Below are 56,980 nucleotides of genomic sequence, written 5' to 3' on the forward strand. Positions count from 1 at the left end.
CGACGGCGCCGGGGGAGGTCTCCCCGCAGGGCCGGGTGCGGCGGGTGAGCGGCCGGTGTAGCCCGGGTCATAATTTTGCAGCGCGGCAAAGCGATCAGCTGGCGAAACGGAACGGCCCGTCGCCGCCGCCGTCAACGGCGCGCAACGATCGATACACAGTGACCTCCTACCTTGCGCGCCATGAGACGCGCATCCGCGGCGGTCACGACCGGCCTCGTGCTGGCCGGGCTGGCCGTCACCCCGGCCTCCGCCGCCAGCCGGCCGACCGGCCCGCAACAGCCGAAACGTATCGTCGAGTCGCTCGACCGGGGCCTGGTCGCGGTGCCGGCCGAGGGCGGCGGCACCTTCCTGAGCTGGCGGCTGCTGGGCACCGAGTACGGCGCCGGCGTCGCCTTCAACGTCTACCGGGGCTCGCGCCGGCTCAACAGCCGCCCGATCACCGCCTCCACCACCTTCACCGACCGCTCCCGCGGCTCGGGCGCGTACACCGTCCGCGCCGTGGTGCGTGGCCGGGAGCGGGGCGCGAGCGCCGCCGCGTTCACCCCCGGCGACATCCCGCTGGCCGCCGCGCCCGGCTACTACGTGCAGCACGCCTGGCCCGGTGACCTGGACGGCGACGGCCGCTACGAGATCGTGGTGTCCCGGCTCGCCACCGATTTGGACAAGCCGAACTACCTGGAGGCGTACACCCTGGCCGGGCGGCAGCTGTGGCGGGTCGATCTCGGCCCGGCGTCGTACACCCGGGGCGGTGGCAACGCGGCCAACGATCCGCCGCCGGCCGCGATCAGCGGCTACGGCGACGTCGCCGGGTACCGCAACGACGACAACGTCACCGTCTACGACCTGGACAGCGACGGCCGCGCCGAGGTGGTCGTGAAGACCGCGAACGGCACGACCTTCGCCGACGGCGCGGTGATCCGCTCCGACGATCCACTGGACCAGTTCGTCTCGGTCGTCGACGGCCGTACCGGGGTGGAGCGCGAGCGGGTCCCGGTCGCCGCCGACCTCGCCGCCGACGGCCCCTCCGGCGGCCAGTACGGCGTCGGCTACCTCGACGGCGTGCATCCCAGCCTGATCACCAAGCAGGTGGTCCGGGCCGGCGCGAAACGTGGCGACTTCCGGGTCCTCTTCGCGGCCTGGGACTTCGACGGACGGGACCTGACCCGCCGGTGGACGTTCGTCCGCGGCGCCGTCGGCACCAGCTTCCACCAGCTGCGCGTCGTCGACGTCGACCAGGACGGCCGGGACGAGATCGCGGACGGCAACTACGTGGTCAACAGCGACGGCACGTTCCGCTACGTGGTGCCCGGCGCCGTGCACGGGGACCGGTTCCACATCGGTGACCTCGACCCGAAGCGCCCCGGCCTGGAGGGCTACGCCATCCAGCAGACCGAGGGCGGGATCTTCACCGCCTTCCCCTGGTACTACTACGACGCCTCGACCGGTGAGCGCCTGCTGACCGGCTCGCACCCGGACGTGCCGCAGGACGCCACGCTGTGGGACGTCCCGCGGGGTACCACCGCGGACATCGACCCCACCCACCCCGGCTACGAGTTCTGGGCCGCCACCGCCGCCCCGGACCTGCCCGGCGCCGGGGTCTGGAGCACCGCCGGTAAGCGGATCTCGACGGCCACACCCAGCGTGAACTTCCGCATCTGGTGGGACGGCGACACCGGCTCCGAGCTGCTGGACAACACGTACGTGGAGAAGTGGGACTGGCGCAAGCGGACCAGCTCCAAGATCTTCGAACCGTCCGGCGTCGTGTCCTCGTGGCGCAACGCGGTGCCGTTCTACGGCGACATCCTCGGCGACTGGCGTGAGGAGTACCTCGCCGAGACCAGCGACCACACCGCGCTGCGGGTGTTCACCACGAACATCGCGACCAGCACCCGGTTGTACACGCTGGCACACGACCCGGCCTACCGCCTGGGCTGGACGGTCCGGGGCTACCTGCAGTCCACGCTGACCGGCTTCTATCTCGGCTTCGGCGGCAAGGCCCCGCGCCGGCCGAACATCCGGACCACCGCCGCCGCGGACCGGGCCTGGCAGGTGATCGCCGAGGACAACTTCGTCACCGACAGCGGCAGGTGGTCGGCCGAGCTGCAGAGCGGCGGCACGGTCACGGCCCGCGACGGTGTGCTCGACGTCGACGTCCCGGGCGGCGCGACGGTCTGGCTCAAACAGGAGCTGGCGGGCCCGTACGAGATCGAGTACACCGCCACCCCGATCGCCGCGGGCGGCCCGAACGACCTGGTCACCGACCTGAACTCGTTCTGGAACGCCCGGGACGCGCGCTCCCCGGACGACATCTTCGCGACCACCCGCCACGGCGCCTTCGCCGAGTACGACCACCTGCGCACCTACTACGCCGGGCAGGGCGCCAACCTCAACACCACCACCCGCTTCCGCAGGTACGTGGGGGAGCCCGGCAACCGCCCGCTGATCTACGACTACACGTCGCCGCTGATCGAGGCGAACGTCGGGGTCCACGTGCGGATCGCGGTGGACGGCTCGCGCATCCGCTACTACAGCGACGACCGGCTGGTCTTCGACTACACCGACCCGGACCCGTACCGCAGCGGCTGGTTCGCCTTCCGTACCGTCGCCAGCCACTTCCACATCCAGGACTTCACCGTGTGGAGGCCGCCCACGGCAGCCTGACCGGTGGAGGTCAGCCTGGCGTTCATCGAGTAATGTAAATCACATGCCGGACCTGTATTCGCGGCGCTCGTTCATCGCCGGGGTCATCACCTCCGGAATGCTCTCCACCACCGCTGGATATCTGCTGACCCGCCGCACCCCGGTGACCCTCACCCTGGTCACCGGGGGCGACGCGACCGGCGGCCGGAACCTGCTGATCAACCTGTGGAACCGGTTCCACCCCGACGTGACGCTCGAGGTGCTGACCGTCAACAGCTCCACCCGCGACCAGTACGACACGTTCGCCGGCACCCGGGCCGACATCTACAACCTGGACGTCATCCACATCCCGCGCCTGGCGGCCCGGGGCCGGATCGCGCCGATCGAGGCGCCGGACGGCATCACGCTGCTCGACCCGGTGCAGCGGATCAGCCAGGTCGAGGAGGACTCGACCCGGCTCTGGGCGGTGCCGTTCAACACCGACGTCGGGATGCTCTTCCGCCGCATCACCGACAAGCGGGCCCCCGACCCCGAACCCCGGATCGGCGACCTGATCGCCGACGCGCGGCATCCCGGCCAGTTCGCCGGCCAGCTCGCCGTCGAGGGCTCCACCACCGGCGAGGCGTTCGTGATCAACGTGCTGGAGCAGGCCCTGGCCCAGGACCCGACGATCCTCGACGAGCGCGGCGTGGTCTCCACCAGCCTCGGCCAGTGGCAGCGGGCGCTGGCCCCGCTCGCCGACGCGCTGCGCGCCGGGCGGATCGTGACGGCGGCCGGCGAGGAGGCCACGAACGCGGCGTTCCAGGAGCGGAATCTGCGGTACATGCGCAACTGGCCGGTCTGGTACCCGGCGATCGACCGGGTGGAGCGGGACAAGAAACCCGGCACCGCGGCGATCCGCCTCGGCCGGCTCCCGATCGGCATCCTGGGCGGCCAGTGCCTCGCGGTGGCCGCGGACACCGAGCACCGCGACCGGGCCGAGGCGGTGATCCGCTTCCTGACCGGGATGCCGGCGCAGAAGCTGCTCGCCACCTACGGTTTCGCCCCCACCGCCGCCGAGGCCTACAACGACCCCGAGGTCCGGGCGACGATGCCGCACCTGGACATCGTCCGGTCCGCGGTGGAGGACGCCCATCCCCGCCCGATGCGGCCCGGGTACGCCGACTTCGCGCAGGTGTTCCGCCAGCACACCGTGGATTACCTGTACCGCCGGGTCGAACTCACCGACGGATTCGTCGAGGCCATGCAGAAGGCGTTGCGGTGAGCGCGGGGACCGGCCTGCAGGCCTGGCTCGTACCGGTCTTCGTGACCGCGGCGATCATCCTGGTCGAGACGGCCGTCTGGCTGGTGACCAGCCGGCGCAGACCGACCCCGCAGACCGCCACGGTGGGTGACCGGCGGGTCCAGACGCTGGCGCTCGGCCTGCTGGTGCTGCTCGCCCTGGCGGTCGCCGGGATGGCCGGCCTCGGCCCGAACCTCGCCGACCAGCTCGCCAGCGTGATCGCCGCGCTGCTCGGCGGCGTGTCGGCCTTCCTCACCTACCTGTCCTACAAGTCCACCCAGACGCGCCCGGAACCGGATCGGCGGGAGGAGATCCCGACGACCCGTGACCGGTGAGCACGCCGATCCGGCGGTAAGATCGCCGCCCTTACGATGACGGGCGGCTCACTGCCGCGACACGGGGAGGCGACGGGTGCGACGCGAGGCTCCGGCGGACTGGTTGGCGCGGACGGTCCGCGACACCATGTCCCGGATCGACCGGATCAACGAGGCACGGGACCGGATCGCCGAGATCAGCGGCGCGGCCGAGTCGCCCGGCGGTGAGGTACGGGTCGTGGTCACCCCGGCCGGGCTGGTCCGCTCGCTGGAGTTGAGCCGCACCGCGTACCGCCTGTCCCCGGAGGTCCTCGCCGACCTGATCGTGGAGACCATCCGGCGGGCGGCGGCCGACGGGGCGTCGGCGCTGACCGAGACGTTGCAGCCGGTCGCCGGCGCCGACGTGGATCTCCAGTCGCGGTTGCAGGGCTACGCCGGCGCCGACGAGCAGACCCTGAACGGCGCCCGGGAATCGCTGCGGGCGATCTCCCGCGAGGTGCTCGACCGGCCGGCCGGAGGTGCGGCGCGATGAGCTTCGAGGTGGAACCGGAGGTCCTGGACACGGTGGCGGCCGGGCTGAGCGCCGACGCCCAGGCCCTGCAGGCGCAGGTCGCGAAGCTGCAGGACGCCGCGGTCACCAGCGACGCGTACGGCCGGATCGGCGCCCTGGTCGGGGTGAACACCGAGTACCAGGAGCTGCTCGGGGAGGCGACCCGGGAGATCGCCGAGGCGGCCGCGGTCCTCGACCGGGCCTCCGCCCTGCTCCGATTCAACGCGGAGTCCTACCGCAGCACCGACGCCGCGCACGCCGAGCAGTTCGGCAAGGTGCGATGAGCGACGGCGTCGCCGGCACCCTCTACCACGGCGTTCAGCAGGCCGGCAACGTCCTGCAGCGGGCCAACGGCCTGGTCAACACGGTCAACACCGTCATGGACGCGATCCTGTGGCCGTTCGTGCAACCGCTGATCGAGATCTTCGAGATGTGCCTCGGTGATCCCGAGCAGCTCCAGGCCAAGGCCCAGGTCTGGGACTCGGTGGCCGCGGAGCTGGACCGGGTCGCCGACGACGTCGCCCGGCAGGGGCAGGCGCTCGCCGCCGGGTGGAAGGGTGAGGCGAGCACGGCCGCGCAGCGGCAGCTGGCCGAGCAGGAGAAGGACCTGCGCGAGATCGGCAAGCGCATGCGGGAGGAGGCCCGCACGCTGGAGCAGACCGCCGAGATGCTCGCGGCGTACGAGGACCTGCTCCGCGACGTGATCCGCGAACTCGTCGAGTGGCTGATCGTCGAGTGGATCGTCGCGCAGATCCTCGCCCCGGAGACCGCCGGCCTGTCCGAGGTGGGCTTCCTGGGCGCCGCGGCGCCGGCCACCTCCTCGCTCTTCGCGATCCGCTGCCTGGAGATCCTCAACGAGCTGCGCAAGGGCCTCTGGTACACCCGCAAGTACTACCACCTGTGGAAGGAGGGCAGCTTCGCCGAGAAGCTGGCCGCCAAGCTGATCAAGAAGGCGGTCGCCACGCCGATCGGCGCGCTCACCGGTCTCAACCACTCCGTGATGGGCCCCTTCACGACCATGGCCGGCGACCTGATGCAGTACGGCGTGCAGGTGGCGGCCGGCGAGTTCGACGACCGGCGCAGCGGGGTGGACGGCAACGACGACCCGCTGCGGAGCAGGATCAGCGAGTACGTCGATCCGATCGCGGACCGGGCCGACCCGTACCTGGACCGGGCCGAGGAGACGGCCGAGCCGTACGTGCGCAAGGTCCAGGAGACCGCCGAGGAGTACGTGACGAAGGTCGGGGAGACCGCCGAGCGCTACCTGCCGCGGTGACGTCGACCGGCCTCGCGCGTCCGCCGCGGCCGCAAGCAGCGAAGGGAATCGTCGTGAACCACATGGCGAACGTGTCGGAGGACGACCACGGCCCGGCCGGGGAGGCGATCCGGGCCGCCCTGCGTCCGGGCGAGCGGCTGCGCGAGCACAGCCATCTGCTGCGCTCGCCCGGCCTGGAGCAGGCGCCGCCCGGCTCGGCCGCGATGCTCAACGCGTTCAACCCGTTCGCCGGGTTCGGTAGGGCCGCCCGTGACGAGGGGGTCGGCAAGGCGGTACTGGGCACCGCGTTCGGCCTGACCCAACAGGAGTACTCGCCGTCCGAGCTGATGGCCAAGGACCGGCTGCTGCGCACGTACGGGCAGACCTTCTGCGGGGTCCCGGACAGCGAGGCCGGCCGGCTGCTGGCCGCGCTGCGCCGGCACGCGAACGTCGAGATCGGCGCCCGCCCCGCCTGGGTGGCGCTGACCGACCAGCGCCTGGTGGTCCTCGCCGACCCGGCCCCGGGCCCCGAGGAACTGCCCCATGCCCACCGGCCGCTGCGGGTGCTGCTGCACTTCGCCGGGCGGCTCGCCGTGTCGCTGTGGCGCCTGGTGTCGAGGACGCCGAGGCGGGAGCGGCCGCAACAGCGCTACGGCTACTCCGGGGCGGCGCTGTCGCCGATCTTCGAGTGTCCGGCCACGACGGTCGTGACCAGCCCGGCCCCGCCGGCCGGTCCGATGCCCCGGGTGGCGCTGACCTTCGCCGACCGGTCGTGGCTGGTGGTCTCGCTGGGCACCGGCGCGGCGGCCGCGCGTCTCGCCGCCGCCCTGGGGCCGGACGTACCGCGCTGATCCGTCTCGGCCGACATCGGCTGCTCAGTCCGCCCGGATCTCCGGGAAGCGCGCGACGAAGCGTCGCTGCCAGGGCGTTTCCACCGCCCGGCGGTGATAGCGCGCGCGGACGAAGGCGACCGCCTCGGCCGCGGGCACGCCGTCCAGCACGGCCAGGCAGGCCAGCGCGGTCCCGGTCCGCCCCCGGCCGCCGCCACAGGCGATCTCCACCCGCTCATCGCCGGCGCGGCGCAGGGCCTCGGCGAGAACCGCTTTCGCGTACGACGGGTCGGCCGGCAACCAGAAGTCCGTCCACCGCACCCACCGTGTCTCCCAGCCGAACTCGGGTGGCGCCGAGCCCAGCAGATAGACGCCGAACCGTGGTGGATGCCCGGACGGCATCGGCTCGCGCAGCCCACGGCCCCGCACCAGTCGCCCGGACGGCAACCGGAGCACCCCGGCGCCGTCGCTCTCCCAGCCGGGTTCCTCGTTCATCGCCGGCACACTACCCGGCCGTACCGGTGCGGGCGGCCGGCCCGTGCTCGCGCCCGCGCTGGAGGCGGTGGCCGGACATCCGGTGGACCCGGCCGTCCGGTCCTCGCCGCACGCCGACCTGGCCACGGATCGGCGGCTGGGTGTCGCGCCGGTCGCCGCCCCGGAGCGGGTGGTGATCGACTAATCCGGGCCGAACGGGGCCAAGGAGATGCACGTCGGGCACCTGCCGGGAGGCCGGCGGGCTACCTGCACGACCTGGCCGCGGCGTTCTCGGTGTTCTGGGAGCGGTGCCCGGTGCTGCGGGCCGAGCCGGACGTGCGGGCCGCTCGGCTCGGGCTGGCCGACCTGACCGCGCGGACCCTCCACACCGGAATGTCGCTGCTGGGTATCGAGGCCCCGGACGAGATCTGAGCGGATGTGACGACGATGCGACCCTGAGTTGATCGACCATTGGGTTGATCCACCGTTAGGGTGCATGCTTTGCGGCGTGCCCACGAACGCACGCACCGAACACCCTGCGAAAGGTTCGCAATGACGCTTCCCAACGGCGTATCGCGGCGCGGCGTGCTGGCAGCCTCGGCGGCCGCCGCCGCAGCGCCGCTCGCCTTCCCGGCCTCCGCACAGGCCGGCGGCAAGGGGCCGAAGCCGCCGAAGACCCCGGAGACGTACCACCTGACCGTCCTGGGCACCTCGGACACCCACGGCAACGTGTACAACTGGGACTATTACAAAGACGCCGAGTACGACGACTCGGCGCACAACGACGTCGGCGTCGCCAAGCTGGCCGCGCTGGTCAACAAGCTGCGCGCCGAGGCGACCGGCGGCACGCTGGTGCTCGACGCCGGCGACACGATCCAGGGCACCCCGCTGGCGACCTACTACGCCAAGCAGGAGCCGATCACCGAGACCGGCGCCAAGCACCCGATGGCCCGGGCCATGAACGTGCTGCACTACGACGCGATCACGCTGGGCAACCACGAGTTCAACTACGGTCTGCCGCTGCTGAACCTGTGGATCCGCCAGCTCGGCTTCCCGGCGCTCGCCGCGAACGCGGTCAGCGCGAAGACCGGCAAGCCGGCGTTCACCCCGTACATCATCAAGAAGGTGTCGCTGGGCCGGCACGCGCCGACCCTGCGCGTCGGCATCCTCGGCCTGACCAACCCGGGTGTGGCGATCTGGGACAAGGGCAACGTCGAGGGCAAGCTGAAGTTCCTCGGCATGGTGGAGACCGCCGCCAGGTGGGTGCCGATCATGCGGGCCCGTGGCGCCGACGTCGTCATCCTCTCCGCGCACGGCGGCGACAGCGGCACCTCCAGCTACGGCGACGAGCTGCCGAACGAGAACCCGTCCGCGCTGATCGCGCAGAACGTCCCGGGGATCGACGCGATCCTGTTCGGCCACGCCCACAACGAGGTCGCGCAGCGGTTCGTCACCAACACCCGCACCGGCGCGCAGGTGCTGCTCTCCGAGCCGTCGAAGTTCGGCCAGCGGCTCACCAGGATGGACTTCACGCTGGTCCGCGAGCACGGCCGCTGGAAGGTCACCACCAAGGCGTCGGCCACGCTGAACACCAACACGGTCGAGGCCGACCCCAAGGTGCTGGCCGCGGTCCGGAGCCAGCACGCCAAGACCGTGGCGTACGTCAACCAGGTGGTCGCCGCGTCGACCACGGAGCTCTCCGCCGCCACGTCGCGGTACGAGGACACCCCGATCCTGGACTACATCAACAGGGTGCAGACCGACACGGTGACCGCCGCGCTGGCCGGTACGCCGTACGCGAGCCTCCCGGTCCTGTCGATCTCCGCGCCGTTCAGCCGGACCGCGGTGTTCCCGAAGGGCGACGTCAAGATCAAGGACGTCGCGGGCCTGTACATCTACGACAACACCCTGGAAGCGGTCGTGCTGACCGGCGCCGAGGTGCGGGCCTACCTGGAGTACTCGGCGAAGTACTTCCGGACGCTGCCGGTCGGCGCCCCCGTGGACCTGGCGACCCTCAGCGACAGCTCGGTGCCGGACTACAACTACGACACCCTCTCCGGTGTCGAGTACGACATCGACATCAGCAAGCCGGTCGGCAGCCGGATCACCCGGCTGCAGATCAACGGCGTGGACGTCGCTGCCGACGCGCAGTTCGTGGTCGCGGTGAACAACTACCGGCGCTCCGGCGGCGGCGCGTTCCCGGGCATCGTGAAGACCCAGGTCTACAACGAGCAGAAGGAGATCCGCCAGCTCCTGATCGACTGGGCGCAGGCCAAGGGGCGGATCGACCCGGCCGACTTCTTCGTGAAGAACTGGCAGCTGGTGCGGGAGGGTGTGCCGGTCACCTTCTGACCGGCCTCACCCGGTCGTCTCCCAGTTGCCGCGGGTGTCCGCCTCGATCACCATCGAGGCGGACCGCCCGTCGCTGAGCCGGAACGTGCAGTCGTACCGGCGCATCCCCTCGGCATCACGGTCGCTGACCGGCACGCACCCGCCGCTCTTGACCGTGGTGCCGACGGCCGCCTCCACCCGGCCGTCGCCGCGCACCTTCTCCTGCACCGCCGCGGTCGCCCGGTCCTCGGCCTGGATCCGGTACACCGGCAGCGCCACGTCCACCACGAGCGCCGACCAGAACGCCGCCCCGGCCACGCACGTCACCACGAACGCCACCCAGTACGGGGCACGCCGCCGGCCGTACTCCCGGGCCCGCCCGGCCCGGCGCATCGCCGAGACCACGCCCAGCACGCTGAGGAAGAACGTCCAGGCCACCACCGGACGCCAGGACGGCGCCTCCGGCCGGGCCGCGCCCAGCACCTCCTGCGGGAAGCGGACCAGCAGCTGGCCGTGCTTGTTGCCCGGCGACCCGTACGGCGGGACCACGCCACCGAACGGCGGCGTCTCCAGCTCCAGCGTCGCCGTCTCGGGGCGCTCGGCCCACGGCGGGGACATCGGGTGCCCGTGTGCGGACTGCGGCGAGTGAACGGTCGTCATGGTGCGGCCTTTCCCGGTAGCGGCTCGGTTGCGGTTCCGTGCCAACCGGGTTCATCGGCCGTGCCGGGGGCGAGTTGAGGTTTCAGTCCGCTCCGGTTGCATTTCCGGTGCGATCCAGCATTCCCGGTGCGTCCGGCGGCACCCGCGGTCCGGGAAGCGCCGGTCACACCGGCGCGTCACCCAACCGGACAGCGCGCTGCGACCGCGACTGAACAGGAGGCGCCGCCCGCCGGTCCCCGGCGGGCGACCGGCCTCACTCCTGGGTGTCGGTGCCCGGGTCCTCCGTGCCGGTGGGCGTGGTGGTCGGCTCCTCGTCCGGTTCCTCGGTCTTGCTCGGGCTGGGTGTGGCGGACGAGGGCGTCTCGGTCGGCGTCGGCGACGGCGACGCCGACGTGATGCCGGGCGTGGGCGACGAGACCGAGAGGGAGGGGCTCGGCGACGGCGTCCGGGTCTTCTTCGTCGGCACGGTGCGGCGCGAGCCGGTCTCCTCCACCACCGGCTGCTCGCTGAGGGTCTCCGACACCTCCGGCGTCTCCATGGTCTGCACCACGGTGGGCTGGTTGCCGGTGCCCCCGGGACTGGCGTCGGCCGGATCCTGCTTGTTGGTCAGCGCGAAGGCCACACCCAGGCCGCCGGCCAGCACGAACAGCGCGATCACGGCGATCATCAGGCCACGCTGGGCGCGCGGAGCGGGCGAGGAGATCGCCGGCGCGGGCATCGGCGGCGGCGCCGGCGACATCCGCGGGCGGGGCATCGTCGGCTGGGTCAGCGGCCCCGCACCGGCCGGCGCCGGGCTGACCGGGGTCGGGCGGGTGGGCGCGCCGCTGGTCGGGGCGATCAGGGCGGTGCCGGTCAGCCGCTTCCAGTCCTGCGGGTTGCCGAGCGTGGCGTACGCCGCCTCGGCGAACTCGGCGGCGCTGGGGAACCGGTCGGCCGGCTGCTTGGCCATCGCCCGGCCGATCAGCTCGCGGACCTCGACCGGGACGTGCTCGGGCAGCGGGTCCGGCTCGTCCTCCAGGTGCCGCAGCGCCACCTGCAGCGCGTTGTCCCCGTCGAACGGCGGCCGCCCGGCGATGCAGTGGTAGGCCACCGCGCCGAGCGCGTACACGTCCGTGCCGGGCGTCAGGTTGCCCTTGGCGACCTGCTCGGGCGCCATGTAGAGAGCGGTGCCGACGATCGAGTTGAGCCCGGTCATGCTGGTCAGCGCATTGGACCGGGCGACACCGAAGTCCACCAGGATGACCGCGCCGGTCGGTTTCACCATCAGGTTGCCGGGCTTCACGTCCCGGTGGACGATGCCCGCCTCGTGCGCGGCGTGCAGCGCGTCGGCCGCCTGCGCCACGATCGACATCGTCTCCTCGACCGGGATCGGACCGTCCTTCACCCGGTTCGACAGCGGCTCGCCCTCGACGAACGCCATCACCAGGTAGGCGACCTTCTCCGGGCCGCCGGCGTCGCCCGCCTCGGCGTAGTCGTAGACCTCGACCACACCCGGGTGCCGGAAGGCGGCCATCATCCGCGCCTCGCCGTAGAACCGGGCGGCGAACTCCGGGTCGTCCAGCATCGCGGTGCGCAGCACCTTCACCGCCACGACACGGCCCAGCACCACATCGGTGCCGCGCCAGACGTCGCCCATGCCGCCGGTCGCGATCCGTTCGTCCAACCGGTAGCGGTTGTCCAGGAGATGTCCCGCACTGAGCACCAGGTGGACCTTTTCTGATCGGGCGGCGCCGGGGCCGCGTGCCGGAGTCTGATCGAGCGCAACGGGGCTCAACTGTACAGAGCCCCGCCGATCAACGGGAGATCAGCGGAGGCACCCGTCAACGGGCCGCCGGATCGACGATGAGCTGGGTCGGACGGCGTTCCCGGCCGCCGCGCGCCCGGCGCTCGGCGCCGGCGTGGGTGATCGCTCGCCGGTACGACGGCGACTGTGCCGAGAACCACTCCCCGGCAGCCGGTCCGGCCAGGCGCAGGGCGGTCCGTCCGCGCGGCGCGGGCCACCCGGACACCGTCGCCGCCGGTGCACCCGCCGACCGCGTCCCGGGCAGGCCCGACCCGTGCGTGCCCCGCTGCCCGCCGGCAGCGCGGAGCGGACCCGTGGTGCTTCCGGACCGGCGGGCAGGGCGGCGGCGAGGGGATCCCGGTCGGCCGTGCGGGCCGGGTGCGGCGGCCGCCACACCCGGCGGTCAGGCGCTTGCGTACGTCACTTGCCCTCGAACGTCGGGGTCACCACGACCGCCGTCTCGGCCAGCTCCAGCTGCTCGTTCTCGGCCTGCCGTTCCAGCGCGGCGCGCGCGGTGGACGCGGCGACCCAGCCGGCCGCCAGCCCGAGCAGGCCGACCCCGGTGATCAGGCCCCACGGGCGGCCCGGCTTGCGCCCGGCCAGCGCGCCGGCCGCGGCGTTGGCCCGGGTCCACGCCTCGTCGGCGGCGCCACCGGCCCGGATCGCCAGGTAGGTGCCCTTCCGGCCGGCCTTGCGGGCCAGCTTGTGGCTCTTGCGGTTCGCCTTGGCCGCCAGCTTGCGGCTGCGCCGGCTGGTCCTGCCGGCCAGCCCGCTCGCCCTGTCGGCCGCGTCGGCGGCCTGGCGGCCGGCGTCCCTGGCGGTCTCCCCGGCGGCGGCCATGGCAGCCGACAGGTGGTCCCACGCCTGAGCGGCGGTCCGTTCAGTACGGTCCTTACGTGTCGCGAACATTGTCGGTTACCTCCTGCGCTCGCCCTACCTGGCAACCGTGCCCAAGCGGAGGACACGGCAAACGTCCGGTATGGACGACATCACATTTCGAAAACGATTTGACGTCCCGCAGTACTGTTGACCTCGCTCATACGGGCCACTCAGGTGTCTAACAGGTTCGGGGCCTACCCTTTCGGTCAGTTTCACCGAACCTTCCGGGGGTAGTCCATGCCGCCCTGCTCCTCAGGGTGGTCGTGACGACCTGCGTACAGAGAAGCAACGCCCGGAGGACCTGGGCGGGTGGAGGGAAGAGGCGTGACGCTGTCGATAACGACGTCGACGCTGGCTGACGGCGCCGTCGAGGTCTCGCCGCGTGGCGAGATCGACGTCGAGAACGCGTACGAGATCCGCGAAGCCGTGGCGGCCCAACTGGCCGACGGCTCCCCGGTTCGCATCGAGCTCAACATGCAGCACGTGACCTTCATCGACTCCGTCGGCATCAGCGCCCTGGTAGCAGCCTTCCAGCTCGCCGGGGTCAGTGGTGTCAAGGTGGTCGTCACCCGGCCGAGCCGGTTCGCTCACAAGCAGCTGTGGGTCACCGGGCTGCTCGGCCTGTTCGGCAACCCGCAGCCGTACCAGGAGAGCGCCGAGCCAGCTGGGGCGGTGCTGAGCTGATCGGCCTCGCTCCGCTCGGCGGGCTGAGCTGATCGGCCTCGCTCCGCTCGGCGGGCTGAGCTGATGGGCCTCGCTCCGCTCGGCGGGCATTGCGCCCTTTGACGTCGACGTCGAGAGCCCCGAAAACGACCACGCTTCGCTTGTCGTTTTCGGGGCTCTCGACGTCGACGGGCGCAATGCGTGGGGGTTGCGGAGTTCCGCGGGGTGGTCCCGGGGTGGGCTGCGCGGCCCGGGCTCGGCGGGACTCGGCCCGGGCTCGGCGGGGCGCTGGGGTGTTCGGGGTGGAGGGTCGGCCTGGTCCGGGGTGTGGCCGGTGGCTTCGGTGGGGCGGGCGGGGCGTCGGGATGGGCGACCTCGTTGGCCGGGATGGCGCGGTTGGCCGGGGTTCAGAGGGCCGGGGTCTGGAAGCGGATTCCTTCCACGTTGATGCGGATCGCGGTGTCCTCGTGGGGGGCACGGATCGGGGTGACCACGGCGAAGTTGTCGGCCAGGGCGGCCAGGTCGGTGCCCGGGTCCAGCTCCTCCTCGGCGGCCTGCACCGCGGTGCGCACGTAGCCGTCACCGGCCTCGGCGATGCTCATCTGGACCTGACCGAACCGGGCCAGCGCCGCCTGTCGTAGCCCCCGGATGCCGTCCACGTGCAGGTCCGGCACATTGAGGTTGAAGACCGTCCCCGGTGGGGTGTGCAGCAGCGACGGCAGCAGCCGGACCGCCAGCTCGGCGGCGCTCGCCCAGTGGTGCTGCTCGTCGTCGGCCTTGTGCAGGGCGGCTATCGCGGCGCCCCCGCTGGCCGCGCTGGCCGCCGCGGGCGTGAGCACGTCCAGGGAGACGGCCAGGCCGCGCAGTCCGGCGTGCGAGGCGGTCAGGGTGGCGCCCACGGTCCCCGAGTGCACGACCGCGGCACCGGCGTTCGCGCCGCGGTTGATGCCGGAGACCACCAGGTCCGGCGGTGGGCCGAACGCCTCCCGCATGGCCAGCAGGACGATGTACGCCGGGGACGCGGCCACGCCGTACGCCGGAATGTTCTTCGCCCCGGCCAGCCCGCGCGGCTCCGAGACGATCTTGCCCTCCTGCACCACGGCGGTCATCGAGGCGCTGCTACCACTGGACTCGCTGAGCGGCGCGGCGACCACCACGTCGTAGTCCGCGTGCGCCAGGGCCCGGGCCAGCCAGCGGATGCCCGGCGCCTCGATACCGTCGTCGTTGGTGATGAGAATTCTCATATGGCGATGGTTGCCCGGAATCGAGGTCATGATGCCTTCTTGATGGGGGTCAGCCGGACTCGTTCGGTCAACACCCGGACGGCGTCCACGTGCCCGGTGCCGAGTCCGTGCCGGGTGACGTTGAGGGCGCCGGCAGCCGCGCCGGTGCGTACCGCGTCGGTCATCGAGCCGCCGTTCGCCAGGGTGGCGGCGACCCCGGCGGTCATCGAGTCGCCGGCGCCGCGGTGCTCGGCCGCGGTCAGCCGGGGCAGCGTGACCGAGTAGATCTCGTTGTTGATCAGTGCCAGCGCGCCGTCGCCGGCCCGGGACACCACCGCCGCCTCGGCGCCGTCAGAATTCAGCTTGACCAGGGCGTTCAACAGCTCCCGGGTGGAGCCGTCGGCGGCCATCCCATCCTTGATCAACTCCTCATGACTGATCTTGACCACGCTCAGGCCGGCCTCCAGCACCGCCTCCAGGTACCGCCCGCACAGGTCGGCGATCACCTGGCAGCCGTTCGAGCGCAGGTCCGCGGCGAGCCGGCCGTACACCTCCGGCTTGATCACCGAGGGGTGCGCCGGACCGCTGAGGATCGCGATGCCGGCCCGCAGGCCCTCGGCCAGCGTCAGGTTGTACAGCTCGTCCAGTTCGTGCCGGGACAGCGGGGTGCCCGGCCGCTCGGCGATCTCCTCACGGCTGCCGCTGCGCCGGTCGTGCACGTACCAGCCGCTGCCGTGCTCGCGGAGCACCAGCCGCATGGTCACCCCGGGCAGCCCGGCCATCAGCGGGGCCAGCACCCGCCCCACCTCGCCGCCGGCAGCCGCGCAGAGCGTCACCTGGACGCCCAATGAGGTGATCATGCGGGTCTGCCAGATCCCCTGGCCACCCGGATGTACGTGCAGCTCGGGCTGCTCGTGGTGTTGTTCGATGGTCACCGTCAGCTGTGGGGCCGGCGCGAAGACCATGACCCGGCCGTCACTCATGATTCGCATTCTCATCTTTTCGTGCATCCGGCGTGGCGGATCGCAAAAAGAGCAGAAGCGGCGTTCTGCGACTCGGGCCACCCGGCGGCGGAATCCGCCACCGGGCCGGGACGCGGCAGCGTCTCGCGGGCCGCGGTGAGCACCGTGCCGAGCTCGGCCGGAGGGGCCAGTCCGAGGTGCGCGGAGGCCACCTCCATGCCCTCGGTGAGGGTCCAGACGTGCAGGTCGTGCACATCGCACACGCCCGGCGCGGCGGCCGGCCGCTCGTGGACCGCCGCCACGTCGACGTGCCGGGGCGCGGCCTGGACCAGGATCCGTACCGCCGAGAGCGTCCCAGGGCGAAGGTGCGCGGCAGGACCATCAGCGCGACCACGACCGCGGCGATCGGGTCGGCGTACGCCCGGCCGGTCCTCCGGATGACCACCGCGGCCACGATCACCCCGGCCATCACGAAACCCGCCGCCACCGTCAGCAGCGTCGCGTTGGCCAGTGCGGCGAGTACCTCCGGGCGGTACAGCCCGAAGGTGCGCCGGGAGTCGGACCCGGCCCGTCCGGCGGCGGTGATCGCGGCCTCCGTCGCCGGCCGGGGCGGCGCCGAGGCGTACCTCGCTGTGCGTGCGATCCGGAGCCGCGCCGGAAGCGGACCGCCATGATCGGCGTCGCTCTCGCGGTGACCGTGACCGGCCGGCCGGCCACGGCACCGCAGACGCCGGAGTTGCCGCGCACCATCACCCTGCCGGGCGTTTCCCGGTGGTGCGGGCGCGGCTCAGGTGGGTGGCGGCGGGCCGGGCTCGGATGACCGCGCTGAGCACCAGCCGGCTCGCCCCGGCTGGTGCTGAAGGTCGTCATGGGCCCTGCGTGAGCACGTTGATCGCCGGCTGGTCGGCCCCGGCCGGGGAAGGGTCCGCCGGCCGGGGCGGGGTGTCAGGGATGCCAGTCCGGGTTCGTGCCGACCGTGGTCAGGCGCTGGGTGGCGCGGGACAGGGCGACGTAGAGGGTACGCACGCCGGCACGGTCGACAGCGATCTCGCCCGGCTCGACCAGGACCACCGCGTCGTACTCCATGCCCTTGGCCTCCAGCGCGGTGACCACCTGGACGCGTTCCGGCAGGCCGGTCACCCAGCCGGCCACCTCGTCGCGACGGGGCACCGGGGCGATCACACCGATCGTGCCGTCCACGTCGGCGAGCTGCTTCTCGGTCAGTTCGCGGACCGCGGCCGGCAGGGCGTCCGCGCCGGTCACCACGTCCACCGGGTCCACGCCGGTGGAGCGGACCGCCGAGGGCAGCGGCAGGTCCGGCAGGATCGCCTTGATCACCGAGGCGGCCACCGCGAAGATCTCCGAGGAGTTGCGGTAGTTGGTGGTCAGCGCGTAGCTGTTGCGCTTGCGCGAGCCCAGCGCCCGGTCCCGGGCCCGGTCGAGTTCGGCCGGGTCGCCGGACCAGGCGGTCTGCGCCGGGTCGCCGACGATCGTCCAGGACGCGTACCCGCCGCGGCGCCCGATCATCCGCCACTGCATCGGCGAGACGTCCTGCGACTCGTCGACCACCACGTGCGCGTAGTCGCGGTAGTCCTCCTCGCGCTGCACCTGCTGGGCGCGGGCGGCGGCCTGGCGGTCCGCGTACGTGCTGACCTCCTGGACCCCGTCGCGTACGTGGAACGGGTTCCGGTTCTTCCGCGCCGGCTGCCGTGGGCGACCCATCAGCTCGTCGAGCTCGTCCAGCAGCGCCACGTCGGCGATCGTCGGACCGTGCTCGGCCAGCGCGTCGAAGGAGCCCTGCAGGGTCGCGATCTCGTCGCGGGAGAGCAGGCCGTTGGCGTACGCGCGGAGCCGTTTCGGGTCGGCGAGCCAGCGCAGCACCCGCATCGGGGTGAACCGCGGCCACCACGCCTTGAGGAACTCCCGGAAGTCGGCGCGGTCGGCCAGCTCGGACTCGAACTCGCGCTTCTCCGGCAGGCCGGTCACCTTCTGCTCGCGCGCCTGTGCCCAGAGCGCGTCGAAGATCCGGTCGAAGCCGTGGCCGCGGACCTCGTTGCGGCGCGCGCCCCGGGGCAGCGCCGAGCGGCGGATCCGGTCCAGGTCGGCGGCGTCCAGCCGGAGCAGCGTGCCGCGGTAGAGCAGGCGCAACTCGGTCGGCGCGCCGGGCACCGCGTCGTGCGAGGCGCGCTCCAGGACCCGGCGCATCCGCAGCGAGCCCTTGATCGCGGCCACCTCGCCCGGGTCGACCCGGACCGCGTCGTAGCCCGGCACCAGCGAGCCCAGCGAGCGCAGCGTCGCGGTCTCCTCGCCGAGCGAGGGCAGCACGGTCGCGATGTACTCGACGAACACCCCGGACGGCCCGACCACCAGGATGCCGCCGCCGGCGAACCGGCTGCGGTCGGAGTACAGCAGGTACGCGGCGCGGTGCAGGGCCACCGCCGTCTTGCCGGTGCCCGGCCCGCCGGTGACGATGGTCACGCCGGAGGCGGGGGAGCGGATCGCCTCGTCCTGCTCGCGCTGGATGGTGGCGACGATGTCGCGCATCCCGCGACCGGTCGCCTTGGCGAGGCTGGCCAGCAGCGCGCCGTCGCCGACCACCCGCATCCCGGGCGGGGCGGACTCCGGGTCGAGCAGGTCGTCCTCGATGCCGGTGACCCGCTCCCGGCTGGACTGGATCATCCGGCGGCGCACCACGCCCAGCGGCTCGGCCGGGGTGGCCCGGTAGAACGCCGCGGCGGCCGGCGCCCGCCAGTCCACGACCAGCGGTTTCGAGGCGTCGTCGCGGATGCCCATCCGGCCGACGTAGTGGGTGGCGCCGGTCTTCAGGTCGAGGCGGCCGAAGACCAGGCCCTCGTGCTCGGTGTCGAGCGCGTGCCGGCGGCGGGCCGCGTGGAAGACCATCGCGTCGCGCTCGACGAGCGCCCCGAAGGTGCCCACCCCGGCCAGTCGGTACCCCTCCTTCTCGGCCCGGGACGCGTGTGCGCGCAGCTCGGCGAGGCGGGCATAGACCCTGTCCACGTGCTGCTGCTCGACCGCGATCTCCTGTTGCAGGACGGTGGCGTCGCTCAAGTCGGTCGTTCTCCCTTTCATGCGCACCACCAGCGCGCTCGCGCGAAGGGGGCAATCGAACTTACTCCTGCCCGGCAACCCGCGTCGAAGCGGCCTGGTGTGAACCGCATCGTTCGAGCCTTCCAGAAACGAGCGGTGGCATGCGGATGTTCCGGCCAAGCGCCCGGGCCGGGCCCGAGCGCCGGGCGGCCCCAGCCCCGGGCGGCCGGCCCGACCCTTGAGCGGCCCGACCCTTGAGCGACCCGGCCCTTGAGCGACCCGGCCCTTGAGCGACCCGGCCCTTGAGCGACCCGGCCCTTGAGCGACCCGGCCCCTGAGCGACCCGGCCCCTGAGCGGCCCGGCCCCTGAGCGGCCCGAGCCCCGGGTGGCGGCGGCCGGTTGCGGGAGGGGACCGGCCGGCGTTCAGGCGGCCTGGCGGCTCTGCCTTGCCGCGGCCGGGCGGCAGACCTTCCTGGTCCGCCGGTTGACCCGGCGGACGGTCGAGACCAGCGCGCCGGACACCTCCCCGGGGCACTCCAGCGGCAGCATGTGCCCGGCCCCTGGGCAGACGGTCAGCTCGGCGTGCGGGATCGCCGCCGCGATCGACTCGGCGCACGGCACCGGGGTGAGCCGGTCCCGGTCGCCGACCAGCACGGTGGCCGGGATGTCGCCGATGCCGGCCAGGGTGTCCAGCCGCTGCTGCGCGCCGATCGACGTGCGGAACCCGCCGATCGAGCGCAGCGAGGCGCGGCCGACGCTGCGCAGGGTCAGGCCCAGCGCCTCGTCGGCGCACCGCTCGCCGAAGAGCAGCCAGCGCACCGCGGGCGCCAGGGCGGGCAGCACGGCGCGGTGCGGCCGCCAGGCCCCGGACCGGGCGAGCACCCCGGCGCCCAGCGTCTCGCCGACGCGCAGCAGGTCGGCCACCCGGTCCGGCAGGCCGTACCGGGTGTGGGTGTGGCCCTCGGCGGTCGTGGAGACCAGCACCAGGCCGGCCACCCGGTCGGCGAACTCGGCGGGATGGCGGTGGGCGTACTCCATGATCGTCATGCCGCCCATGGAGTGGCCGGCGAGGACCACCGGGCCGCTCGGCGCGAGCCGGCGCACCACCTCGGCCAGGTCGTCGCCGAGCTGGTCCAGGGTGGCCGCGCTGCGCCGGGTGGCGGAGGAACGGCCGTGGCCGCGGGCGTCGTACGCGATCACCCGCGGCGCGCGGCGGCCCAGCGCGCGCAGCGCGTCCACCTGCTGCCGCCAGGTCCGCCGGTCCAGGCACCAGCCGTGCAGCAGGACGACGGTCAGCGGGGCGTCCGCCGGACCGGAGATCTCGACGTGCAGGCGCACACCGTCGGTCAGCGGCAGCTCGGTTCGCTCGGACATGGGCACCTCCGCGGCTCTCACGCCCCCGCGTTGTACCCACGGGTAATAAGCATCACTCGCGATCACGGTGATTGCCATTGCCCTATTGGCCAGGGACCGAGGTCCCGTGCTGACGGTGACCTGCCTCGCAATCGCTGTCGTCGGGCCCGCGGCGGGTGAGAATCGAGGGCATGACAGCCATTCGCGCTGCCCAGGCCATCACGCCCGGCACAGCCCTGGGCGAGCTCATCACGGGCAACAAACGATTCGTGTACGGCAAGCCCCGATACGGGCACAACGTCACCCAGGCCGCCGCCACGGCGGGCGGCCAGCAACCCCATGCGGTCGTGCTCGGCTGCATCGACTCCCGGGTGCCGCTCGAGGCGATCTTCGATCAGGCATTCGGCTCGATCTGCGTGGCCCGTTCCGGCGCGCACGTGCTGGACCGCTCGATCCTCGGCTCGGTGGAGTTCGCGGTGTCCGCGCTCGGCGTCTCGCTCGTGCTCGTGGTCGGGCACAAGCGGTGCGGTGCGGTGACCGCCACGGTCGACGCGGTGCGCTCCGGCGACCGCCCGGCCGGCGACGTCGGCTACCTGGTGGGCGAGCTGGCCCCGGCGGTGGACGGCATCGACCTGACCGACCCGGAGGCGGCCGAGCAGGCGGTGCGCGCACACGTGCTGCGGACCGTGGAGCGGCTGCGGGAGAGCGCCGGTCTGGCGCCGGCGATCGCCGCTGGCCGGATCGACGTGGTCGGCGGGATCTACGACCTGGACACCGGGTGGGTGGAGTTCCTCAAGTCCGCTTGATCAATATGTGCCGATCGTCGCCAGACGTGAAAAGGCACCTCCCGGCTTCGCGCGGGGAGGTGCCTTTGCGTGTTTGAGGCTGCTCAGCCCTCGAAGACGCCCGCGTCGACGAGCCGCTTCTCGGTGTCGGCCCAGCCGTGCTCCGGGTTGGTGGTGTGCAGCGCGTTCAGCTCGGCGCGGATCTTCGGACCGTGGCCGGCGCCGGCCAGCGTCCGGATCTCCTCGACGAAGGCGTCCGAGTCGGTCTTGAGGTGGGTGGTCTTGCCGTTGGTCAGGTTGCGCACGTACGCGAAGCGGCCGTTGGCGAGCGGGATGAGGTACTTGTACTCACCGAGCACGCTGAGGGCGCCACCGGCGCTCTGGCCGGCGCGGACTGATGCGCGGGCGGTCTTTGAGGTGTTGCTCGCCACGGCGGTACTCCTTGAGGAAAAAGCTCGAGCAGAGAAAAAGGCCGTAGCAACTCTACACGACGCCTGGTGAACCGTGCCGTCGGAGCAGGTACGGGCGTTGGACCGGGTATGCCACTACGGCTGGTCCCACAGTCGATGTTGCGGATTCTCTGGCGCACCATCCGTACCAACCGGCATCATGGGACACGATCAACCGCGGTCGAGGTCGTAGGGGAAGACGCACCTCGGTCTCCGGGAGGTCACCGTGCCAACGTGTGGCGTCGTATACGTCCACTCATCCCCGCTCGCCGTGTGCCAGCACGTCGAATGGGCCATAGCGCGCGTCCTGACCGCGCCGGTCAATCTGCAGTGGACCGTGCAGCCGGTCGATCCGAGCATGCGCCGAGCCGAGTGCAGCTGGACCGGTCGCGCGGGAACCGGCGCCGAGCTGGCTGCTGCCCTCCGGCAGTGGCCCATGATCCGTTTCGAGGTGACCGAGGAGCCGAGTCCCGGGATCGACGGTGAGCGGTACATGCACGTTCCCGGCCGCGGGTTGTTCCACGGCACGATGGGCGCCTCCGGCGACATCCAGATCGGCGAGGACCGGCTGCGGGCGATCATGGCGTCCGCCCGGGCCCCCGAGGCGCTGACGCACGCCCTGGAGAAGGCGCTCGGCAGCGCCTGGGACGCCGAGCTGGAGCCGTACCGCTACGCGGGCGACGGCGCCCCGGTCACGCTGCTCACCCGGGTCGGTTAGGGGGGATCGTGTGACGGAGGTTTCTCCGACCTGATTCGATGACGGGCGTGAAAAAGTTGGCCCGTGTCGCATTTGTCGCCCCGCTGCTCCTGCTCGCCGGAGCCTGCGGGAACGACGCCAAGACGCCCCAGGGCGCCCCGCCCAGCGCCGGTCCGATGGCGTCCTCGGCGCCCGCTCCGATCTCCGAGTCGGCATCCGCGCCGCCCGCCGACCCGGCGGTGCGGGCGGCGCAGACGGTGGCCCGGCTCAGCGACGAGGACCTGGCCGGGCAGGTGCTGATGCCCTACGCGTACGGCGGGTCGGCCACCCAGGTCGACGCCGGGTCGGCCGCCGGCAACCGGTCGCTGGCCGGGGTGGACACCCCGGCCCAGATGATCGCGAAGTACCGGCTCGGCGGGCTGATCCTGGTCTCCTTCACGCCGCACGACCCGACCGGCAAGACCAACCCCACGTCCAACGTGGCGGACCCGCAGCAGGTGCGGGCGCTCACCACCGGCCTGCAGGAGGCCGCGCGTCAGCTGCCCGCCGCCGCCCCGCTGCTGATCGGCACGGACCAGGAGTACGGCGTGGTCACCCGGATCACCAAGGGCGTCACCGCGCTCCCGTCGGCGTTCGCGGCGGGCGCGGCCGGCCGGCCCGAGCTGACCGAGGCGGCCTGGCGCGCGGCCGGCGAGGAACTGGCCGCGATGGGGGTCACGGTGGACTTCGCCCCGGTCGCCGACACGCTCGGGACGGCCGGCAGCTCGGTGATCGGCTCCCGGTCGTACGGCACCGACGCCGCAGCCAACGCGGCCCAGGTCGCCGCGGCGGTGCGCGGCCTGCAGAGCGCCGGCGTCTCGGCCGCGCTCAAGCACTTCCCCGGGCACGGGCACACCACCGGCGACAGCCACGACGAGCTGCCCGTGATCAAGCAGAGCGCGGCCGCGTGGCGCAGCCAGGACCTGCCGCCGTTCCGGGCCGGCGTGCAGGCCGGCGCCGGCGTGGTGATGTCCGGCCACCTGGACCTGCAGGCGGTGGACAAGGGGACGGCCGCCACCTTCTCCCGCAAGGTGATGACCGACGTGCTGCGCGGACAGCTCAGGTTCACCGGGGTGGCGATCACCGACGCGATGAACATGGCCCCGGCCAAGAAGTGGCCGGCCGGCGAGGCCGCGGTCCGCGCCCTCAACGCGGGCAACGACATGCTGCTCATGCCGCCGGACATCGGCGCCGCCCGGGACGGCATCCTGGCCGGGCTGGGCAACGGCACCCTGAAGCGGGAGCGGCTGGTCGAGGCGGTCACCCGGATCCTGACCCTCAAGTACCGCACCGCGGCCATCCCGCAGCCGGACCTGTCGGTGCTCGGCTCGGCGGCGCACCGGCAGGCGGTCTCCGCGCTGGACGCCGCCTCGATCACGGTGTTCCGCGGGCGCTGCTCCGGGCCGCTGGTCAACGGGCCGGTCACGGTGACCGCGCCGGCGTCGCGCGAGACCGCCCGGGTCACCCTGGTCCGGGCGTTGCAGGCGGCCGGTGTGCCGGTGCGGGCCGCCGGGGGATCGGAGATCCACCTGGTGGGGTACGGCGACAAGCCGATCGACCTGTCCCCGGACGCGGCGGTGACCGTGATGATGGACCTGCCCGGCCTGCTCGCCTACGCCAAGTCGCCGACGCTGCTGGCCACGTACTCCTCCAGCGAGCTGTCGATGACCGCGGTGGCCGCGGTGATCGCCGGCCGGGCCACCGCGCCGGGCCGGTCGCCGATCGCGGTCGCCGGGCTGCCCCGCAGCGCCTGCGCGAAGTGACGGCCGGGAGCCGGTCGGCTGCAGCGGGATGTTGCCGTGTGCGCCGCGGGCGGCCGGCGCCGCGGCGATCCGGCGGCGGGTCCGGCCCGGCTCGATGACCGCGTCGATCAGTCCGGCTCATCCGCTCGAACCGCGCGGCCTTCTCCGCGCCGGACGCGTCCAGGCCGCCGTCGAGCCGGTGCGGATCGTTCGCGACCACCCCTCGTCCGGCCGGCGAAGTGGCCCAGGGCGGTCACCACGTTCGGGGCCCAGGGGGCTGCGGCTCCGGGGACGGTTCGTCGAGCAGGGCGCGGATCAGCGGGCGTACGTCGTCCCTCTGATCGGTGCCCGCCGGGACCAGCGCGGCCGGCGGGCGGCCCAGCGTGCTGCCGGGCGGCACGTCCGCCGGCGACAGCCGGCCCGGACGGCGGGCAGCCGGACCGACCAGCGGCCCTCGGGGTCTCGTTCTCCGGCGCGGTCAGGCGGGCGAAGCGGGTGGCGAAGCCGGGGGAGCCGGTGGCGCCGACCGGGAAGATCCGCCCGGTCCCGCTCATGACCACGGTGTCGGTGAGCGCCGCGCTGCAGGCGGCGCTCACCGACACCGGGCCGAGTTCGATCGCGAGCTGCGGGATCCGGCCGGAGGGCCGGTCCGTGGCGGTGAGGACCTGCCCGGCCGTGTCCGGGGCGTCGACGCCCTCGCCCGGCCGGACCCCGCCGGAATGCCAGATCCCGGCCATCGCCACCCGGCCCCGGACCGCGACGTCGATCGCCTCGACAATCCGCCGGCAGCCCGGCACGCCGATCGCCCCACCCAGCCGGGTGGCGCCGGTGGCGACGGCGACGGCGGGGGTGCCGTCGACCGTGCCACGGGCGTGCAGCGCGCCGGACTCGTCCTCCAGGGGGCGAGCAGGCGCATGGTGCCGCGGTCGAAGAAGCTGCTCAGTCGCAGTCCGGGATCGCGCCGATCGGTGGCCGGGGCCGGCTCCCTGGGATCTCCCAGGTCACGCGCGGGCGAAGACCAGGGCCACGTTGTGGCCGCCGAACCCGAACGAGTTGTTCACCGCCGCCGGGATGTCCAGCGGACGGGCCTTGTGCGCCGCCACGTCCAGATCCAGGCGATCGTCCGGGTCGTCGAGGTTGATGGTCGGGGGGACCACGCTGTCGCGGATCGCCAGGATGGTGGCGATCGACTCCAACGCCCCGGCCGCGCCGAGCAGGTGCCCGGTCATCGACTTGGTCGAGGTGACCACCGGGTGCTCGCCGATGGCGGCCCGGATGCCCATGATCTCGCCCATGTCGCCGGCTGGGGTCGACGTCGCGTGGGCGTTGACGTGCTTGATGTCCGCGCCGGTCAGACCGGCGTCACGCAGGGCCATCCGCATGGCGCGGATGCCGCCGGCGCACTCCGGGTCCGGCTGCACGATGTCGTAGCCGTCCGAGGTGACCCCGGCGCCGGCCAGGCGGGCGTACACGGTGGCCCCGCGGGCCGCCGCGTGGTCGGCGCGCTCCAGGATCAGCGCGCCGGAGCCCTCACCGAGGACGAAGCCGTCCCGGTTGCGGTCCCACGGCCGGGACGCCCGCTCCGGCTCGTCGTTGCGCGTCGACATGGCGCGCATCGACGCGAAACCGGCGATCGGCAGCGGGTGGATGACGGCCTCGGTGCTGCCGGCCACCACCACGTCGGCCCGGCCGGCCCGGATCAGGTCGAGGCCGAGCGCGAGCGCCTCGGCGCCGGTGGCGCAGGCACTCGCCATGGCGCGCACCCCCGCCCGGGCGCCGAACTCCAGCCCGACGTACGCGGCCGGGCCGTTGGGCATCAGCATCGGCACGGTGTGCGGGCTGACCCGCCGCGGGCCGCTCTTCTCCAGGATGTCGTCCTGGTCGAGCAGGGTGATCGCGCCACCGATGCCACTGCCGAAGCTGACCGCGAGGCGTTCCGGGTCCACCCCGGCGCCCTCCAGCCCGGCGTCGGCCCAGGCCTGCTTCGCGGCGATGATGGCCATCGCCTCGCTGCGGTCCAGGCGGCGCATCCGCACCCGCTCGATGATCTCCGACGGATCGACGGCCACCCGTGCGGCGATGCGTACGGGCAGCTGGCCGGCCCACTCCTCGGTGAGCGAACCCACCCCGGAGCGGCCGGCGAGCATGGCGTCCCAAGTGGACGCGACGTCCCCGCCAAGCGGGGTCGTCGCGCCGAGCCCGGTGACGACGACGTCCACGGTGCTCATCTCAGTGATTCGCCTCGATGTAGTTGACGGCGTCGCCGACGGTCTTCAGGTTCTGCACCTCGTTGTCCGGGATCTTGACGCCGAACTTCTCCTCGGCGGCCACCACGACCTCGACCATCGACAGGGAGTCGACGTCCAGGTCATCGGTGAACGACTTCTCCTCGGCGACGTCGTCCGGGTTCACCCCGGCGACCTCCTCGAGGATCTCGGCGAGGCCAGAGGTGATCTCTTCGCGAGTAGCCATGGTGGTTGTTTTCCTCTCGAAACTGATGTGACAGAAGACGGGCAGTCGCCGCTAGGGGCAGCGGACGACCTGACCGGCGTAGGTGAGGCCACCGCCGAAGCCGAACAGCAGCACCGGCGCCCCGGAGGGCACCTCGCGGCGCTCGACCAGCTTCGACAGGGCCAGCGGCACGCTCGCCGCGGAGGTGTTGCCGGACTCGACCAGGTCCTTGGCGACGATCACGTCCGGGCCCAGGCCCAGCCGCTTCACGATGCCGTCGATGATCCGGGTGTTCGCCTGGTGCGGCACGAACGCGGCCAGCTCGGACGGCTCGACGCCGGCGCGCCGGCAGGCCTCGATGGCGAACGGGGCGAGCGCGGTGGTCGCCCAGCGGAAGACCACCTGACCCTCCTGCTTGATGTACGGCTGCCAGCCCTCGATCCGCAGCACGTCGCCCTTGTCCGGCGCCGAGCCCCAGAGCACCGGGCCGACCCCGGGCTCCTCGCCGTCCGGCACCGCGGTCAGCACCGCCGCGCCCGCGGCGTCGCCGAACAGCACCGCGGTGGTGCGGTCGGACCAGTCGGTGACGTCGGAGAGCTTCTCCGCGCCGATCACCAGCGCGTTGCGGGCGGCCCCGGCGCGCAGCGCGTGGTCCGCGCTGCCCAGCGCGTACGAGAAGCCGGAACAGGCGGTGTTCAGGTCGTACGCCGCCGGGGCGACGATCCCGAGCCGGTTCGCCACCCGGGTGGCGACGTTCGGGCAGCGGTCGATCGACGAGCAGGTCGCGACCACGACCAGATCGATGTCGGCGGCGGAGAGCCCCGAGCCGGCGAGCGCCTTCTCGGCCGCGAAGGTGGCCATGTCGGCGACCGTCTCGGTGTCCGCGATGCGCCGCTCCGCGATGCCGACCCGGTCCCGGATCCAGGCGTCGTTGGTGTCCAGGGTCTTGGTCAGGTCTTCGTTGGTGACCACGCGCGAGGGCTGGTAGTGGCCCATCGCGACGATGCGGGAACCCGCGGTCATCCTGTTCCTCCTTCGATCGCGACTGCGCGCGTCAGTGCTGTGGCTGGCCGTGGCGGGCGATCAGGTCGCGCGCGGCGGTCAGATCGTCCGGCGTGTTCAGCGTGACGATCTCCGGGGCGCCGTCGCCCTTCAGCTCCCGCTTGGCCAGGCCGGCCAGGGTGCCGGCCGGGGGAAGTTCGATGATCGCGGTGACGCCGAGGTCCTGGAGCGTACGCATGCACAGGTCCCACCGCACCGGCGCGGTGACCTGGCGGACCAGGCGGCCCACCATCTCACGCCCGTCGGTCACCGCCGTGCCGTCCAGGTTCGACAGCAGGGTCCGGACCGGGTCGTGCGTGGTCACGCCACCGGCGACGGCGGCCAGCGCGGACTCCGCGGGCGCCATGTACGGCGTGTGGAACGCCCCGGCCACCTTCAGCGGGATCACCCGGGCCCCGGCCGGCGGAGCGTCCTTGAACCCGGCCAGCGCGTCCAGCGCCCCGGCCGCGACGATCTGGCCGGCCCCGTTGCGGTTCGCCGGGTGCAGCCCGTGCTTCTCGATGGTGGCGAGCACTTCGTCCGGGTCGCCGCCGAGCACGGCGGACATCCCGGTCGGCGCGAGCGCGCAGGCGGCGGCCATCTCCCGGCCGCGCAGCCCGGCCAGCGCGATGGCGGCCTCCGGCGGCAGCACCCCGGCCAGCACGGCGGCGCCGAGCTCGCCGACGCTGTGGCCGGCGACCAGCGCGACGTCACCCATCGGCAGGTGTTCGGCGGCGAGCACGGCGGCGGCGACCAGCAGCGGCTGGGTACGGGCGGTGTCCTTGATCTCCTCGGCGTCCGCGGCGGTGCCGAGGTGCACCAGATCGACGCCGGCGAGCGCGGACCACCAGGTCAGGCGGTCCCGCGCACCGGGGAGTTCGAGCCAGGGGGTCAGGAAGCCGGGCTTCTGGGAGCCCTGGCCGGGCGAGAGTACGGCGAGCACGCCTTCGACTCTTCCGGATCGGGAGGTGGTTCGCGGTGCTGCGCTCGACCAAACCCTACGATCAGCCTTGTAGGTTCCCTACAAATCGCGCATTGGTTTGCACGGGTTGAGCACCATTTGGCGCTCTGCTCGTTAGTGCTTGCCCACTCGTACGGGCCGCGGCTGCGCTGTGACTCATGTCGCAGGGTCGAGCCGTCCGATGCTCAGGGCCATCCGCAGCGCGAACGCGTCCCGGCCGTCCAGTGGCGAGAGCGCGGTGACCTCGGTCACCCGGCGCAGTCGGTAGCGCACCGTGTTCGGGTGCACGTAGAGCTCCCGCGCGGCGCTCTCCAGCACCCCGCCCGCCGCGAAGAACGCGTCCAGGGTCTCCAGCAGGCCGCTGCCCGCCCGGGCCAGGGCGGCGTACACGTCGTTGCGCAGCTTGCGGCGGGCGTCCATGTCGCCGGCCAGGGCCCGCTCCGGCAGCAGGTCGTCCGCGGCGACCGGGGTGGGCGCGCCCGGCCAGGCCGGTGCGGCGCGGAACCCGGCCAGCGCCGCCCGGGCCGACTCGGTGGCCTGCTCCAGCGTCGGCACGGCCGGCCCGACCACGATCGGCCCGGCGCCGAAGCTCGGACTCAGCGCCGCCGCGGTGGCCACCGGGTCGGCCGCGCCGCCGACCACCGCGACCAGCCGGTCGCCGTGCACCCCGCCGATCACCTCGAGCCGGGCCCGGCGCGCGGCCCGGTAGACCGCGTGCAGCACGGCGGTGATGTCGCCGCCCGGGGAGCGGCCCACCACCACCGCCACCGGGGGCGAGTCCACCCAGCCCAGTGCGGCCGCCCGGCTGGCCAGGACGTCCGACGAGTCGCCGCGCAGCAGCGCGTCCACCAGCAGCGCCTGCAACCGGGCGTCCCAGGCGCCGCGGGACTCGGCGGCCCGCGCGTACACCCGGGCCGCGGAGAAGGCGATCTCCCGGGAGAACCGCAGGATCGCCCGCAGCAGCAGGTCGTCCTCACCCTTCGAGGCGAAGCCCGGCACCTCGGCCTCGGCCACGTCGATGGTCACCTTGATCAGCTGCACGGTCTGGGTCAGCGTGATCGCCCGGGCCAGGGCGCGCGGCGCGGCCGCGAACACCTCGTCGGAGATCTCCTGGGTGCTGGCCGCCACGGTGGCGCCCGAGCGCAGCCACTCCACCAGCGACCGCACGCCGGCCTGTGCGACAAGCATCACCCAGGAACGTTGATCGGCCGGCAGCGCGCGGAACCACGGCAGCGTCTCCTCCATCCGGGCCACCGCGGAACTGGCCAGGGCGCCGGCATGCCGCTCGATCCGGCGCAACGTCGCAGGTTGGAGAGGGTTCGCCGGGGTATCAGGCGAGGGATCGGTGATTCGGCTGTCCGCCACGCGCCCAGAGTGTCATGTCGGCCTCGGCCGAGGCGAACCCTATCAGTTCTGTGAGATTTTGTGACTTTTGTCGGTTGTAGCGGTGCGCCTCTCCCGCGATTCCCGTGGGTGACCTGGCATCGTGTCCGACTAGCACGCCCGCCGGATTCAACCCCGGCCCCGGCGTGCCGATGAAGAAACGGTGCCGAACAACCGATCGACAGCCGAACCCGCGGATCGAGGAGGCGAGATGATGGACCGGGACGACAAGACGCGTGCCGAACTCGATCCCGCCCTGGAAGACCTGTCACCGATCGCCGAGGACGAACCGATCATCGTGACCGAGCCCGGCCGGGTCGGCTGCCGCAGCGACCTCCGCGGCTGGGCCGGCGCACATCTGCACGGCGCGGTGCGCCCGCGCCGCCGGGCCGCCGGCCGCGGCCGGCCGCCCGGCCGGTGGTGCTGAGCTGACTGGCCTCGCTCTGAGCTGATTGGCCTCGCTCCGCTCGGCGGGCATTGCGCCCTTTGACGTCGGGCGCAATGCGTGGGGGTTGCGGGGCTTTTGCCGGGGTGTGGGTGTGCGGCGGGGCTTGAGGGCTTTGCGATTTTTTTGGGGTACGCCGGGCGCTGGCTGGAGCGGGCTCACCCGACGGGGTGAGCGGGGGCGGTGGTGTGGGCGCGTTTCGCCGGCCGGGGCGGGATGGCTGGTCACGGTGAACGGGTGGACGACAAGAGACGGCTGATCCTGGACCAGGCGCTGGCCCTCGTGGACGAGCGCGGTCTGGCGGCCATGTCGATGCGGGCGGTGGCCGAACGGGTCGGGCTCACCTCGATGGCGCTCTACCCGTACGTCGGTGGCAAGGACGCCCTCCTCGACGGCCTCGTCGATCTGCTGCACCTGGAGCTGGGCACGGCGGTCGGCGACGACCTCGCCGACATCGACTGGCGGCGCCGGCTCCGGGCGCTGGGCCGGGCGGTGCGCTCGCTCGCCCACGCGCATCCCAGCGCCTTCCCGCTGCTGCTGAACCGCTCCGCGGCCGGGGCTTCGGCGTCCTGGCTGACCGCGGCGCTGCGGGGCATCCTGCACGACGCCGGGGTGGGTGACGACGAGGTGCCCCGGCTGGCCCGGATGATCTGCGCGTTCCTGCTCGGCTACACCACCGGCGAGGTCACCGGGGGGCTGCCCGCCGTCCCCGCCGCCGAGCCCGCCGGCGCAGGGCACCCGGCGGGGGAGGGATCCGCGGCGGCGGGGGAAGAATCCGCGGCGGGGGAGGAATCCGCGGCGGCGCGGGAGGAATTTGCCGCGGCGCGGGAAGAGTCCGCGGCGCGGGAGGGATTCGCGGCGCGGGAGAGTGCGGCGGCCGGTGGTGCGGGGGAACTGCCGGGGGGTGCCGGGAGCGGTGCGGGGGACGTGGTGGCCGGGCAGGCGGAGTTCGACGCCGACCTGGCGGACCTGGTCGCGCTCGTCGAGCGGGCGTCCCGCCGCCATGCCGCCGATCCGCGCTGATCGCTCGTGCCGGCGCGGCCGGTGCGGTGCCCACGGCGCGGCGGCGCGTCGCGGTGGTGAGCCGGCCGGGGCGCCGCGCGGGACCCGCACGGGGCGTGGCTGAGAAGCCTGCGGGCGGGGCCCCACAGGTCGTATCGGGAAGGGTTTTCCGCCGGTGGGCGGCCTCGCGGGAAATGGGTTCGCGGATCGGCTGCCGCGCCGCGGAAAGGGAAAACGCCCTGGCTCGCGGGGCGAGCCAGGGCGAACGGCGGGTGGTCAGATCCGGCGGCGGATCACGAAGGCCATGCCGGCCAGGCCGGTCAGGATCACCAGCAGGATCGCGCCGTTGAGCAGCAGCAGGCGGCGCATCTGGCCGAACAGTTCGGACGCCCCGGCCACCGGATCGAGCTCGGACGATTCCATGGTCTCGCCGACGCCGCCGCCGATCCCGCCGTTGACCACGTCCGGCTTCGCCTTCAGCGGGACGCCGGAGAGGCGCAGCGTCTCGGACATCGACAGCCGGCCGTAGAACCAGCCGTCCGGCTTGCGGCCGGAGGGCTGCCTCGCCGGCCGGTGCGCCCGCGGACCACCGGTGGCCAGCGGGTACAGCTCGTACACCTGGGTGGCGTTCTGCTGGATCAGCACCTTGACGGTGTACTTCGGACCGAGCTTGGCGGACTTGGGCGCCGAGGTCTGCGGCGTCGCCGAGGCGAGCCACCCCACCTCGTCCATCAGCATCCGGAACAGCTTCGGGTCCTCCGCCTGCAGCACCGTGATCCCGTCGTCCGGCACGTCGTGGCCGGTGATGTGGATCGTGGTCGGCTGTAGTTTCGGCTTCGGCTTGGCCACCGGCCACACCGCCCCGGCCGTGCCGCTGCCGGCCGGCGCGGCCTGCGCCGACGCCGGAAGGACGCCGAGCGCCAGCGCCCCCGCCAGCGCCAGCCCGCCGACCGCCGCGGCGGCGGCCCGTTTCATCACCCGTCGAACCACCATCCGACCTCCCCCGCCCGTGGATGACATGGTTGCGTGAACCGCTGCTCGTGCTCCGGTGACGACCGGAGCGCGGCCTCGGCCTCCAGCCTTCCCGGACACCGGCCCGGCCGCATCTCGAGGCAGGGTGAATTGGAGCCATGTGGGGGACGACTGCGGAGGACGGTTTTCCGCCGTTGATCAGCGGCCGAATATTACTTGGTCCCCGCAATCCGTGGGGGCGGTGGCCACCCTTGTAGCGGACCGCATCACCGCATTCGACGACCAGCTATGGTGACCGGTCGCCGAATGCGGTAAAAGCGCCGGTTCAGGCGGAAAGGCGAGCGCGCGCCGCGGCGATCCGGGACATCGTGCGCTCCCGGCCGAGCACCTCGATCGACTCGAACAGCGGCAGCCCGACCGTACGGCCGGTGACCGCCACGCGCACCGGCGCCTGGGTCTTGCCGAGCTTCAGCCCGCGTGCCTCGCCGACCTGCTCCAGCGCGGCCTTGAGCGCCTCGGCGCGCCAGTCGGTCAGTTCGCCGAACGCGGCCGCGGCGCCGTCGAGGATGTCCGCCGCGCCCTCCTTCATCGCCTTCGCCCACGACGCCTCGTCGTGCACCGGCTCGTCGAGGAAGAGGAAGTCGACGTTCTCCACGATCTCGGAGAGCACCGCGATCCGGGTCTGGGCCAGCGGGGCGATCGTGGTGAAGACGTCGATGTCGAACTTCGCCGGGTCCCACGGCGGGGCCGGGATCGTGCCGGTGCCGGTCAGCCACGGCGCGCAGACCTGGGTGAACTCCTTCGGGGTGAGCGCCCGGATGTACTCGCCGTTGAACGCGCGCAGCTTCTTGACGTCGAAGAACGCCGGAGCGTGGTTGACGTCCTCGATCCGGTACTCCTCCTCGATCACCGACCACGGGACGATCTCGCGGTCACCGGTGGGCGCCCAGCCGAGCAGCATCAGGTAGTTGCGCATCGCGGCGGCGAGGTAGCCCTCGTCGCGGTACGACTCCAGGGCGACCTTGTCGCGCCGCTTGGACAGCTTCTGCCGCTTCTCGTTGACGATCACCGGGACGTGGCCCCAGACCGGCGGCGTGGCGCCGAGCGCCTCCCAGAGCAGCTGCTGCTTCGGCGTGTTCGGCAGGTGCTCCTCGGCGCGGAACACGTGGGTGATCCCCATGCTCATGTCGTCGACCACGTTGGCCAGCAGGAACACCGCCGAGCCGTCGCTGCGGGCGATGACGAAGTCCTCGATCAGCCGGTTCTCGAAGGTGGGCTTGCCGCGGACCAGGTCCTCGACCACGGTCTCGCCCTCGTCGGGCGTGCGGAAGCGCAGCGCGCGGCCCTCGCCCGGGCCGAGCCCGCGCTCACGGCAGAAGCCGTCGTAGCCGGTGTGCGTGTTGCCGGTCCGGGCGATCACGTCCTCGCGCTTGCAGTCGCAGTAGTAGGCCTTGCCCTCGCCGTAGAGCCGGGTGGCGGCGGCGGTGTGGTCGGCGGCGTACGAGGACTGGAAGTAGGGTCCCTCGTACGTCCCGCGCTCGATGCCGATCCAGTCCAGCGCCGAGATGATGCCCTCGGTCCACTCGGGCCGGTTGCGGGCCGCGTCGGTGTCCTCGATCCGGAGCACGAAGACACCGCCGTGCTGCTGGGCGTAGATCCAGTTCTGCAGCGCCGAACGGGCGCCGCCCACGTGAAACATGCCGGTGGGTGAGGGGGCGAAACGTACGCGAACAGTCACCCGCTCAGACTACCGAGACCGGCGATGGCTTTACGGACCCAGCCCGGCTGGTCCCGGAATAGGGTGATCGCCGGACCCGCTCCGGCGGAACCCCTCGTCCCCGGCGGCACCGCGCGGCTCCGTTGCCCGGCGCCGCCGGCCCGGCCGTTCCCCGGATCCCGGCCGGCGCTCGGGCTCCACGTGCCGGCCGGCGGCGCGGACCCCTTGACACCCGCGCGCCGAGAAGCCTACTTTACCAGTCAGTTAATTAACGAGGCAGTCAAATAGCGAGGTGAGAGCGATGGGCAAGGTTGTCGCGGTGGAGTATGTGACGCTCGACGGCGTCTTCGAGGAGCCGGCCTGGAGCGGGCCGTACTTCAACGACGAGCTCGGCAACTGGCAGGACGCGAACCTCCGCGAGGCCGACGCCCTGCTGCTCGGCCGGCGCACCTACGAGGGCTTCAAGTCCGCCTGGCCGCAGATGGAGGAGGCGACCGGGGAGTTCGGCGTGAAGATGAACGCGATGCCCAAGCACGTGGCGACCACCACGCTCACCACCCCGGAGTGGAACGCGAGCTTCCTGCAGGGCGAGGTGGCCGACGCGGTCGCGCGGCTCAAGGCCGGGCCGGGCCACCTGCTGATCAACGGCAGCGCCACCCTGGTGAACTACCTGACCAGGCACAACCTGATCGACGAGTACCGGCTCATGATCTATCCGGTGGTGCAGGGCGAGGGGCGGCGGCTCTGGGAGGACGGCACCAAGATCGCTCTCTCGCTGACCGGGAGCTGGCGGACCGGCACCGGCGTCGAGGTCGTCACCTACGTCCCGGCCTGAGCCGGCGCCCGGCCGGGCGCGAAACGCGGAATGGCCCGCCACTGTCGTGACGGGCCATTCCGGCGTGCGCCGACCTAGCTGTCGCCGCCGGTCTCGCCGACCGGAGCCGCGTTGACGTCGTCGATCGCGTACTTCTTGGCGGCCTCGGCCGGGACGTGCGCCGGCACCTTGCCGCGCAGCGCGAGCTCGCGCAGCGTGGCCACGGCGACCGACTCGCCGTCCACATGGAAGTGGCGGCGCAGCGCGTGCCGGGTGTCGCTCATACCGAACCCGTCGGTGCCCAGCGAGGTGTAACCGTTCGGCACCCAGCGGGCGATCAGGTCGGGCACCGCCCGCATCCAGTCGCTGACCGCCACCGACGGACCCTGTGCCGCCTCCAGCTTCTGCTGGATGTACGGCTTGCGCGGCTGGTCGCTCGGGTGCAGCAGGTTGTGCTCCTCGGCCTCGATCGCGTCCCGGCGCAGCTCGGTCCACGAGGTGACCGACCAGACGTCGGCGCTCACGCCCCAGTCCTGGGCGAGCAGCTCCTGCGCCTTGAGCGCCCAGCGCATACCGGTGCCGGACGCCAGGATCTGCGCCTTCGGGCCGTCCAGCGCGGGGCCCTCGGAGAACCGGTAGATGCCCTTGAGCAGGCCCTCCACGTCGACGTCCGCGGGCTCGGCGGGCTGGACGGCCGGCTCGTTGTAGATGGTGAGGTAGTAGAAGATGTTCTCCTGCTTCTCGCCGTACATCCGGTGCAGGCCGTTCTCGATGATGTGCGCGATCTCGAACGCGAACGCCGGATCGTACGCCACCACGGCCGGGTTGGTCGCCGCGATCAGCAGCGAGTGCCCGTCCTCGTGCTGCAGGCCCTCACCGTTGAGCGTGGTGCGCCCGGCGGTGGCGCCGAGCAGGAAGCCGCGCGTCATCTGGTCGGCGGCCGCCCACAGCTCGTCGGCGGTGCGCTGGAAGCCGAACATCGAGTAGAAGATGTAGAGCGGGATCATCGGCTCGTCGTGCGTCGCGTACGACGTGCCGGCCGCGATGAAGCTCGCCGTCGAACCCGCCTCGTTGATGCCCTCGTGCAGGATCTGGCCGGTCGTGGCCTCCTTGTAGGACAGGAACAGCTCCCGGTCCACCGAGGTGTACGTCTGGCCGTGCGGCGAGTAGATCTTCTTCGTCGGGAAGAGCGAGTCCATGCCGAAGGTGCGGGCCTCGTCCGGGATGATCGGCACCCACCGGGCGCCGAACTCCTTGTCCTTCATGAGGTCCTTGAGCAGGCGGACGAAGGCCATCGTGGTGGCGACCTTCTGCTTGCCGCTGCCGCGCTTGATGTCGCCGAACACCTTTGAGTCCGGGATCGCCAGCGACTTGGCCTTGGTGCGCCGGGACGGCACGTAACCGCCCAGCTCGCGGCGGCGCTCCTGCATGTACTGGTATTCGTCGGACTTCTCGCCGGGGTGGTAGTACGGCGGGAGGTACGGGTTCTCCTCGAGCTGCTTGTCGCTGATGTCGAGGTAGAGCCGGTCCCGGAAGCCCTTGAGGTCCTCCAGGGTCAGCTTCTTCATCTGGTGGGTGGCGTTGCGGGCCTCGAAGTGCGAGCCCAGCGTCCAGCCCTTGATCGTCTTGGCGAGGATCACCGTCGGCTGACCGGTGTGCTCCACGGCCGCCTTGTACGCCGCGTAGAGCTTGCGGTAGTCGTGACCGCCGCGCTTGAGGTTCCAGATCTCGTCGTCGGTCATGCCCTCGACGAGCTTGCGGGTGCGCGGGTCACGGCCGAAGAAGTGCTCGCGGACGTACGCCCCGGACTCGCCCTTGTAGGTCTGGTAGTCGCCGTCCGGCGTGACGTTCATCAGGTTGACCAGCGCGCCGTCGGTGTCCGCGGCCAGCAGCGGGTCCCACTCGCGGCCCCAGACCACCTTGATGACGTTCCACCCGGCGCCGCGGAAGAAGGACTCCAGCTCCTGGATGACCTTGCCGTTGCCGCGCACCGGACCGTCGAGCCGCTGCAGGTTGCAGTTGACCACGAAGGTGAGGTTGTCGAGCTCCTCGCGGGCCGCCAGGCCGATCGCGCCGAGCGACTCGACCTCGTCCATCTCGCCGTCGCCGAGGAACGCCCAGACGTTCTGCTGGCTGGTGTCCTTGATGCCGCGGTTGTGCAGGTAGCGGTTGTACCGCGCCTGGTAGATCGCGTTCATCGGGCCCAGGCCCATGCTGACGGTCGGGAACTCCCAGAAGTTCGGCATCAACCGCGGGTGCGGGTACGACGGCAGACCGCCGCCCGGGTGGCTCAGCTCCTGCCGGAAGCCGTCGAGCTGGTCGGTGCTCAGCCGGCCCTCCAGGTACGCCCGGGCGTACATGCCCGGGGACGCGTGGCCCTGGAAGAAGATCTGATCGCCGCCGCCCGGGTGGTCCTTGCCCCGGAAGAAGTGGTTCATGCCCACCTCGTAGAGGCTGGCGCTGGACGCGTACGACGAGATGTGGCCTCCGACGCCGATCTCGGGACGCTGCGCGCGGTGCACCAGCATGGCGGCGTTCCACCGGATGTACGCCCGGATCCGCCGCTCGACGAACTCGTCCCCCGGGAACCACGGCTCCCGCTCCGGCGGGATCGTGTTGATGTAGTCGGTGGACGTCAGTGGCGGAACGCCCACCTGTCGTTCACGGGCGCGCTCCAGCAGGCGCAACATAACGTACCGGGCTCGTTTGGCGCCCCGCTCGTCGATGACTCCGTCGAGGGACTCGATCCATTCGTTTGTTTCCGAAGGGTCGATGTCCGGAAGCTGGCTCGGCAGGCCATCGCTGATCACCGGGCGCTTGCGCTCCGTGGCCACAGGCAATCCTCTTGGTTGAGTGTCGGAACCGGTGCGATCCAGGTGGCGTATCGCCCGGAGGTCTCCATCCTGCCCCTTAACGGTGGGCGTCGTCACGCCTAACGGTCGGGGCAGCGATGCGCGACACACGTACTGACCAGTAACTTCGGGTGTCACCCGGTGAGGAACGAGAAACGGACCTGGCGAACCGGGTTGTCGCCGTTGGGATCCACCAGGCAGACCGACTGCCAGGTGCCGAACGCGATGCGCCCGCCGAACACCGGCAGGCTCGCGTACGGCGGGATCCAGGCCGGCAGCACGTGGTCCCGGCCGTGCCCGCGCGAGCCGTGCCGGTGCACCCACCGGTCCTGCGCCGGCAGCAGGTCGCCGATCGCGGTCAGCAGGTCCTCGTCCGAGCCGGCGCCGGTCTCGATCACCGCCAGCCCGGCGGTCGCGTGCGGCACGAACACGTGCAGCAGCCCGTCCGCGCCGCTCGCGTGCTCGCCGAGGAAGCGTTCCGCCTCGGCGGTGATGTCGACGACGGCCGGCGAGCTCCCGGTCCGTACGGTGATCACTTCGGTGCGCATCCGGCGAGCCTATGCGCACCGTTCCGGCGCCGGGCAGGCAGCCGCCGCGCCGGCCGGGACGCGGCGGGCGCCGGGTGTGCGGCGGCGCCGCGCCGGACCGTGTCGATCCCCGACCATGCCGATATCGCACCACCGCCCGGCCCGGCCGCGTCGGAAGATCGACAGGTGTGATCGGAATCCGGCGGGTGGCAGCGCTCGCCCGGGTCCGTAATGCTGGCTTCGTGACCACCCCGCAAAACCTCGACGAGCGGTTCCGCGATGCGGTCTCGGCCCTGCGGCCTCCGGAGCACCCACGGGCGCCCGGCGACCCGGTCCGTGACGGCGTCACGCTGACCGGCGCCCGCGCCCTGGAACTCTTCGACGCCCAGCTCACCACCCGCCACCTCGACCTCGCCGCGCGCTGGCTGCGCAGCTTCAACGAGGGCTTCCACACCGTCGCCTCGGCCGGCCACGAGGGCAATGCCGCGGTCGCCGCCGTGCTGCGCGGCGACGACCCGGCCCTGCCGCACGACCGGGCCGCGGCGTTCTACTGCGTCCGGGCGGCGTACCGGGCCGAGCCGTCCGGCGGCGACCCGGCCCGGCGGCTGGAGGAGGCCGCCCGGGACGTGCTGCGCGGGGTGGTGGCGTCGGTCCGGGACCCGATCAGCGGCGGGCGCGACCGGGTGTTCGGCAACGCCGGGCTGCATCTGGTCCCGGTGGTCTCCGCGGCGGCGGGCCACCTGCCGAGGGCGGTCGGCCTGGCGTACGGCCTGGGCCGCGCGCCGGACCCGCGCTGGCCCTCCGACGCGATCGTGGCGGCCACCTTCGCCGCGGACGACACCGCCCAGCCCGGCGCGGCCGCCGCCCTGCACGCGGCCGGCTGGCACGACCGGGCCGGCCAGCCGGTCCCGCTGCTGCTGGTGTGCGAGGAGGACGCGCCCGGCGGGGCCGCCGCGGACAGCTGGGCCGCGGCGGTGCTGCGCGGGCGCCCGGGGCTGCGTTACGCGTACGCCGACGGATGCGACCTGGCCGCCGTCCACGACGCCGCCACCGCGGCGGTGGAGTACGTCCGCCGCGAGCGCCGCCCCGCCGTGCTGCACCTGGGCACGGTGCGCCTGCTGGGCCACCCGGGCGATCCGGACCCGGGCGCCGACCTGGACCGCGACCCGCTGGTCGGCGCCGCCCGGCTGCTCGTCGAAGCCGGACTGCTCGGCCCGGACGAGGTCATCACCCGCTACGACGAGGTCGGCTGGCAGGTCCGCAAGGCCGCCGAGGAGGTGCTCGGCGAGCCGAAACTGGCCACCGTCGGGGAGATCGTCGCCGCCCTGGCCCCGCGCCGGCCGCTGCGGGTCGCGCACGCGATCGCCGAGGCCGCGAGCCGGGCCACCGGGCCGGGCGCGGCCGGGCGGGCCCGGGTCTTCGGCGGGCGGCTGCCCGAACAGGCCGGCCCGATGACGCTCGCGCAGACCGTCAACGCCACCCTCACCGACGCCCTGGCCGCCCGGCCCGGGCTGCTCGTCTTCGGCCCGGCGACCACCCGGGGCGGCCGGCACGGGGTCACCGCCGGGCTGCGCGAGCGCGGCGGCGACCGGGTCTTCGACACCCCGGCCGACGCCACCGGGGTGATCGGGCTGGCCCTGGGCGCCGGGCTGGCCGGCCTGCTCCCGGTCGCCGAACTGCCCGGCCTGGCCGGTCTGCACGGTGGCGAGGACCAGCTGCGGGCCGAGGCGGCGACCATGTCGTTCCTGTCCTCGGGCCGCTACCGCAACCCCCTGGTGCTGCGCGTCCCGGCGCTCGCCGACGCGTACGGGCTCGGCGGGCACCTGGCCAACGACAACTCGGTCGCGGTGCTGCGCGACGTGCCCGGCCTGGTCGTCGCCGCCCCGGCCCGCGCCGAGGACGCCGCCCCGATGCTGCGCACCTGCCTGGCCGCCGCCGAGGTGGACGGCAGCGTCTGCGTCTTCCTGGAACCGGCGTCGCTGTACCAGACGAGGGACCTCTATCAGCAAGGCGACAACGAGTGGCTGGCGCCCTATCCGTCCCCGGACCGGTGGGCCGGTCAGCACGCCCCGATCGGTCGGGCCCGCATCTACACCCTGGGCACGGCGCAGGACCTGACCATCGTCACGTACGGTGGCGGGGTGCGGATGTCCCTTCGAGTGGCGGCCCGGCTGGCCGCCGACGGATACGGCACGCGGGTGGTCGATCTGCGCTGGCTGAGCCCGCTCCCCGTGGCCGACCTGGTACGCGAGGCCGCGGCGACCGGCCGGGTGCTGATCGTCGACGAGACCCGTCGCTCCGGCGGGGTCGGCGAGGGCGTGCTCGCGGCGCTGGTCGACGGGGCGTTCGTCGGGTCCGCGCGCCGGGTGGCCGCCGCCGACGCACCCGTTCCCCTGGGTCCGGCCGCCCAGCACGTACTGGTGGGAGAAGATGCCATCACACAGGGTGCCCACGCCCTGCTGGCGCGGTAAATTGCCACACACTCGGTGCGCCACTTGCGCCCGAGGCCCGGAGTGTGTGGACTACCCCCAGGTTCCGATGAATTTTTACAGCTGGTTCCGGGTGCATTTTCACGGCTAGGAGGATTTGGACAGTGAGCGCGACCGCGGGTCAGGCCGACGGCGTACGTAGCCTGGCGGACCGGTTCGGCTTCGAGCCGAACATGGTGGTCATGGAGATGGGATACGACGACGATGTCGACGAGGATCTCCGTGACGCCCTGACCGAACGCGTCGGTGAGCTGGTCGACGAGGACACCGACGAGGTCGTCGACGCGGTGCTGTTGTGGTACCGCGACGGTGACGGTGATCTGTTCGAGCTGCTCACCGATGCTCTTGGCCCCCTCGCCGACAACGGCGTGGTGTGGTTGCTGACCCCGAAGGCCGGGCGCGACGGACACGTCGAGCCGAGCGAGATCAGCGAGTCGGCGCCCACCGCCGGCCTGCAGCAGACCTCGACGGTGAACGCCGGCAAGGACTGGACCGGGGCCCGGCTCGTCTCCCCGCGGGGCGCCAAGAAGAAGTAGCTCACCCACCCCCTCAGCGCAGGTCGGCGTCCCTCCCGGACGCCGGCCGATCGGCGTGGCTAGGCTGGGCGGATGCCGATCGAGGTAGGCCGGCCGGCGCCGGATTTCCTGCTCAAAGACCAGAACAACCAAGAGGTACGCCTCGGGAACTTCCGCGGGCGCAAGGCTGTGCTGCTGGTCTTCTACCCCCTCGCGTTCAGCCGGCGCTGCCACGGCGAGCTCACCGAGATCCAGCAGAACCTCGACGGGTACGCCAACGACCGGGTGCAGGTGCTCACCCTCAGCGTCGACTCGGTGTACAGCCACAAGGTCTGGGCCGAGCAGGAGGGCTTCGCGTTCCCGCTGCTCGCCGACTTCTGGCCGCACGGCGAGGTGGCGCGGGCGTACGGCGTCTTCAACGAGGACAGCGGCTTCGCCAACCGGGGCACGTTCCTGGTGGACCGGGCCGGAACGATCCGGTTCGCCGAGATGGCGGGGCCGGGGGAGTCCCGGGACCAGAGCGCGTGGCGGGCGGCGCTCGCCGCCGTCGAGGCCTGATCCACGCCGGTCCATCCCGGTCCCATCCCGGCTCCGCGATGCTCCGGGGCGGTCGCGCCGTCGCGGCGGCTCAGTCTGCCCTGTTCGTGCCGTTCGGTTCTCGCTGCGTCGCTTCCGGGTGGCGCCATCGGGGTCGCCACGGTTCCGTTCTTTCGGTCCGGGGCCTCTCCGGAAGGAGCGATTCCTCCCGGGTGGGCTCCGCTGCCCGGTGTGCGGTGCCTCCGGGCGGCGATCGCGGGCAGGGTAGGATGACCACTCCGGCACAGCCGAGCCGGGCGCGTAGCTCAGTGGGAGAGCACTCGCCTTACAAGCGAGGGGTCGTAGGTTCGAAACCTACCGCGCCCACCACCGTGAACAGCACCGGAGCGGACACCGATCCGGTCGGCCGTCCGCTCCGGTCTCATTTCCGGCCTTAGTTGCTCTTCCACAGCGGGCAGGCGACCTGCTCGGTGATGCCGCTGACCAGTTCTGGCGCGAGGCGCTGGTAGCGGGTCGTCATCACCATCTGGGACCAGCCCAGAAAGCCACCGCTCGGAAGACCCCCGCGCGTGCGGGGGTCTTTCCCGCGAGTACGCGCCGCTCTGGCCGGACGAGATGTTGTCCCCGCAGGTGCGGACATTCGAGCGGCTTCCGTGACGGGGCGGCGGAGTCCGCGGTGCCTGTGGTTCGTGCGGCCGGCCTGCTTCCCGTGAGCGGGTGGCGGCTCGCGCCCAGGGGTCTTGCGCTGCTCCGGGCCGCGGTGGTGGGCGGGACCGGGGCGGCTGGCGGGCCGCGGTGACCTGGTGGCCGCTCGTGCCGACCAACTGACGACGTTTCTGGGCCGCAGTCGTGCACCCGATGACGACTCGATCATTCACGAGGATGGGCCACGCCGCCCGGGAGGTTCTCCGGCTGCGACACGCCGGGGCGGCCATCCCGTTCAACGGGTGAAACTGTGCCGTGAAACGGTGCCGTGGAGAACCGGCTGGCAGGTGATATGACCGATTTAGGTAGATTGTCGTACTAGCTGGCTTGGTGCTGTGGGACTGGTTCAGCCGGATGCGGTGCCGCTCGCTTTCCTGGTCGGCGGTGGGAGTCGCTTTACCTTTAAGATCGAACGCCAGTTCTTCGGAGTTGTTTGGTTCGCCGCATTCATATGAGGCCGGTTCTGGGCCCGGCGGAATGCGAGCAGGGCTCACCTGCGGGTTTGTCATCGGTGGTCAAATGACTACCGGCGAACCCGTGATCCGTTGTCCCGGCTCCAGCTCGTGAAGAATTGTAGAGTGGGCCGGTATCGCTTCTACGGGGTCGGGTGTTCAGGTGAACCGGCGTAGTGCGAAAGGACGACAGTAAGCACTGTGTGACGCATGTCAATTTTATTTTTGTTGCCCCCTGTTTCGCGCCGTTTCATTGCGGGATGATCATACTGTTTATTGCTGTCCTGCTCGGCGGGGGTGACCCGGAAGGCGGCGTTTCGCAAGTTTCCTAAGTGTGGCGCGGGCACGGCACGCACCCGCAGTCTCTCGTTAGCGCCGCGTAGGTGACTGGCGCTAGTTGCCTGCGGGGTGTCATGGTCATCTGGCGGCGCAACCTACCGTCGGGTACGCTCAAAACGAGGATTTCTGCACGACATCCTCATCCGATCTCGCGTCTGGTTGACCCTGGGCCGATTCGGAGAAAGCCCCGAAATTGGCTGTGGTGGCAGTTTTCGGGGAAGTCGATAAGGGGTCGATGCGGTGCCGTTGGCGCTCGCGTCGGCCCCTTATTCGTTACGGATTTCCCGCATTCTTCGAAGGCCGGAAAGCGCTCGTGCGGTTCTCCGCGTGGGGCGCCCGGGGCGGAGTTGCCTGCGCTGTCTCCTGTTGATCATGTCAGGTTTCCCGATCTTCATCGGGCAACCGCCTGTGTTGGTTTCCGTCGGTCCTCTGGGGCAGAATGTCGGGCGGCGCTGAGGCCTCCTGTCCACCAGCAGGAGTTTCCGTGCTGTCCCCCGTATTTCCTGTTTCTGCAGTTGTGGCCCAGGGTCAATTACCAGAGTGGAGATCTGTATGTCGCGTAGTGTCACCCCGCCTTACCAGCAGAATGATCCGTCCCCGGGCGTGGGCGATCGGCGCGGCCGGCGCCGTGTCGTCATCTTCGTCGTCGTGGCCTTCGTCGGCGCCGCGCTGCTGGCGACCGGGAGCGACCTGGAGTCGGTGCTGCTCGCGCTGCTCGGCCTGGGGCTGGTCGCCGCCAGCGTGGCGCGCTGGGTGGTCGACGACGTCCCGCTGCCCGGCGCCATCTCGTTCGTCCAGGATGTGAATCGATGACGGCCGGTTCCGGCGCCGACGACGCCCGCCCGTCCGCCGGCCGGCGCCGCCGGGCCGGGCGCGACGACGAGGAGCTTCTGTCCCCGCCCGAGCATGCCGAGGTCACCGCGCACTTCCAGCACATGCTCGACAGCGTCACGCAGCGGCTCAGCGACGCGCGGGAGAAGGAGGCGCAGCTGCGCCTCCGCGAGCAGCGTGTGCAGGCGTTGGAGGAGCGCGCCCGGCAGCTCTACGCCGAGGTGCACATGATGGAGGCGCGGGTGTCCCGGGCCGCCGCCGCGGCTGCTCTGGAGACGGCGCCGCGCTCTCCCGTCACCGCGACGACTCCGCGCGCCGAGCGGGCCGCCGCGGCTCGGGAGCACGAGCTGGCCCGGATGAAGGCCAAGCTGATCAACGGCGAGACCGCCGGAGCCGAGCTGGCCGAACGGATCCGGTTCGCTTACCAGCAGAACGGAAAGCTCTCCCTGGAAACCCTGGGCGGGCTCGTCGGTTACAGCAAGGCGACCCTGTCCAAGGTGTTCAACGGCAAGATGGCTCCGGCGTGGGCCCTGGTCCGGAAGCTCGGCACCGAGCTCAAGGTGCCCCAGGCGCTGGTCATGCAGGAGTGGCTGCCGCTGTGGATCGCCGCGGACACGTACCGCCACCGGAAGCCGAGCGCGTCCCGGGCCACCGCCCCCATCCCGGTGGAGACGATCCCGGCAGCCGGGCCGGCCGCCGCCGTCGCGCTGACCGGCCCCACCGGACACACCTGTCCGAAGTGCGGCGGATGGGTGGTCGACGCCGCCCAGCACGCCAACTGGCACACGGTCACCGAGTCCGGAGCCTCGCAGCCGCCCGGCGACCCGATCGGCAAGAGCTGGGTGGCCTGGACCGGCGTCTCCGAGCAGCCCGCTCCCGGGCTGCTCGGGGCCGAGCCCGGACACGGGCCGCACCCGGCGCACGAGCGCCCGCTCGCCCAGGAGGTGCTCTCCGAGGTGCTCCGCCGGACCCGGAACACCTCACCCGTGCCGGGACCGATCGCCGAGCTGGCCGAGCAGATGGGGGTGCCCATCTGACCTGACGGCGCGGCGCCGTGGGACCGCTCGCGGCGTCGTGCCCGGACAACGCGCCGGCACGGCGCCGCGGGACCGCTCGCGGCGTCGTGCCCGGACAACGCGCCGGCACGACGCCGCGGGCGCCCGGTCGCGCGACGCGTCCGGTCAGCGGAACGGGGACCAGCGCCGGGCCGGCCGGCCGACCCGGGCGAGCCACCCGCGGTAGTGCCCGGCGAACGGCTCGGCCCCGCCGGTCAGGGCCGCGTGCAGTTCGGCGGCCGCGCCGGTCGCCCCGGCGACCACGTCGTCGGGATATCCGAAGTGGACCCGGTGCTCGGCGAACTCGTCCTCGTCGTCGATCACCACCCGGCCGTCGGCACGGAACCGGATCAGGTCGATGTCCAGGTCGATCACCGTGAATTCGCGCGGACCGGTACGCCGGGCCGGGGTGCTCACGTCGCAGTAGATCTCCGACCGGCTCGGCTCGGCCGAGAACATCGCCAGCCACCAGCGGTCCCGTGGGATCAGCCGGACCGAGTCCGAGCCGGTCCAGGAGATCCGCCGCAGGCCGTAGCTGAAGCGCACCGTGGTGCCTCGCGGGGTGCCGATCCAGGTGCCGAACTCGTCCTCGCCGAGCAGCCGCCCGGTGACCCGGCGGTGCGGCCGGCCGTCGTACTTGCGCAACACCAGGTCCACCGCGTCCACCCGGCGACGGTAGCGCAACGGCTCCGCAACCGGCCGTGGCTCAAGTCGCCCGGCCGGTTCCCGATCGCTAGTGGTACCTGCGGGGATGACCGCAGTGGGCGGGTCCGGCCGGTTTCCCCCTGGCGGTTCGGGCCCGCCCGGACGGATCGGGGACGGAGAACCAGCCGTGAACGCGGACCTGCACATCGGCACCGATCCGGAGAAGGTCGTGGTTTCCGCGTACCGGGTACGCACCCGCACCGGGCGAGCGCGCTCCCGGCGTACCGGATCGGTGGTCGAAGCCGTGCCCCGGCGGCCCACCGGGCGTACCCGGGAGGTTCGCCTGGTCCACGCCGGACGTCTCGCCCTCGCGCTGCTGCTGGCCTCCGCCCTGGTCGCCGCCGCCGGACTCACCTGGTGGCTGCCGGCGGCGGTGAGCGTCGCCCTGCTCGTGCGGTTCTGGCGGTGGCAGGCCCGGGCCGCCCGGCCCGCGGTGTTCGCGGCGCCGCGCGACCCGGGGTCCCGGGTGCTGTGGAGCGCCCCGGAGCGGCAGGCGTTCGCGCGGGCGCTGACCGCGTCGCACCGGGTACGCCGGACCTGGCCGGCGCTGTCCGGCATGATCGACGCGCCGCTCGCCGACCGGTCGCTGACCCGGGCGCTGGACGAGCTGGCCACCCTGCTGGCCCGGCGGCAGGAGCTGCGCCGGGTGCGGGCCGGTCTGGACGCCACCCGGGACGCCGACATCCCGGCGGACAGCCCGGCCCGGATCGCCGCGGACACCCAGCGGGAGCGGGCCGACCGGCTGTGGCGGGAGACCGGCGCGGCGGCCGACCGCATCCTGCGCTCGATCGAGGCCGCGGCCCGGGCCGGGGAGAGCTTCATCCGGGAACGACAGGTGGCCGCGACCGCGCGGGACGCCGAGCGGGCGCTCGCCCGGGTCGGCGGCGTCCCCGCCGCGGACAGCGCCCCGGAGCTGGCCGAGCGTACCGAAGTGGTGATCGCCGCCTACCGCGATCTCGCGGCCTGACCTTTTCACTCATCCACGTCACCCCGCCGGGTGACTCGCCCCGTGCGGCGGTCCGGGATACCTTGTCGGATGACATGTGTTCTCGTGCCCATACCCGGGACCCGGCCGCCGGTGACGACGTGGCGGCCGGGAAGGGCGCTCTGCCGCCGCCGGGCCCGGAGCCGTCGCGGCGTGGCCGGTGCTCGGCGGGCGTTCCGCAGCCGGGCCGCTCGGTGTGCGGGGCGCAGCCGTCGCGGCGTGGCCGGTGCCCGGCGGGCGTCGCGAGGTCAGGCCGCGCGACGTTCGGTGGAGAGCTGACGCGGCACGACGGGTGTCCGGCGCGCCCGGCGCGCGGTGCCGGCGAGCATCTCCTGCACCCGTTCCGGGTCGGGCAGGGCCCAGTCCACCGCGGTGGGCGGGACCGCCCACCGCACCGGTCCCTCGGCCATCCGGCTCGGCGGGGCCGGGATCCATGAGCCGCGGCCGTGGCGCACCACGTCCAGGCGCAGGTCGAGTTCGTCCCGCAGCGGACAGCCGGGCCGGACCAGGAACATCCAGCGCCCGGCCGCGGTGACCGCGACCGGCCCGGCAGCGCCGGCGGGCGAGTCGGTGACCGGACGGCCCAGCGCGGCCGGCACCTCCAGCACGTCGAAGGCGTCGCCGGTGGGCAGCAGGACGTTGTGCGGCCGGCGCCGCCACCACCCGGCCACCCGGCCGGGATCGGCGGTGGCCGACTCGGCGAGGGACTCAACCGCCGGATGGCAACCGGTGATCGAGCATCCGGGACGCCCGCACTCGAACCGGAGCCCGGTCAGGTAGGAGCCGGGCGCCACCGCCCAGCCGTGCCCGGCGTACGCCCGCGCGGCCCGGCGCAGGCGGACCCGGTCGAGACGATCGAAAAGCGAAGGTCGGACGAACGGCTGACGGTTGCTCCACTGCATAGCCCAATTCCCCCCGGATCCGGGTCTGCTGCCGTCAAGACCGGTGGGACGGCCGTATCCCGGCGCGACGAGTGTCGTTGGGACGGGCAGATCCACCCTTTGCAACTTGCACATCAAAACTACGAGCATCGGTGAGCAGGCGATCACACACGCTGTGCGATCTGTGCGCACGTGAGCGGTTCACACTGCTGGTCACCGGAGGCTCACCGGCGGATGGACCGCCGGGTGAGTGGGGGAGGCACCGTGGACGAGCTGCCGATCGGCCGCCGCGTCGCCTACTGGCGGGGCAGGCGCAGGATGTCCCAGCAGGTCTTCGCTGACCGGCTGGGCAAGAGCAAGAGCTGGGTCGACAAGGTGGAGCGGGGGGTCCGCCGGCTCGACAAGTTCTCCGTGGTGTACGACATCGCGGACGTGCTCCAGGTCGATGTCCAGCTGTTGCTGGGCAAGGAGGTGGAGCGCAAACCGGAGACCCAGAACTGCATCGACCAGGTCGAGGTCGACCAGATCCGGGCGGCGCTGGAGCGGTACGACCAGATGAGCGCGTTCTTCCAGGCGGTGCCGCAGTCGCCGCCGCTGGCCGAGATGCACAAGGCGGTCAGCCACGCGTGGCTCACCTACCAGCACGCGAAGTACGGCGCCCTGGCCCGCGCCCTGCCCAAGCTGCTGCGCGACGCCCAGGCGGCGGACAGCGCGCACGCCAACAGCGACCAGGCGGCCCGGGCCGCGCACCTGCTCGGGCAGGTCTACCAGATCGCCTCGTCGGCGCTGCGCAAGGTCGGCGAGCACGAGCTGTCCTGGCTGGCCGCGGACCGGTCGATCGCGGTCTCCCAGCGGGCCGGCGACCAGCTGCTGGCCGGTCTGGCCAGCTACCGCGTGGGCAGCGCGCTGCTCGCGCTGGGCCGGGTCCGCCCGGCCCTCGAGGTCAACGTCAACATCGCCAACCGGCTCGCGCCCGGCCTGGAACGGCCGGACGGCGAACGGCTCTCGGTGTACGGGATGCTGCTGCTCAACGGCGCGATGGCGGCCTCCCGGATCGGGGACAGCGCCACCGTGCGCGACCTGCTCAGCGGCGCCGACCAGGCGTCCCGCCAGCTGGGCGGCGACTTCAACCACTACTGGACGTCGTTCGGGCCGACCAACGTGCAGCTGCACCGGTGCGCCACCGCGGTGGAGCTCGGCGACGGCCGGACAGCGGTGGAGACCCACGAGAGCATGGACATGGCGGGGTTCAACGCCCTGCTCCCGGAACGGCGGGCGCACCACTTCCTGGACATCGCCCGCGGCTACACCCAGGTCGGCGACGTGGAGAAGGCCGGCGAGATGCTGCTGGAGGGCGACCGGCTCGCCCCCTCGGAGATCCGCTGCCGCCCGCTCGCCCACGAGGTCCTTTCCGACGTGCTCCGGCGGACCCGGGGCACGCCACCGGCTCCGATCGCGGAGCTGGCCGAACAGATGGGAGTCGGCGTATGAGGTGGGTCCGCGCGTGATGACGGGTAACCCCTCACCCGGTGTGCTGTACGTCCTCGTGTGTGGTTCGCCGATGGCCCGGGACGTCGGGATCCTCGTCGGCATGGCGCAGCGGGACGGCTGGGAGGTATGTGTGATCACCACCCCCGACGGCCGCAAGTTCGTCGACGTGGCGGCCCTGCAGGAACAGACCGGACATCCGGTACGAACCTTCTACAAGAGTCCCGGTGACCCGGACGTGCTGCCGCCGGCGGACGCGATGATCGTCGCGCCGGCCACCGTCAACACCGTGAACAAGTGGGCCGCCGGCATCACCGACACGCTGGTGCTCGGCCTGCTGGTCGAGGGGTACGGCTACGGCGTGCCGACCGCGGTGGTCCCGTACACCAACAAGATCATGGCGTTGCATCCCGCGCTGCACGAGAGCCTGGCGAAGCTACGCGACTGGGGTGTGCACGTGCTCTACGGCGAGGACGTGTGCCGGCTGGGCGCCCCGGGCCAGACCGACCGGTTCCGCGGCCAGTTCCCGTGGCGGCGTGCGCTGCAGGCGGTCAGCGACCCGATCCCGGCGGGCAGCCGAGTCGAGCCGGGAGCGGTTTCCTAGACGTATAGAGTTTGCGGTCGTGACGGAGCCTGCCGCTGTACCGACCGTTCGTCAGGTGGTCGACGCCCTCGACGCGCGTTATCCCCGGAACTGGGCGGAGTCGTGGGACCGGGTCGGTCTGGTCCTCGGTGAGTTCGAGCGCGCCGTGACCCGGGTCCTGTGCGTCGTCGACTGCGTGCCGGAGACCGTCGACCAGGCTCTCGCGATCGGCGCCGACCTGATCGTCGCGCACCACCCGCTGCTGTTGAAGCCGGTGTCGTCGATCGCCCCGGACACCTTCAAGGGGCGGATCGTGCACCGGCTGATCCGTGCCGAGGTGGCGCTCTACACCGCGCACACCAACGCGGACGTCGCCAATCCGGGTGTCTCCGACGCGCTCGCCGCCCGGCTCGGCCTGACCGGGCTGCGCCCGCTGGTGCCGGCCGAGGGCGCGGCCGCCGGCGAGGGCCGTGGCGTGGGCCGGATCGGCACCCTGGCGCAGCCGCTCACCCTGGCGGGGTTCGCCGCCCTGGTGGCGGAGCGGCTGCCGGCCACCGCGGCCGGGGTGCGTGCGGCCGGCGACCCGGGGCGGCAGATCCGCACGGTCGCCGTCTCCGGTGGCGCCGGTGACTCCTTCCTGGCCGACGCGGCACATGCCGGGGTCGACGCGTATCTTTGCGCGGACCTGCGGCATCACCCGGTCAGCGAGCATCTCGCCAACGGCGGCCCGGCGCTGCTCGACGCCGCCCACTGGGCGACCGAGCGGCCCTGGCTGGACGACGTGGCAGCCTGGCTGGGCGCGGAGTTCCCCGTCGATGTGGTGGTGTCCGACCTGGACACCGACCCCTGGACCGTTCATGCCGCTTCTGCGCAGAAGGAGAACCACTCGTGAAGGCTGCCCCGGAAGCCCAGCGTCGCCTGCTCGACCTGCAGGCCGTCGACACCGCCCTGGCCCAGCTCGCGCACCGCCGCAAGAGCCTGCCCGAGCTCGCCGAGATCGAGGCGGTGGCCCGGGAGATCTCCGCGCTGGAGGACGAGCGGGTCCGTGCCCAGGTCACCGTCGACGACCTGGACCGCGACATCTCCCGGTTCGAGAAGGACATCGAGCAGGTCCGGCAGCGCAAGGAGCGGGACCAGAAGCGGCTCGACGCCGGGGGCGCGCTGAAGGAGATCGAGGGCCTGCAGCACGAGCTGGCCACCCTGAACCGGCGGCAGTCCGAGCTCGAGGACGCCGAGCTGGAGCTGATGGAGCAGCGGGAGACCGCGGCGGCGGCGCTGGCCGACGTGCAGGACCGGATCGGCGCGGCGGTGCGGCGGCGCGGCGACGCCGAGCGGCGGCGTGACGAGACGTACGCGGAGATCGCCAAGGAGCAGGAGTTCAAGTCGGCGTCGCGCGGCCCGCTCGCCGCGGACCTGCCGGCCGATCTGGTCACCCTGTACGACAAGATCCGCACCGAGACCGGGATGGGCGCGGCGCTGGTCCACGCCGGTCGCTGCGGCGCCTGCCGGATCGAGCTGTACGGCGCGGACCTGGCCCGGGTGAAGGCCGCCCCGGCCGACGAGGTGGTGCGCTGCGAGGAGTGCCGCCGGATCATGGTGCGTACCGCGGAGTCCGGGCTGTGAGCGGTGACCTGCGGGTGGTCGTCGAGGCGGACGGCGGGTCCCGCGGCAACCCCGGCCCGGCCGGCTACGGCGCGGTGGTGCGGGACGCGGCCAGCGGCGAGGTGCTGCTGGAGCGCTACGCCGGTCTGGGCACCGCCACGAACAACGTCGCCGAGTACTCCGGCCTGATCGCCGGCTTGCGCGCCGCCGCCGAGCTGGGCGCCACCCGGGTCGACGTGCGGATGGACTCCAAGCTGGTGATCGAGCAGATGGCCGGCCGCTGGCAGATCAAGAACCCGGGGCTGCGGCCGCTCGCCGCCGAGGCGGCCGGGCTGGTCGCCACGTTCCGGGAGGTCACCTACGGCTGGATCCCCCGGGAGCGGAACCGGGCCGCGGACGCCCTGGCCAACCGGGCGATGGACGAGGCCGCCGGGAAGGCGGCGCGGGAGCCGCAGCCGGCCGCTCCGGCGCCGAAGCCGCGCTCCTGGGCGCCCCCGTCGCTGGACAACGCCACCCGGCTGATCCTGGTCCGGCACGGCGCGACCGCGATGACCGCGCAGGGCCGCTACTCCGGGCGCGGCGACGTGCCGCTGACCGACGAGGGCGAGGCCCAGGCGATGGCGGCGGCCGGCCGGGTGGCCGGGCTGTCCCGGGACGTCGGGGCGGTGCTGTCCTCGCCGCTGGCGCGCTGTGTGCGTACCGCCGAGCTGATCGCGGCCGAGGTGGGTGGCGTCCCGGTGACGGTGATGGACGACCTGATCGAGTGCGATTTCGGCGTGTGGGAGGGCAAGACCTTCGCCGAGGTGCAGGAGGGCTGGCCGCGGGAGATGTCGGCGTGGCTGGAGTCGACCGGTGTGGCGCCGCCGCAGGGCGAGTCGTTCCAGGCGGTCGCGAAGCGGGTGCGCGGGGCGATGGCGAAGATCCTGCAGGGTTACCCGGGTCAGGTCGTCGTGCTGGTCTCGCACGTCTCGCCGATCAAGCTGATCCTGCGGGACGCGCTGGCCGCCGGGGACGCGTTCCTGCACCGGCTGTTCCTGGACGCCGCCGGGGTGTCCACGATGGATGTGTGGCCGGACGGCAACATCGCGGTGCGCTCGGTCAACGAGACGGCGCATCTGCGATAGATCGGCGCCATTGACCGCTCCGGGCGAGACGTTTAGCTTCCTCGATCAGGAAACTTTCTTCAACGTTTCGCCCTGGAGGGCTCATGCGCGGTACCACCCGCCGCCTCGTCGCCGTGGCGGCCGCCGTCACGGCCGTCGTGGCCGCCGCACCGACTCCCGCACAGGCAGATGACCGACGCCCGTACGTCAAGGTCGGCTACTTCACCCAGTGGGGCATCTACGGCCGCGACTTCCCGCTGGCGAAGGTGCAGCAGTCCGGTGCCGCGGCCCGGCTCACCCACCTCAACTACGCGTTCGGCCCGGTGACCGCGGACGGCGTCTGCGCCTCCGCCGACCCGTGGGCCGACTGGCAGGTCCCGTTCTCCGACGCGAGGAGCGTCGACGGCGCCGCGGACGTGGCCGGCCAGCCGATCGCCGGCAACCTCCACCAGCTCGCCGAGCTCAAGGCGAAGAACCCGCAGCTGCGGGTGCTGATCTCGCTGGGCGGGTGGAGCGGGTCGGCGTACTTCTCGGACGCGGCCCGCACCGACGCCAGCCGCAAGAAACTGGTCTCCTCGTGCGTCGACCTGTGGCTCAAGGGGAACCTGCCGGGCCTGGCCGGCGGCGTGGCCGCCGGCATCTTCGACGGCATCGACCTGGACTGGGAGTGGCCCGGCTCGGAGGGCAACGCCGGGAACGTGATCCGGCCCGAGGACCGGCCGAACTTCACCCGGCTGGCCGCCGAGTTCCGCAGCCAGCTGGACCGGCTCGGCCGGGCGAACCGCCGGCACTACGACCTGACCGCGTTCCTGCCCGCCGCTCCGGCCAAGATCGAGGCGGGCTTCGAGGTCGACAAGATCTTCCGCTACCTCGACTTCGGCACCCTGCAGGGCTACGACTACCACGGCACCTGGGAGCCCCGGACCAACCAGCAGTCCGCGCTGCGGGTGCCGCCGGGCGCGCCGGACGACCCGGACTTCTCGGTGGAGACCACGGTCGGCGCCTGGCTGGCCGGCGGCGCGCCGAGGCGCAAGCTGGTGCTCGGCCTGCCGTACTACGGCCAGGGCTGGACCGGGGTCGCCGGGGGCGGCTCCGGGCTGTTCCAGCCCGCCACCGGCCCGGCGCCCGGCGTGTTCGCCGCCGGCACCGAGGACTTCAAGACGCTCGCGAAGCTGCCGGCGCAGGGTTACACCGTGCACCGGGACCTGCGGTCCGGCCACGCCTGGCTGTTCGACGGCACCACCTTCTGGACGTACGACGATCCGGCCGTGCTGCTGCAGAAGACGCTCTACATCCGTACCCGTGGGCTGGGCGGCGCGATGATGTGGTCGCTCGACGGCGACGACGACCACGCCACGCTGACCAGGACGGTGTCGGCGGGTCTGCGCTGAGGGGGCCGGGGCGGTGCTGCCGTTCGGCGCACCGCCTCGCCCGTTCGGCGCAGTCGGATCGCCAGAGATCCGGCTGTCTCGTTAGCGTGACGGAAACCATGCACGCTGTTGAGGGAGGCGGATCATGGCAGCGCCGGAATCCCCGCGTACCGATAGCAGTCCCTGGAACTGGTTGCTCCTGGCGCCGATCGTGGTGCCGTTGCTGACCCCGCTGTTCAACCACGACGAGCCGCGGCTCGCCGGGTTCCCGCTCTTCTACTGGTTGCAGTTCGCCTTCATCCTGCTCGGCGTCGGGACCACCACGCTGGTGTACCGGATGACCCGCAAGCGGAGCCGGCCATGAACGACCACGTCACCGAGATCGTCATCTTCACGGTCTTGTTCCTGCTGGTCAGCGCGATCGGCTTCGTGGCCGCGCGGTGGCGGGCGCCGAAGGACATGGCGCACCTCGACGAGTGGGGCCTGGGCGGGCGCAGTTTCGGCGGCTGGATCACCTGGTTCCTGGTCGGCGGCGACCTGTACACGGCGTACACCTTCGTGGCCGTGCCGGCGCTGATCTTCGGCGCCGGAGCGGCCGGGTTCTTCGCCGTGCCGTACACGGTCGTGATCTACCCGATGTTCTTCCTGATCCTGATCCGGCTCTGGTCGGTGTCGCACCGGCACGGCTTCGTCACCCCGGCCGACTTCGTCCGCACCCGGTACGACTCGCCGACCCTGGCGCTGCTGATCGCGATCACCGGGATCGTGGCGACCATGCCGTACATCGCGCTGCAGCTGGTCGGCATCGAGGCGGTGCTCAAGACGATGGGCGTGACCGGCGACAGCGCGCTCGCCCGGCACCTGCCGATCATCATCGCGTTCGCCATCCTGGCGGCCTACACGTACCAGTCCGGGCTGCGGGCGCCCGCGCTGATCGCGTTCGTCAAGGACACCCTGATCTACATCGTGATCATCGTGGCGGTGCTGTACCTGCCGTACAAGCTGGGCGGCTGGGGCGCGATCTTCGAGGCGGCGGACAAGAAGTTCCAGGCCTCCCCGGCGCCCGGCGACGGGATCATCCTGAACGCCAACAACCAGGTGCAGTACTTCACCCTGGCGCTCGGCTCGGCGCTCGCGCTGTTCCTCTACCCGCACAGCATCACCGGCGTGCTGGCCAGCCGGAACCGCGACGTGATCAAGCGGAACATGTCGGCGCTGCCGGCGTACAGTTTCCTGCTCGGCCTGATCGCGCTGCTCGGCTACATGGCCATCGCGGCCGGGGTGAAGCCGCTGCCCGGCGCCAAGGCCGGCAGCGTGGACAGCAACACCGTGGTGCCGCTGCTGTTCGACGCGAAGTTCCCGGCCTGGTTCGCCGGTGTCGCGTTCGCCGCGATCGGCATCGGCGCGCTGGTCCCGGCCGCGATCATGTCGATCGCCGCGGCCAACCTCTTCACCCGCAACATCTACAAGGAGTACCTCAAGCGGGACGCCACCCCGGCCCAGGAGGCCGGCGTCGCCAAGATCACCTCGCTGGTGGTCAAGATCGGCGCGGTCGGCTTCATCGTCTTCCTGGACCCGCAGTTCTCCATCGACCTGCAGCTGATCGGCGGCGTGATCATCCTGCAGACCGGGCCGTCGGTGGTGATCGGCCTCTACACCCGGTGGCTGCACCGGATCGCGCTGATCGCCGGCTGGGCGGCCGGGATGGCGCTGGCGTTGTGGATGCTGTGGCAGATCCCGAACGCCGCCACCGGACGCCGGCACTTCGGCGGGTCGGCGTTCCCGCTGTCCGAGTTCGGCCTCGACAGCCAGAAGACGATCTACGTCGGCTTCGTGGCGGTACTGGCCAACCTGGTGGTCGCCGCGCTGGTCACCCTCCTGCTGCGGGTGATGCGGACACCGCCGGGCGCGGACGGCACCACGCCCGGCGACTACTTCGCCGACGAGGGCGACCCGCGGGTCGAGCGGGAGAAGAGCACCCCGATCGACACGGTCTCCTCCACCTGACCGGATCCGATCCCGAGCGCCGTGCCCCCTCGCCGAGCGGGGCACGGCGCGCTGTCGGCCAGCCGTACACCGGCACCTGACAACGGCCAAGATTCGCTCTGCCGCCGAAGCTCGCGGCCGCGGTGGCGCCTGCCCCGGCCCGGCACCCCCTCGTCCTCGGATGCCTCCGAGCCGTGGCGGCCGTGCTGGGCGGTCTCGCAACGTCGCTAGCGGCAGTCGTCGGCCTCATCGCGGTCCTGCGTCGATGAGGCCGACGCCGGGACGGCAGGCGCACGGGTGCGGCCTGTCGGCCCGCGGCCGCAGTCGTCCCGGCCGGATGCCGGGGCGTCGAAATCCTGCGGCAGACGGGCGGCCGCTGCCGGGCGGCATGGCTTTCGAGGCGGCGGACGAGTCGGCCTGTACGCCGGATTCTGTGGCCGGCGACCTGGGTCGCCGGTGGCGGCCATCCATCTCGGCCTGCCGTCGCCGGCAGGCTCATGCGGCCTACCCGCAGGATCAGGCGAGCAGCCCTCGAACCCTGCGCCGGCCGCGGCCCTGCGGTCGCGGCCTTGCTTGGCCTTGCTCCGGGTGGGGTTTACCTAGCCGCCCCGGTCACCCGGGACGCTGGTGAGCTCTTACCTCACCGTTTCACCCTTACCGGCCGGCGCCGAGGCACCGGCCGGCGGTCTGTTCTCTGTGGCACTGTCCCGCGGGTCACCCCGGGTTGCCGTTAACAACCACCCTGCTCTGCGGAGTCCGGACGTTCCTCGGCGGTGCCCGGGGGCACCGACGCGGCCGCCCAGCCGACTCGTCCGTCGCGCCGTAATCCTACGTCCCCGGCCGGACCGGCCCGGCGACCCGGTCCGGGCCGGACGCGGGCGGGCTCGGTGGCCTGGTTCCGGACCGCACGCGGGCGGGCTCGGTGGCCTGGCTTCCGGGCCGCACGCGGGCGGGCTCGGTGGCCTGGTTCCGGGCCGCACCGGACGCGGGCCGGCTCGGTGATCCGGTTCCGGACCGGAACCGGGGGAACCCGGCGACCGGCTCGGGAGCGAGGCCGTAGGGTCGCTCGCATCATGGATTTCTCGCACATTCTGCTGCTGATCGTCGCGGGTTTCGCGGCCGGCGCGGTGAACGCGATCGCCGGCGGGGGCTCGCTGATCACGTTCCCCAGTCTGCTGGCGACCGGGCTGCCGTCGGTCGGCGCCAACGTGACCAACTCGGTCTCGGTG

The 56,980-nt window shown here is 72.4% G+C and carries 53 protein-coding genes, 1 tRNA gene, 1 other RNA gene and 1 pseudogene (1 of these 56 running past the window's edge); 33 read left to right on the forward strand and 23 right to left on the reverse strand.

Translation table 11 applies throughout. From position 1 onward, the window contains the following. Nucleotides 1-180 precede the first annotated feature (180 nt). From ACTEI_RS06875 to ACTEI_RS06905, 7 genes are all read left to right on the forward strand, one after another. Nucleotides 181-2,661 carry a rhamnogalacturonan lyase family protein gene (locus ACTEI_RS06875; protein ID WP_203723564.1) on the forward strand — a complete coding sequence of 827 codons (2,481 nt, stop codon included), beginning with the start codon at nt 181-183 and terminating at the stop codon, nt 2,659-2,661. Nucleotides 2,662-2,704: 43 nt separating this feature from the next. Further along, the gene (locus ACTEI_RS06880; RefSeq protein WP_122976870.1) at nt 2,705-3,904 is read left to right on the forward strand and encodes an extracellular solute-binding protein; all 1,200 of its coding nucleotides are present in this window, start codon (nt 2,705-2,707) and stop codon (nt 3,902-3,904) included. Next, nucleotides 3,901-4,257: a hypothetical protein gene (locus ACTEI_RS06885; protein WP_122976871.1), complete on the forward strand. Its 357-nt coding sequence runs from the start codon at nt 3,901-3,903 to the stop codon at nt 4,255-4,257. Before ACTEI_RS06880 ends, ACTEI_RS06885 begins: the two co-directional genes overlap by 4 nt. Nucleotides 4,258-4,333: 76 nt before the next feature. Then, nucleotides 4,334-4,768, forward strand: coding sequence for a YbaB/EbfC family nucleoid-associated protein (locus ACTEI_RS06890; RefSeq protein ID WP_145830815.1), 435 nt, complete (start codon nt 4,334-4,336; stop codon nt 4,766-4,768). After that, complete coding sequence (locus tag ACTEI_RS06895) at nt 4,765-5,070, forward strand: hypothetical protein (protein WP_122976873.1); 306 nt, start codon at nt 4,765-4,767, stop codon at nt 5,068-5,070. The genes ACTEI_RS06890 and ACTEI_RS06895 overlap by 4 nt, the downstream gene beginning before the upstream one ends. Then, nucleotides 5,067-6,062 carry a WXG100 family type VII secretion target gene (locus tag ACTEI_RS06900; protein ID WP_122976874.1) on the forward strand — a complete coding sequence of 332 codons (996 nt, stop codon included), beginning with the start codon at nt 5,067-5,069 and terminating at the stop codon, nt 6,060-6,062. The genes ACTEI_RS06895 and ACTEI_RS06900 overlap by 4 nt, the downstream gene beginning before the upstream one ends. Nucleotides 6,063-6,115: 53 nt before the next feature. After that, entirely contained in the window at nt 6,116-6,892 is a 777-nt protein-coding gene (locus ACTEI_RS06905) for a hypothetical protein (RefSeq protein ID WP_145830816.1), read from the forward strand. Between the two features lie 24 nt (nt 6,893-6,916). Here ACTEI_RS06905 and ACTEI_RS06910 read toward each other — a convergent pair whose 3' ends face one another. Next, nucleotides 6,917-7,366 (reverse strand): protein-tyrosine phosphatase family protein, encoded by a 450-nt coding sequence (locus ACTEI_RS06910; protein WP_122981964.1) that lies wholly within the window; start codon nt 7,364-7,366, stop codon nt 6,917-6,919. Between the two features lie 43 nt (nt 7,367-7,409). Here ACTEI_RS06910 and ACTEI_RS38120 point away from each other — a divergent pair, with 43 nt between their 5' ends. From ACTEI_RS38120 to ACTEI_RS06920, 3 genes are all read left to right on the forward strand, one after another. After that, nucleotides 7,410-7,550 (forward strand): hypothetical protein, encoded by a 141-nt coding sequence (locus ACTEI_RS38120; RefSeq protein ID WP_239082223.1) that lies wholly within the window; start codon nt 7,410-7,412, stop codon nt 7,548-7,550. 62 nt (nt 7,551-7,612) lie between these two features. Next, nucleotides 7,613-7,777, forward strand: a complete 165-nt coding sequence (locus ACTEI_RS38125) for a DALR anticodon-binding domain-containing protein (protein ID WP_372443221.1) — start codon at nt 7,613-7,615, stop codon at nt 7,775-7,777. Nucleotides 7,778-7,897: 120 nt separating this feature from the next. After that, nucleotides 7,898-9,697 (forward strand): bifunctional metallophosphatase/5'-nucleotidase, encoded by a 1,800-nt coding sequence (locus ACTEI_RS06920; RefSeq protein ID WP_122976876.1) that lies wholly within the window; start codon nt 7,898-7,900, stop codon nt 9,695-9,697. Nucleotides 9,698-9,703: 6 nt separating this feature from the next. Here the strand turns inward: ACTEI_RS06920 and ACTEI_RS06925 are convergent, their stop codons facing one another. The 3 genes from ACTEI_RS06925 to ACTEI_RS06940 all read right to left on the reverse strand — a co-directional run bounded on the left by ACTEI_RS06925 (nt 9,704) and on the right by ACTEI_RS06940 (nt 13,028). Further along, on the reverse strand, nt 9,704-10,336 hold the full coding sequence (locus ACTEI_RS06925; RefSeq protein WP_122976877.1) for a hypothetical protein: 633 nt from the start codon (nt 10,334-10,336) through the stop codon (nt 9,704-9,706). A 253-nt stretch (nt 10,337-10,589) separates the two neighbouring features. Then, nucleotides 10,590-12,038: a serine/threonine-protein kinase gene (locus tag ACTEI_RS06930; RefSeq protein ID WP_122976878.1), complete on the reverse strand. Its 1,449-nt coding sequence runs from the start codon at nt 12,036-12,038 to the stop codon at nt 10,590-10,592. A gap of 501 nt (nt 12,039-12,539) precedes the next feature. Then, nucleotides 12,540-13,028: a hypothetical protein gene (locus ACTEI_RS06940; RefSeq protein ID WP_122976880.1), complete on the reverse strand. Its 489-nt coding sequence runs from the start codon at nt 13,026-13,028 to the stop codon at nt 12,540-12,542. Between the two features lie 294 nt (nt 13,029-13,322). Between ACTEI_RS06940 and ACTEI_RS06945 the strand changes: the two genes are divergently transcribed. Next, nucleotides 13,323-13,682: an STAS domain-containing protein gene (locus tag ACTEI_RS06945; protein WP_122976881.1), complete on the forward strand. Its 360-nt coding sequence runs from the start codon at nt 13,323-13,325 to the stop codon at nt 13,680-13,682. A gap of 386 nt (nt 13,683-14,068) precedes the next feature. Here the strand turns inward: ACTEI_RS06945 and surE are convergent, their stop codons facing one another. From surE to ACTEI_RS06970, 5 genes and pseudogenes are all read right to left on the reverse strand, one after another. Beyond that, nucleotides 14,069-14,905: a 5'/3'-nucleotidase SurE gene (gene surE / locus ACTEI_RS06950; RefSeq protein WP_122976882.1), complete on the reverse strand. Its 837-nt coding sequence runs from the start codon at nt 14,903-14,905 to the stop codon at nt 14,069-14,071. A gap of 26 nt (nt 14,906-14,931) precedes the next feature. Continuing rightward, complete coding sequence (locus tag ACTEI_RS06955) at nt 14,932-15,876, reverse strand: PfkB family carbohydrate kinase (RefSeq protein ID WP_239082224.1); 945 nt, start codon at nt 15,874-15,876, stop codon at nt 14,932-14,934. 107 nt (nt 15,877-15,983) lie between these two features. Continuing rightward, nucleotides 15,984-16,438 (reverse strand): annotated as a pseudogene (locus ACTEI_RS06960) (cation transporter dimerization domain-containing protein); the annotation flags it as partial. A 353-nt stretch (nt 16,439-16,791) separates the two neighbouring features. After that, nucleotides 16,792-18,915, reverse strand: coding sequence for a HelD family protein (locus ACTEI_RS06965; protein ID WP_122976883.1), 2,124 nt, complete (start codon nt 18,913-18,915; stop codon nt 16,792-16,794). Between the two features lie 403 nt (nt 18,916-19,318). Continuing rightward, the gene (locus tag ACTEI_RS06970; RefSeq protein ID WP_122976884.1) at nt 19,319-20,269 is read right to left on the reverse strand and encodes an alpha/beta fold hydrolase; all 951 of its coding nucleotides are present in this window, start codon (nt 20,267-20,269) and stop codon (nt 19,319-19,321) included. Nucleotides 20,270-20,439: 170 nt separating this feature from the next. Here ACTEI_RS06970 and ACTEI_RS06975 point away from each other — a divergent pair, with 170 nt between their 5' ends. Then, entirely contained in the window at nt 20,440-21,054 is a 615-nt protein-coding gene (locus ACTEI_RS06975) for a carbonic anhydrase (RefSeq protein ID WP_122976885.1), read from the forward strand. An 83-nt stretch (nt 21,055-21,137) separates the two neighbouring features. On the opposite strand, the gene ACTEI_RS06980 is transcribed toward ACTEI_RS06975, so the two are convergent. Then, nucleotides 21,138-21,464 carry a hypothetical protein gene (locus ACTEI_RS06980; RefSeq protein ID WP_122976886.1) on the reverse strand — a complete coding sequence of 109 codons (327 nt, stop codon included), beginning with the start codon at nt 21,462-21,464 and terminating at the stop codon, nt 21,138-21,140. Between the two features lie 244 nt (nt 21,465-21,708). Between ACTEI_RS06980 and ACTEI_RS06985 the strand changes: the two genes are divergently transcribed. Next, entirely contained in the window at nt 21,709-22,200 is a 492-nt protein-coding gene (locus tag ACTEI_RS06985; protein ID WP_122976887.1) for a DUF3145 domain-containing protein, read from the forward strand. Nucleotides 22,201-22,238: 38 nt separating this feature from the next. Next, nucleotides 22,239-23,981, forward strand: a complete 1,743-nt coding sequence (locus ACTEI_RS06990) for a glycoside hydrolase family 3 protein (protein ID WP_122976888.1) — start codon at nt 22,239-22,241, stop codon at nt 23,979-23,981. Between the two features lie 107 nt (nt 23,982-24,088). Here the strand turns inward: ACTEI_RS06990 and ACTEI_RS39300 are convergent, their stop codons facing one another. The 6 genes from ACTEI_RS39300 to ACTEI_RS07020 all read right to left on the reverse strand — a co-directional run bounded on the left by ACTEI_RS39300 (nt 24,089) and on the right by ACTEI_RS07020 (nt 29,763). After that, entirely contained in the window at nt 24,089-24,859 is a 771-nt protein-coding gene (locus tag ACTEI_RS39300) for a carboxyl transferase domain-containing protein (RefSeq protein WP_122976889.1), read from the reverse strand. Between the two features lie 102 nt (nt 24,860-24,961). After that, a complete protein-coding gene (gene fabF, locus ACTEI_RS07000) occupies nt 24,962-26,188 on the reverse strand; it encodes a beta-ketoacyl-ACP synthase II (RefSeq protein ID WP_122976890.1) in 1,227 nt (408 codons plus the stop codon). Between the two features lies 1 nt (nt 26,189). Further along, nucleotides 26,190-26,432, reverse strand: a complete 243-nt coding sequence (locus tag ACTEI_RS07005; RefSeq protein WP_122976891.1) for an acyl carrier protein — start codon at nt 26,430-26,432, stop codon at nt 26,190-26,192. 51 nt (nt 26,433-26,483) lie between these two features. Continuing rightward, the gene (locus tag ACTEI_RS07010; protein WP_122976892.1) at nt 26,484-27,434 is read right to left on the reverse strand and encodes a beta-ketoacyl-ACP synthase III; all 951 of its coding nucleotides are present in this window, start codon (nt 27,432-27,434) and stop codon (nt 26,484-26,486) included. Between the two features lie 31 nt (nt 27,435-27,465). Beyond that, nucleotides 27,466-28,395, reverse strand: a complete 930-nt coding sequence (locus ACTEI_RS07015) for an ACP S-malonyltransferase (RefSeq protein WP_122976893.1) — start codon at nt 28,393-28,395, stop codon at nt 27,466-27,468. Nucleotides 28,396-28,569: 174 nt separating this feature from the next. Next, nucleotides 28,570-29,763, reverse strand: coding sequence for a PucR family transcriptional regulator (locus ACTEI_RS07020; protein ID WP_122981967.1), 1,194 nt, complete (start codon nt 29,761-29,763; stop codon nt 28,570-28,572). A gap of 244 nt (nt 29,764-30,007) precedes the next feature. Between ACTEI_RS07020 and ACTEI_RS07025 the strand changes: the two genes are divergently transcribed. Further along, nucleotides 30,008-30,223: a hypothetical protein gene (locus ACTEI_RS07025; RefSeq protein ID WP_122976894.1), complete on the forward strand. Its 216-nt coding sequence runs from the start codon at nt 30,008-30,010 to the stop codon at nt 30,221-30,223. A 255-nt stretch (nt 30,224-30,478) separates the two neighbouring features. Next, complete coding sequence (locus ACTEI_RS38130) at nt 30,479-31,264, forward strand: TetR/AcrR family transcriptional regulator (protein WP_239082225.1); 786 nt, start codon at nt 30,479-30,481, stop codon at nt 31,262-31,264. A 255-nt stretch (nt 31,265-31,519) separates the two neighbouring features. On the opposite strand, the gene ACTEI_RS07035 is transcribed toward ACTEI_RS38130, so the two are convergent. Together ACTEI_RS07035 and gltX are read right to left on the reverse strand one after the other, a co-directional pair. Then, nucleotides 31,520-32,236 carry a hypothetical protein gene (locus ACTEI_RS07035; protein ID WP_122976895.1) on the reverse strand — a complete coding sequence of 239 codons (717 nt, stop codon included), beginning with the start codon at nt 32,234-32,236 and terminating at the stop codon, nt 31,520-31,522. Nucleotides 32,237-32,540: 304 nt separating this feature from the next. After that, a complete protein-coding gene (gene gltX, locus ACTEI_RS07040) occupies nt 32,541-33,953 on the reverse strand; it encodes a glutamate--tRNA ligase (protein ID WP_122976896.1) in 1,413 nt (470 codons plus the stop codon). 280 nt (nt 33,954-34,233) lie between these two features. On the opposite strand from gltX, the gene ACTEI_RS07045 reads away from it, so the two are divergent. Beyond that, on the forward strand, nt 34,234-34,767 hold the full coding sequence (locus ACTEI_RS07045; protein WP_122976897.1) for a dihydrofolate reductase family protein: 534 nt from the start codon (nt 34,234-34,236) through the stop codon (nt 34,765-34,767). 74 nt (nt 34,768-34,841) lie between these two features. Here the strand turns inward: ACTEI_RS07045 and aceE are convergent, their stop codons facing one another. Together aceE and ACTEI_RS07055 are read right to left on the reverse strand one after the other, a co-directional pair. Further along, nucleotides 34,842-37,580, reverse strand: a complete 2,739-nt coding sequence (aceE, locus tag ACTEI_RS07050; RefSeq protein WP_122976898.1) for a pyruvate dehydrogenase (acetyl-transferring), homodimeric type — start codon at nt 37,578-37,580, stop codon at nt 34,842-34,844. Between the two features lie 152 nt (nt 37,581-37,732). Then, nucleotides 37,733-38,146 (reverse strand): YjbQ family protein, encoded by a 414-nt coding sequence (locus tag ACTEI_RS07055; RefSeq protein WP_122976899.1) that lies wholly within the window; start codon nt 38,144-38,146, stop codon nt 37,733-37,735. A gap of 221 nt (nt 38,147-38,367) precedes the next feature. Between ACTEI_RS07055 and ACTEI_RS07060 the strand changes: the two genes are divergently transcribed. The 6 genes from ACTEI_RS07060 to ACTEI_RS07085 all read left to right on the forward strand — a co-directional run bounded on the left by ACTEI_RS07060 (nt 38,368) and on the right by ACTEI_RS07085 (nt 45,030). Beyond that, entirely contained in the window at nt 38,368-40,596 is a 2,229-nt protein-coding gene (locus tag ACTEI_RS07060; protein WP_239082226.1) for a transketolase C-terminal domain-containing protein, read from the forward strand. A 122-nt stretch (nt 40,597-40,718) separates the two neighbouring features. After that, nucleotides 40,719-41,150 (forward strand): DUF3052 domain-containing protein, encoded by a 432-nt coding sequence (locus ACTEI_RS07065; protein WP_020516653.1) that lies wholly within the window; start codon nt 40,719-40,721, stop codon nt 41,148-41,150. Between the two features lie 72 nt (nt 41,151-41,222). Beyond that, on the forward strand, nt 41,223-41,687 hold the full coding sequence (locus ACTEI_RS07070) for a peroxiredoxin (RefSeq protein WP_122976901.1): 465 nt from the start codon (nt 41,223-41,225) through the stop codon (nt 41,685-41,687). Nucleotides 41,688-41,960: 273 nt separating this feature from the next. Beyond that, a tRNA-Val gene (locus ACTEI_RS07075) sits at nt 41,961-42,035 on the forward strand. Nucleotides 42,036-43,714: 1,679 nt separating this feature from the next. Beyond that, nucleotides 43,715-43,975, forward strand: coding sequence for a hypothetical protein (locus tag ACTEI_RS07080; protein WP_145830817.1), 261 nt, complete (start codon nt 43,715-43,717; stop codon nt 43,973-43,975). Beyond that, complete coding sequence (locus ACTEI_RS07085) at nt 43,972-45,030, forward strand: helix-turn-helix domain-containing protein (protein ID WP_122976903.1); 1,059 nt, start codon at nt 43,972-43,974, stop codon at nt 45,028-45,030. Before ACTEI_RS07080 ends, ACTEI_RS07085 begins: the two co-directional genes overlap by 4 nt. 144 nt (nt 45,031-45,174) lie before the next feature. Here the strand turns inward: ACTEI_RS07085 and ACTEI_RS07090 are convergent, their stop codons facing one another. Beyond that, nucleotides 45,175-45,714: a ribonuclease FAU-1 family protein gene (locus ACTEI_RS07090; RefSeq protein ID WP_122976904.1), complete on the reverse strand. Its 540-nt coding sequence runs from the start codon at nt 45,712-45,714 to the stop codon at nt 45,175-45,177. Between the two features lie 166 nt (nt 45,715-45,880). Between ACTEI_RS07090 and ACTEI_RS07095 the strand changes: the two genes are divergently transcribed. Further along, complete coding sequence (locus ACTEI_RS07095) at nt 45,881-46,720, forward strand: hypothetical protein (protein WP_122976905.1); 840 nt, start codon at nt 45,881-45,883, stop codon at nt 46,718-46,720. A gap of 266 nt (nt 46,721-46,986) precedes the next feature. Here the strand turns inward: ACTEI_RS07095 and ACTEI_RS07100 are convergent, their stop codons facing one another. Beyond that, nucleotides 46,987-47,640, reverse strand: a complete 654-nt coding sequence (locus ACTEI_RS07100) for a bifunctional DNA primase/polymerase (RefSeq protein WP_122976906.1) — start codon at nt 47,638-47,640, stop codon at nt 46,987-46,989. Between the two features lie 243 nt (nt 47,641-47,883). On the opposite strand from ACTEI_RS07100, the gene ACTEI_RS07105 reads away from it, so the two are divergent. From ACTEI_RS07105 to mctP, 8 genes are all read left to right on the forward strand, one after another. Continuing rightward, nucleotides 47,884-49,110 carry a helix-turn-helix domain-containing protein gene (locus tag ACTEI_RS07105; protein WP_122981968.1) on the forward strand — a complete coding sequence of 409 codons (1,227 nt, stop codon included), beginning with the start codon at nt 47,884-47,886 and terminating at the stop codon, nt 49,108-49,110. Nucleotides 49,111-49,126: 16 nt separating this feature from the next. After that, entirely contained in the window at nt 49,127-49,711 is a 585-nt protein-coding gene (locus ACTEI_RS07110) for a flavoprotein (RefSeq protein WP_122981969.1), read from the forward strand. Nucleotides 49,712-49,730: 19 nt separating this feature from the next. Continuing rightward, complete coding sequence (locus ACTEI_RS07115; protein ID WP_122976907.1) at nt 49,731-50,582, forward strand: Nif3-like dinuclear metal center hexameric protein; 852 nt, start codon at nt 49,731-49,733, stop codon at nt 50,580-50,582. Further along, the gene (locus ACTEI_RS07120; RefSeq protein ID WP_122976908.1) at nt 50,579-51,313 is read left to right on the forward strand and encodes a zinc ribbon domain-containing protein; all 735 of its coding nucleotides are present in this window, start codon (nt 50,579-50,581) and stop codon (nt 51,311-51,313) included. The genes ACTEI_RS07115 and ACTEI_RS07120 overlap by 4 nt, the downstream gene beginning before the upstream one ends. Then, entirely contained in the window at nt 51,310-52,416 is a 1,107-nt protein-coding gene (locus ACTEI_RS07125; RefSeq protein WP_122976909.1) for a bifunctional RNase H/acid phosphatase, read from the forward strand. The genes ACTEI_RS07120 and ACTEI_RS07125 overlap by 4 nt, the downstream gene beginning before the upstream one ends. Before the next feature lie 83 nt (nt 52,417-52,499). After that, nucleotides 52,500-53,786 carry a glycoside hydrolase family 18 protein gene (locus ACTEI_RS07130; protein WP_122976910.1) on the forward strand — a complete coding sequence of 429 codons (1,287 nt, stop codon included), beginning with the start codon at nt 52,500-52,502 and terminating at the stop codon, nt 53,784-53,786. A 124-nt stretch (nt 53,787-53,910) separates the two neighbouring features. Beyond that, nucleotides 53,911-54,129 (forward strand): DUF3311 domain-containing protein, encoded by a 219-nt coding sequence (locus ACTEI_RS07135; protein ID WP_122976911.1) that lies wholly within the window; start codon nt 53,911-53,913, stop codon nt 54,127-54,129. Further along, nucleotides 54,126-55,772 (forward strand): monocarboxylate uptake permease MctP, encoded by a 1,647-nt coding sequence (mctP, locus tag ACTEI_RS07140; RefSeq protein ID WP_122976912.1) that lies wholly within the window; start codon nt 54,126-54,128, stop codon nt 55,770-55,772. The genes ACTEI_RS07135 and mctP overlap by 4 nt, the downstream gene beginning before the upstream one ends. A gap of 383 nt (nt 55,773-56,155) precedes the next feature. Here the strand turns inward: mctP and rnpB are convergent. Next, nucleotides 56,156-56,562: RNase P RNA component class A (gene rnpB / locus ACTEI_RS07145), an RNA gene on the reverse strand. Between the two features lie 262 nt (nt 56,563-56,824). Here rnpB and ACTEI_RS07150 point away from each other — a divergent pair. Further along, nucleotides 56,825-56,980, forward strand: partial view of a sulfite exporter TauE/SafE family protein gene (locus ACTEI_RS07150; protein ID WP_122976913.1) — the beginning only. It continues 609 nt past the right edge of the window; the window shows 156 of its 765 coding nt (coding positions 1-156); it begins with the start codon at nt 56,825-56,827; its stop codon lies beyond the right edge, outside the window.

Origin of the sequence: Actinoplanes teichomyceticus ATCC 31121 (assembly GCF_003711105.1) — a bacterium.
Taxonomy (GTDB): Bacteria; Actinomycetota; Actinomycetes; order Mycobacteriales; family Micromonosporaceae; genus Actinoplanes; species Actinoplanes teichomyceticus.

Coding starts and splice junctions, on each gene's coding strand:
- ACTEI_RS06910 (WP_122981964.1), bottom strand. CDS start 7,366: ATGAACGAGGAACCCGGCTGGGAGAGCGACGGCGCCGGGGTGCTCCGG.
- ACTEI_RS07135 (WP_122976911.1), top strand. CDS start 53,911: ATGGCAGCGCCGGAATCCCCGCGTACCGATAGCAGTCCCTGGAACTGG.
- ACTEI_RS06900 (WP_122976874.1), top strand. CDS start 5,067: ATGAGCGACGGCGTCGCCGGCACCCTCTACCACGGCGTTCAGCAGGCC.
- ACTEI_RS06875 (WP_203723564.1), top strand. CDS start 181: ATGAGACGCGCATCCGCGGCGGTCACGACCGGCCTCGTGCTGGCCGGG.
- ACTEI_RS07085 (WP_122976903.1), top strand. CDS start 43,972: ATGACGGCCGGTTCCGGCGCCGACGACGCCCGCCCGTCCGCCGGCCGG.
- ACTEI_RS07055 (WP_122976899.1), bottom strand. CDS start 38,146: ATGCGCACCGAAGTGATCACCGTACGGACCGGGAGCTCGCCGGCCGTC.
- ACTEI_RS06880 (WP_122976870.1), top strand. CDS start 2,705: ATGCCGGACCTGTATTCGCGGCGCTCGTTCATCGCCGGGGTCATCACC.
- fabF (WP_122976890.1), bottom strand. CDS start 26,188: ATGAGCACCGTGGACGTCGTCGTCACCGGGCTCGGCGCGACGACCCCG.
- ACTEI_RS07110 (WP_122981969.1), top strand. CDS start 49,127: ATGACGGGTAACCCCTCACCCGGTGTGCTGTACGTCCTCGTGTGTGGT.
- ACTEI_RS07070 (WP_122976901.1), top strand. CDS start 41,223: ATGCCGATCGAGGTAGGCCGGCCGGCGCCGGATTTCCTGCTCAAAGAC.
- ACTEI_RS07080 (WP_145830817.1), top strand. CDS start 43,715: ATGTCGCGTAGTGTCACCCCGCCTTACCAGCAGAATGATCCGTCCCCG.
- ACTEI_RS07010 (WP_122976892.1), bottom strand. CDS start 27,434: ATGACCGCGGGTTCCCGCATCGTCGCGATGGGCCACTACCAGCCCTCG.
- ACTEI_RS07005 (WP_122976891.1), bottom strand. CDS start 26,432: ATGGCTACTCGCGAAGAGATCACCTCTGGCCTCGCCGAGATCCTCGAG.
- ACTEI_RS07130 (WP_122976910.1), top strand. CDS start 52,500: ATGCGCGGTACCACCCGCCGCCTCGTCGCCGTGGCGGCCGCCGTCACG.
- ACTEI_RS06970 (WP_122976884.1), bottom strand. CDS start 20,269: ATGTCCGAGCGAACCGAGCTGCCGCTGACCGACGGTGTGCGCCTGCAC.
- ACTEI_RS06920 (WP_122976876.1), top strand. CDS start 7,898: ATGACGCTTCCCAACGGCGTATCGCGGCGCGGCGTGCTGGCAGCCTCG.
- ACTEI_RS06940 (WP_122976880.1), bottom strand. CDS start 13,028: ATGTTCGCGACACGTAAGGACCGTACTGAACGGACCGCCGCTCAGGCG.
- ACTEI_RS06990 (WP_122976888.1), top strand. CDS start 22,239: ATGACGGGCGTGAAAAAGTTGGCCCGTGTCGCATTTGTCGCCCCGCTG.
- ACTEI_RS06895 (WP_122976873.1), top strand. CDS start 4,765: ATGAGCTTCGAGGTGGAACCGGAGGTCCTGGACACGGTGGCGGCCGGG.
- ACTEI_RS07100 (WP_122976906.1), bottom strand. CDS start 47,640: ATGCAGTGGAGCAACCGTCAGCCGTTCGTCCGACCTTCGCTTTTCGAT.
- ACTEI_RS07025 (WP_122976894.1), top strand. CDS start 30,008: ATGATGGACCGGGACGACAAGACGCGTGCCGAACTCGATCCCGCCCTG.
- ACTEI_RS07035 (WP_122976895.1), bottom strand. CDS start 32,236: ATGGTGGTTCGACGGGTGATGAAACGGGCCGCCGCCGCGGCGGTCGGC.
- ACTEI_RS06975 (WP_122976885.1), top strand. CDS start 20,440: ATGACAGCCATTCGCGCTGCCCAGGCCATCACGCCCGGCACAGCCCTG.
- ACTEI_RS06925 (WP_122976877.1), bottom strand. CDS start 10,336: ATGACGACCGTTCACTCGCCGCAGTCCGCACACGGGCACCCGATGTCC.
- surE (WP_122976882.1), bottom strand. CDS start 14,905: ATGAGAATTCTCATCACCAACGACGACGGTATCGAGGCGCCGGGCATC.
- mctP (WP_122976912.1), top strand. CDS start 54,126: ATGAACGACCACGTCACCGAGATCGTCATCTTCACGGTCTTGTTCCTG.
- ACTEI_RS07045 (WP_122976897.1), top strand. CDS start 34,234: ATGGGCAAGGTTGTCGCGGTGGAGTATGTGACGCTCGACGGCGTCTTC.
- ACTEI_RS06955 (WP_239082224.1), bottom strand. CDS start 15,876: ATGCGAATCATGAGTGACGGCCGGGTCATGGTCTTCGCGCCGGCCCCA.